Source organism: Methanoregula formicica SMSP (assembly GCF_000327485.1).
Classification (GTDB): domain Archaea; phylum Halobacteriota; class Methanomicrobia; order Methanomicrobiales; family Methanospirillaceae; genus Methanoregula; species Methanoregula formicica.
Genome location: NC_019943.1, coordinates 455,924 through 511,296, shown reverse-complemented (window position 1 = coordinate 511,296; position 55,373 = coordinate 455,924). Strand labels below are relative to the sequence as shown.

Here is a 55,373-nt window from a genome sequence, read left to right as displayed (position 1 = left end):
TCAGGGTGAACGGGGCAGCAGAGAGGGTTTTGTTGCTCCCGTTGGTGGCGTCCACGGGTTTTACAGAACAGCAGCTGAAGGTATTGGTTGCAACCAGCCAGGCGCCGGGGCACGTCTGGCCGGGGAGGACCAGGGATCCCCCCTGCCCCGTGCAGGTATCAGCCGCATAGCGTGAGACGGTGGGTGCTGTTGTTACGGGAGGGTGGGGAAGCGTGGTTGTCCTCTCAGCCGCGGGCGCTGTCACAATTGCCCTCTGCACCACGGTTGTTACCGGAACCGTGGTCTCAGGAGAACGGGTCACCGCGGCAGTTACCGTCGGGGTCTTTTTCTGGCTCTCGGGACCCGGGACGGATAGGCATCCCGCAGCCAGAGGGAAAATAACCAGCAGCAGGATTGCAGAGAGGGCGAAGACCCTCCGGGACGCCGTCATAGTGCATCCCTCATCTGGTCTGCGGTATTGTCAAGCCTGAGGGCAATGGTGTTCAGCTCAGAATTCAGTTCTGTTCCCAGGTCCATGGTGGAAGCAATGTCACGGTACACCTGGGCAAGGTCGGACAGGTCTTTCTGGACAAGCCTCAGCGGGGTCTTTGTATTTTCAAGGCTTCCCGTATTGAGCATCCGCTGGGCGTTGGTAAGATCGCTCTTGGTCTTTTTCACAAGAGCCACTGTATTGTCGATATCAAGCAGGATCGGGAGGAGTTCGGCATTTGCCTTGTCGCACAACGCTGTTGCCCGGTATGCCTGGTCAATTAAGAACTGGAACCGGATAGTGTCCGGCACCTGTTCCTGGACTTCTGCGAGTTCCTGGATGAAATCCTGCGAGAGCGGCTGGATAAGCTGGTTTGCGGACCTGATCGATGTCTCGGATTTGGCTGCGAACGCTGCACTCACGGTTGGTTTTTTCGAGGCGAAGACGTCGAGAGAGCGCTGGGTCGTTGTCGTGTCGTACCCCTGCGCCTTCAGGATATCGAGCCGCTCCTGCCCTTCGCGAACCCAGGTATCGAAGGCAGCAAGCTGGGCCTTTGTCCTGGTCGTCCAGTACTGGTCCTTTTTCTGGAGGAGGTAGGGATTGTTGTTTTTTGCGTCCAGGATCTGGCTCTCCAGCACGTCCCACTTTCCCTGCCCTTTTGTCATCACGGAGAAGGTCTCTTCCCGGAACCGGCCGGTGGTGTTCCGCATATCCTCGATGAGCGCATCGACCTCCGTGCTGGTTGCTGTGTCCTTAATGCGGGTTTCCTGCTTTCTGAACTCTGCCAAGAGCCGGCTCATCTCTGTTGTATCCGAACCATAGAGGGTATTGCAGTACATGACGGCAGTGGAAAAATCGTACTCCTTGTCAAGGGCAGTCCAGGCAAGATGGGCCTGCCGGATCGCCACGGTATCGGAGCTACTCCCGTCATCGGCGGCAGTGACAGGGAGGAAAAGAAGAGACAGGAAGATTATCGCTATAACCGGCCGGAGTGTCCTCCGCCATGTTTTGCACCCTCTCCCGATTACGTGCTGCTGTCCCGGCATTATCAACAAAGAAATTATTGTTGTTCAAATATCAAGATTTGCCGGATCCTGCCTTTTTTTCCGCATCCGGTGCTCATTGTGCGGTATCAGGATTTCCGGAATACAACAATGCGGTTGGTGTTCGTGCCACAGGCATTATTCTCAACACCCCAGATATTGGAGGTCTTCGTAAAGACCTGCTGGTTGATCAGGATGCAATCACAGGTGAACCCGGCGTGAATCCCGAGGGGGACAACCTGCTCTTCGAGCCGGACAGTCCGCTTGCGCACCTCCCCGACTTCGAAAGCAACGTACCCGCCCGGTGTTGTGATACGGTATAATTCACCGAAGACCTGCCCCATGATGGACGACCAGCCGTCAAGAGTCCGTGCCATGGTGATCCGTTTCCCGATGGCCTGCTCGTCAAGACCGTTGAACCAGCAGCGGAGCCAGTTGTCTTCCCGGTACTGGACAATATCAAGGAACGGGGGCGACGTTACTGTCAGGTCCACAGACTCATCAGGGATCTCTTTTGTGCAGCGGGCATCTTCCGAGAGCAGCCGGGCACTCTTTCCCGCCCGTGCAAGGTTCCTTCTCTCCTCTCCGGTAAGCGTCCTGAGCAGGCTTTTTGTCTTGGTGAGAATAAGCTGCCGGGTATCGCGGTATTCCGGTGCCTGGCGGCGCTTTTTGTTGATCTTCTCCTGGCTCGCCGGAGAGACTGCCTGGTTTGGCGGGAGCGTATAGACCGAGAAGAACCCTTTCGAGTGGCCCGTGAGACGGTTGGTCGCAACCATTGCAATCCAGCGGTCAAGCATGTCGTCACGGTGGGCTTCCTTTCTCGCCAGAAGGTATTCCCTGAGGGCAGCGATCTCCTGTTCTGTTGCGGGATGATAGAACATCGAGAGATCGATATCCGCGCTGCACCCCTCCTTTTGGATCAGCGTGAGCCGCTTCTCCACCTGTTCGAGTTCCGGAGGGAAGAAACGGGGCTCGGTCATTACCCGGGAGAGCGGATTGATATCGTTTGCCACCACGCTCCTTCCCATGAGCGCAGCTTCGATGACGGTCGTCCCCCTGCCGCTGAAGGGATCGTAGACAACATCTCCTTTCTTTGTCAAAAGCGAGATGAAGAACCGTGGCAGTTGCGGCTTGAAGCATGCACGGTATGATATTTCGTGGAGAGATCCTCCCTGCCGCTGCCGGGAGGTCCAGAACTCCCCGGTAAATTTTTTCACCACCGTTCCGGCAAAGGATACAGGCTCCTCCTGCATGGACGGGCCTGCGTGCAGTACTACGTCGTGCAGATAATCCGCCAGATCCATGCCGGCGGGAAGGGGTACCCCGGGCGTCATGTCGTAAGGAGGGGTTGGCGAGGAAAGGGTATATGCTGTGCGGTCCGGAGTTGCCGCCACCGATACGTTCACGTGCCGACGGATAGGGTCATTTGAAAGGCGATAGAGTGGTGACCGGAAAGGGACCGCCCCGGAATACAGTCTACGAGGTATGGGCCCCGACCGCGTCGAACGCAGCCGGGTACCGGACCATTCCCCCGATTCCATCGAGTGCTCCGGGCTTTAAGGGGAGTGCCATGAATGCATCATCCGGGCAGGGGAACGGTGCAGTGATCCCGGCGTCACTTGCAGCCGTGAACCCGAACCGGGGATAATACAAAGGATGGCCGACCACGATCACGATATGATGGCCAAGACGCCGGCACTCCGCCAATCCATCCTCGATGAGGGCTGCCCCTATCCCCCGGCACTGGTAGTCCTGGTGGACACCGAGCGGGGCAAGGGCAAGGGCCGGTGATGCGACCGTTCCGGATACAATCTGGACCGGGGTGAAGAGGATATGCCCGATGATCCGTTCTCCATGCACGGCAACGAAGGAGAGATCCGGGTTGACAACACCATCGTTGCGAAGGGCATCGACGAGTCGCGATTCCCTGTCCTGGCCGAAGGCCTGGAGGTGGACTTCTGATATACCCAGGGCATCGTCCGGGAGTTCCTGCCGGATAAAAAAGGAATTCATCTCTACATGTTGGGCGGGCGGGATGAAAAGGGAACGGCTTATGGATGAGGGATCTCAAATCCTGAGCAGCCGCTCGTTCTCCCGCAACCACTCCCGCCGCCGCTGATAATCAGGCATGAGCGCTTCGACCTTTGCCCAGAACTTTTTTGAATGGTCGTGCTGACGGAGGTGGACGAGCTCGTGGACGATGACATAGTCCACGATCGAAAGCGGGGCCTGGACAAGGCGCCAGCTGAAGTTGAGCCCGCCCTTGTACGTGCAGGAACCCCACCGCCCTTTTGCATTGGTGATGCGGAGCGAGGTGGGAGAGTAGCCGGTCATCATCGAGAAGTACATGCAGCGGGCAGCAATCTCCTTTTTGGCCTCCTCCACGTACCAGCGCTGCAGGGCATTCCGGATATCGGGACGGAGGGTTCGGGAGACCTCAAGCCTGTCGGTGCGCACGATCGCACCGACGGGATCGTCCGTATAGTGCAGCGGATACGCACGGCCGAGGAACCAGAAGACCTCCCCCTCTTCATACAGCCGCACCGGAGCCTGCGGCCGTGCCCGCATCTCGGCCATCTTCTTTTTGATCCATGTGCTCTTCTCAAGGATCATGCGATCGATGTATGCCTGCGGCACCCGGTGCGGTGCACGCACGACGAGGGTTGCCTGAGGGGTCACCTCCAGCGCAATCGTCTTCCGGCGCGAACGGACGATCTTCTCAACGGGAATTTCGGGAGTTTGCATCACTGCCGGAATAGTCGGCATCAGCAGGAAAAAAAGGTGAGGGATCCGCCAAAGGGGATCTAGTGTGCTGACGGATTGGTCCCGTCGCTCACGACCTTCCCGTCCTTGAGCCGGACGATCCGGTGGAAGTACTCCTTGTGCCAGTCCTCGTGGGAGACCATCACGATGGTCTGCTTCATCTCTTCGTTGATGTCATGGAAGAGGTCGAGCACCATCCGCGAGTTCTCGGTGTCGAGGTTCGCGCACGGTTCGTCGGCAAACAGGATGTCGGGTTTGTTCACGATAGCACGGGCAATCGAGACCCGCTGCTGCTGGCCTCCCGAGAGTTCGCGGGGGAGGTGGTCACACCGGTCGAGAAGCCCGATCCTCTCCAGAACGAAGTCGCTGTCCTTCCTGATCTGCTCCTCGCTCCGGTCCTTCCGGAGCATTGCCGGCAGGGAGACGTTCTCCATCACGGTCAGGTCAGGGACCAGGGCATAGTCCTGGAAGACGTACCCGAGCTTGTACAGCCGGAACATCGTCTTCTCGTAGTCCGAGAGCGCAAGCACGTCGGTACCCTCGATATTGATCTTCCCTTTGGTGGGATCGTCCAGGAGGCCGAGCATGTGCAGGAGGGTGGTCTTGCCGCTCCCGCTCGCTCCCATGATGCCGACAAACTCCCCCTTTGCGATGTCGAGCGTGACACCATCGAGCGCCCGTACTTCGACAGTCCCCATCCGGTAAATTTTCGTCAGGTCGGATATCTGGATCATGTCAGGCCCTCATGGCGGACTGGATGTCTTCGCGCGATACCTGGTACGCAGGCACATATCCCGCAACGAGCGATGCGGCAAAGAGGATCAGGGAGTTCTGGACCAGGTCCCAGGGTGTCAGGTACAGGGTCGCCGACCACTCGGGCGTGACAATGGGATGTGCCGCGAGGTACGCTGCCATCAGGAGCGTGAGCACGAGACCGAACAGGATCCCGAGCACCGACATGATGACCACCTGGAACCCGTAGTTGTGCATGATGACCTCCTTGTCCACCCCGATTGCTTTGAGGATCCCGATCTGCCGACGGCTGTTGATGGTCTTGATTGTGATCACGATGAAGAGCACCACCGTGGTGATAATGATGCCCACGATGAGCGAGACCATGTTGATGATGGCGAAGCTCTGGAGCGCCCGCCCCATGCTCTTTTCGAGCAGGTCGGCGGTTGTCTGGACTTTTTCAGAGACACCGTACTGCTGGAGCTCGTCTTTTACGAACTTCTCGGAATACCCGGGCTTGATCTTGACCGTGATATACTCCGCATTGTCAGCAGCCCGCGGGTCCGCAAGCGCCATATCCGTATAACTCACGTAAACAGCGGTGTCCGACTGGTACCAGCCGGTGTAGAAGATCCCCTTCACCCGGTAGTCCTTCACGTACCCGTTACCGTAATCCATCGTGATCGAGTCACCGACCCGGACCCCGCCAAGCGAGGCCTGGAACTCGTCCTCCTCCTTCACCGACGCATCACCGGCAAGCGGTTTGCCGATGATCACCTCACCGGTATCCGCATCGCCGAGGTAACTGCCGGCAACCATTTTGGTGTACAGGGGTGAGATGAGCTTCTCGTCATTGGGCCGGATCGCCCGCACCGTGGCGCCGAGCACCCGTTTGCGGTACGTCAGGGTAGCCCCCTTGCTGAAATGCGGTGTGGCCCGCTCCACGCCAGGCATGCCGTTGATGAGGTCGAGGGTTGCGTCCATGTCGGAGATGTACCGTTCGCCGGACTTGGGGCTGACGAGCACGTTTCCAATCTCGTAGTCCACGACCTGCTTCGTGATGCTCTGCCCGATCCCGTTGAAGAGGCCGGGCAGGAAGATCATGTTGGTGAAGCACATCCCGATGATCAGGATGGTAAGCAGCACGCTCGACCTGCTGCCCCGCTGGAGTGACCGCAGGGCGAGCAGGAAGGCGACCCTCAACTCTTTCTTTCCCATGGGAATGTACCGTCACCGTTCTTCCTGGGCAGGTACCAGTACCGCCAGGCCAGGAACCCGATCACTGCAAGCACAAGGAGTACGAGGATGATGCTGCCGGAGTTGTCTGTGGGTGTCACCCGCAGGTTCATCTGCCGGGTATAGGTATGGACCCCCATATCATCCGTGTACGTGATCGTCAGGTTATAGGGATAATTGCCGCCTTTCAGGCCCTCGAGCAGGAAGATGGCAGGGGCATCGTTGCCCGGCTTGATCTTGCCGATGAATGCCTCCTTTGTCCCGTCAGCAGGAAGGTCTACCTTCGCCGATACCTGCTTCGCCTCACCGGTCCCGGTGTTCTCTATCCGGATCGTGAGATCGAACGGTGTACTTTCCGTGAGCCGCGCCGGGCTTGTGTCAACCGAGACGAAACCCAGTTCAGCCTTACCCTTCAGAACAACGTCGATACCAGTGGATTCGGAGACAGGCTTTCCGTCGATGGTATTGTAGCTGATCGTCACCGGCACGCGGACGAGGCCGTAGCCGGCCTGCTTGTCAGAGAGGAGGACAAGCGACACGGTCTTCTGTTCGCCGGGACCGATTGTACCAAGGTGGTACAGGTCAGCGCTTTTTGGCGCCAGTTTCCCGCTGACATTTGTGACGGTCAGGGTAACGTCATCGGCAAGCAGCTCGCCGGAATTCGTAACGATCAGGGTCACGGGGATCTCATCACCCGGGTTGACACTGCCATCAAGCGAACTCTCCGTGATCAGGATCGCTTTCTTCTGGATCCCAAGAGCGGTGTTGACATTGACCGGGATGGGGTATTTCGTGCTGCTTCCGCCCTTGACCGCTACCCAGACCTCCGGGTAGTAGAGCCCGCTTTGTGCGGGTGCCTGGAACGAGAAGGTAAGCGGGATGGACTGGCCCGGGCCAAGGCTTCCTGCCTTGTCATAGCTCTTGGTCAGGACACGGAGACCGTTTCCCTCGAGACGGACATCTTCGATATTGACGGTTATGTCCGCAGTCGTGATTACTGAATAGTCGTCCGCTGCGAGTTTTCCGGTCTTCTCGGTCGTGGATGCGCTGGATGCCGTATTCGTGAGGGTGACCGTGATGGTCCCCAGACTGTCCGGCATCAGCACCGAGGGAGAGACCTCGTAATTTGTGATCGTTACGGTCGGGGCATCGGCAGCATGCACTGCCGGTATAACGGCGACGACCAGTGCAAACAGGACACCCAGCGCGATAATTGTCCTCAGTATTCCCATAATCCCCATCCTGGTATTGTGATATTTGATCATAGTGCTTCAAGGCTGATTGAACCAACCCCCTGGTTCAGGGTAATCTCATTGACCGCGATTGCCGGGTTGAACCCCGCTGTTACAAAGATATCGCCGTCCTGTACTAATCCGTTGTTGCTGATCTCGCCGAGGCCGGTCACTGCCCGGATCCGCGTGTTGCTCTCCCGCGGCACCCGGAGGGTAAGGTCGCCGATCCCATTCCGGATCACGGCATCGAACGGTTGGTTCTGGCTCCTGCCAAGGGTGATGGTCGTATCCCCGGCGCCGTTGTGGACGTCCAGGGATCCCAGCGTCATTCCATCGAGGTCGATCCGGCAGTCGCCGGCCCCGACATTCACTTCAAGGTTTACAGGAACCCCGTTGTTTAATGCGATTGTCCAGCTGTTTGGGGAATCCACGGAAAACCATTCCTTTGTCTTATGTCCTTTGTCAGTCAGGGCAACGGTTTTTCGCGACCCGTTGACACTCTGGACCAGTTCAGGCTCCCATTCCGGCGCTTTAGAGAAGATCGATGCATCCATCAGCATATCATCCGGTGCACCTCCCTGGACCCGGAGTTCGCCGGCCCCGAGGGTCAGGGCTACATCACCATAGCCGGCACCGTCAAGCGGAACCGTTGTTTTACCGGGCGAGAGGAAAGCGGTATGGCGGAAGGGTGAGAAATCCTGGTCTTTTGACTGCGGGAGCTCGCCCGAGAGGGCAAGGATGCCAAACCCGATAAGAAACGATACGATGGTGATCGCACCAAGCCACAGAACTATGCGGGTTACCCTGGTGCTGCCGATATTCAGGGTATCATGGCTGGAAACCTGCAGTCCCGGTTTTTCTCTGCTGTCAGTCATGCGAGACGCTCCGTTCCGGTGATCACACCGATATTCCACTTGAGATACCGTATCCCGATGTGGTAGAAGAACCGTGCAAGGAAATAATTCCCTATCACGAGCAGCAGGCCGAACGTTGTGATACCGGTCGAGAAGAAAATTCCTGCTGCGGGAGAGAGCCATATCGCAAATACCGGAATACCGGCCAGCTGGAGCAGGGCAAAGATTCCCGCAACCGGCCCGCAGACCATGAATGCAATCCCGACAACGAAGATCACAAACAGCAGCAGTACGAGGAGGATGAACGGGATGAGGACAAACACCAGGTTGAAAAGCCCGAGCCCGAGGGTTGCGAGGACTGCATGGAGGATATTCCGGCAACTCCTGACATCCTCGGCTTTCTTCACCAGGTGGGTGGCACGGATCTCCCGCGCAATATCCTCCGGCGATCCCAGCGAACGGAAGAGATCCTCTTCCGAACGGCCTTCGGTTTTCCCGATCCGGAAATGTTCGGTATAATCAGAGATAATATCGTTCAGTTCCTCGGGGGAAAGAGTGCCCTCTAGCCGGTTCTGTAAGATCCGGACAAATTCCTGTTCATTCTGCAGCATTGTTCTTCCCTTCCAGGAGCGCGTTCACCGATGCACAAAACCGCATCCATTCTTCCTTCTGTTCATGTTCTTCTTTCCTTCCGCTTTCGGTAAGGCGGTAATACTTCCGTGGCGCTCCCCCGGCAGATTCCTGCAGGTACGTGGTGACATGGCCCTCATCCTTCAGGCGATGCAGGAGCGGGTAGATGGTCCCTTCCGAGATGTCGATCCGTTTCGATATCTCGTTGACGAGTTCATACCCGTAACAGTCCTTGCGGGCCAGAACAGAGAGAACGCATATCTCAAGTACGCCTTTTTTGAACTGGATATTCATGGGATCTCCCTGGTCAGAGTGCATGCCCGCCCCCGGTGCCGGAGCCCCGGGGACAGATACAGAGGGTAGTGGTGCCGGGCCTGCACATGTTTTGTGTTTGGCACAGTATCTTGCGTTGCAAGGTACTTACCACTATTGAGAATGTCACATATATAATTAAATCGCTTTTAATCTCTTTGAACAGCGGAACAGGTCACCTCCCTTTGACGGCACAGTCATATGGATCCAGACCATACCTGTATGATCTGCCGCACCCTGATTAGGCGCAGAATCACCTGTACAAAAGTGCATTACCCACAAGTATTAACCTTACCATAGGTAAGTTATTCATACCCATAGTAATGAGAACCGGGCGGTATTGTTTTCCCTGCCCGCGCAGGAACATATTGGTACGTTATGCCACGCATTATTGGTGAATACCGTGATGACGTCAAAAAGAAGATCATCCGGACCGCGTTCACCCATTTTCTCGAAAAAGGATACCATGGCACAACCATGGGCTCGATCGCGGAGAGCCTCGGCGTTACGAAACCCGCACTGTACCAGTATTTCCCCGGAAAGGAAGACCTGTTTGCCGCAGTTGCCGAACTGGCGCGCGACGAATTCAAGGGAACGCTCGAACGGTCATATGCCGGCCGTGACCTGAAGGAAGGCAGTGCCGCACTGTTCGATGCTCTCTTGCACTATGTCCCGCAGTTCAACAGCATGTATGCCGAGATGCTCCTCCTTGCAACCCGGAACGAGCGCATCCGGGCCGTGCTCGTCCAGGACCGGAGAGAGGATATCTGGGTGATCGAGCGGTTCATCCGCCGCCAGCAGGAGACCGGCCTTGTCTCGCGCGACCTCGATCCGCGGGTCCTTGCCCTTGCCTGCGATGCACTGGCAAACGGCCTTCTCATGGATGTCCTGATGGGCATGGACAAGGTCGAGGCAAAGGCGGTCTGGATTGCTGCCATAACGCAGCTCACCCGCACTGCATAAGGGCCCGTCACCTTCACAGACATACCGTATCCGGTTCCACAGTCCCCACTACGTGCCGCAGGATTACCGCCGTTTTGGTATCACAAAGACCTCGCTCCCCGGAATCTCTGCCTCAAGAGATTGCTTTAAGGAGTCGATGAAATCCTGCACATCCCCCATTTTCTGGTCTGGATCGAATCCAAGGAAGATCTCGATGTAGATCCTGCTGCCTGAGCGGCGGGACCGTACGCCATGGAACTCATGGTACCTGTCATACGATGTCGCGAGGTGCCGGAGGATGACAATCTGGAGCTCTTCGCACAGGGTCTTGTCGAAGATATCCGGAAGGGATGAGGATATCTCCCGGTACCCGGCAAGGATCAGGAACCCGATGATGATGAACGAGGCTGCCGGGTCGATGTAGACCGAGAGGGCGTGGTGGCCAAGCAGGAACGAAAGCACCAGGGCCAGAAGGACCGAGACATCGGCAAAAGCCTTGGCCCTCCGGAGCCGCCACTGGGACTCCATGATCGGCGACGGATCGTGCAGGGAGACGCGGTAGTTCTTCTGCCAGAGGTAGGTATCGATGATTGCGGTGACCAGCATGAGAGGGATACCGATCATGGCTCCCTCAATGCCGACCGGTTCCGGATTATAGATCCTGGTCAGTGCTGAATAGGTGATGATGAGGATCGAGACCATCATGACCGCACCCGTGATGAACCGGGTGGACGTCTCGAACTTGCCCATACCGTAATCGTAGCAGAACCGGTCACCCCTCCGCATCCGGATGAGAATGAGAAGCGCAAAGAACGTAGCAAGGATCTCGTTGCCGCATTTCATCACATCGGCAAAGAGGGTAATGGACCCGGAGAGGACAAACGCGATGATCTCCGGGACCCAGAGCAGGATGTCAAACCCAAGGCTGGCCGCGACCGTCTTCTGCTTCGTCGCCGCCGCTTCCCCGCCATCGGCATCTCCCCCGCAATACGCGAGACCACTGCCATCCATATTCTTTCAATATTAATCCGGAAACCTATATAGGATCATACTCTGCGTTGCAGAAACGGGAAAGGCAGCGGACCGGACAGAGAGGGGGCCCGTTATTCGCGGCTCAGAACAACCGAGACCACACTTCCCGCAATCTCGTTCTCCAGAGAGCGCTTGAGCGTGGTGGCAAACTGCTGGACATCCCCCATCTTCTGCTCCGGATCGAATCCGAGGAAGATCTCGATGTATATCCGGCTTCCGGACCGACGAGACCGGACCCCATGGAACTCATCGTACTTATCAAACGAGCCAGAGAGTTCCCGCAGGATGACCAGCTGGAGCTCCTCGTCCAAGGTCTTGTCGAAAAGGTCGGGGAGCGAGGAGGAGAACTCCCGGTACCCGGCAAAGAGGAGGAATCCGATGATGACGAACGAAACGATCGGGTCGATGTAATGCGCCCATTCATACTGGATGCAGATGACCGAGAACGTGAGCGCGAAGAGCAGCAGGAGGTTGGAGAACGTCTTGGCCCGCCGCAGGCGCCACTGTGCCTCCATGATCGGGGACGGATCTTCCTTTGAACGGCGGTGATAGGCATGCCAGTGATGGTAGTCGGCAATACTGGCAAAGATCATGAGCGGGATGCCGATGTAAGCGGCAATCATCTCGAACTTCTCGGGATGCATGAGACGCTGGATAGTGAAGAGGACAAGGATGATGATCGAAACCACCATCACGCTGCCGGTGATGATCCGGGTCAGGGTCTCGAACTTCCCCATGCCGTAATCGTAGGTGAACTTCCCGCCTGCTTTCATTCTCCGGATGATCAGGAGGGCAAAGAGCGTGGCAAGGATCTCGTTTGCGCACTTGAACACATCGGACAGGAGAGCGGCAGACCCGGAGAGGATGAGGGCCGCAGTCTCGGGAACGAGAATGAGGAGATCCATGCAGAAGCCGGTGAAGACAAGCTTCTCGCGGGACTCTTTGGGTTCCCTGTTCCCGCTGGCATTTCCGTCAGGCTGCATGTACGTCTTGATTAATGGGACGTGAACGGGGAAAAAGGTACGGGGCCGCCGTCCGGCTGCCCTATCATTACCCGGATAAAAAGAGGGCTGGTTATTTGTGCGTGAAGTATGCCCGGACACCGGACGCATCCACGGCATCGATCTTCACGAACCCGACCCGCTCGAACTGGACGACCTTTCCGGCCTCTCCCTTCACCGCGGGCTCGCAGGCCCCCTTGACCTCGCCTTCCTGCGTAATGAGCGTGCAGGGCACGATAGCCTGCGCCGGGAGCCATTGGATGATCCGGGCCTTTGCGGCACGGGCATCGGCCAGCGAATCGCCGCCATAGGAGAACGTGGGTGTTTCGCCGTTCCACGCGATCTTCACGTTGAAGAGGTCCTTTAACCTGAGCATGGCAGTGCCGGACACCAGCTCTGCCTTCGGGATGAGCGCTGTGCCGGTGAACTCCAGTGTTCGCGTGCCCCGGGCTTCATCGGACGGGTGGAGGAGGGCGTGGGCGGTGTGGGCCGGTGCCCCCTCGATCTTCGCCTCGACCGGGTCGGGTACGAAGAAGTAACGGTTGGCTGTCGGGTCGACCAGTTTCTTGTTCTCTGCGTAGAGGTTGTCCCACGAGAACGAGATGTCAACGTCGCCGATACCGATCGCAATCATCGCGTTCTTCACGGCTTCTGGCAGGATCCCGCGCCGGGCAAGGGCCCGCAGGGTACCAAGCCGGATATCGTCCCAGCCGGAATAGAGCCCTTCCTTAATCCCGGCCCGCATCTGCGAGGTGGATAGGACAACTCCCTCGATCCCCATCCGGCCATAGTGCCGGTACACCGGCTGCTGCCAGCCAAAGTGGTCGTAGATGAACTTCTGCCGGCGGGTATTGGCGATGTGGTCCTTGCCCCGGATCACGTGCGTGACGCCGAGCAGGTGGTCGTCAGCCACCACCGAGAAGTTCATCAGCGGGTACACGTGCGCCTTCACCTTTGGGTGCGAGGGTGCATCGAGGATCCGGAACGCCGGGAAGTCCCGCATGGCCGGGTCGGGGTGGGAAAGATCGGTCTTGATCCGGACCGACGCCTCGCCCTCTCTGAAGGTATGGTCGAGCATCTTCTGCCAGAGCTCAAGGTTCTTCAGAGCAGAGTTCCCGCGGCAGGGACAGGCTGTCTTGTTCTGCTTGAGTTCTTTGAACTGCTCATTGTCGCAGGTACAGACATACGCCCCGCCTTTCTCGATCAGCTGTTTGCAGAGATCGTAGTAGATCGACAGCCGGTCGCTCTGGGTGACGACTTCGGTGATGCCAAGGCCCAGCCATCTGATATCTTCCTGCACGGTCTGGTATGCTTCCGGGTCCACGCGTTTCGGGTCGGTGTCCTCGATCCGCAGGATGTAGCGGCCGCCATACTGCTTCACGTAGGCATCGTTGAGCGCCGCAGCCCGGGCATGACCGATATGGAGCGGGCCGGAGGGGTTCGGGGCAAACCGCATCACAACGCCCTTCTCCGCACCTTCGAGTTCCGGGAGCACCTTCTTCTTCTCGTGCTTCTCGGACATGGCGGCGATCATCTCCGGTGCACGGGTCTGGAGCGTGGCAAGCCTCTCCTCCGGTGAGAGTTTTGCCACCTCGGCAATCGCCTCTTTTGCCAGTGCCGAGACTTCTTTTGCCCGTGAGCGGAGCTCCGGGTGGGCGCCCATCACCATGCCGATGACCGCACCGGCCTGTGGCACGCCGCCGTGCTTCACCGCGTTCTGCAGTGCACACAAAAAGAGGGCTTCTTTGGGATCGTCCCCTGCCATCCTAATAACTCCGGGTGATGAAGAACTCGCCAATGTCCATCAAGAGCTGGCGCTCCTTTGACTCGGGAAGAAGTCCGAGGTGCCGATTGCTGTCCTTCACGAGATCGGCGGCCATCTGTTTCACCTCGGGGATTACCCCCGATTCGGTCAGTTCCCGGATGGCCTCGTCGATATCAGATTTCAAGAGCTCGCGCCGGTACTTCTGCAGGTCAAGGCCCTTCTCGCGTGCCTTGATCATGATAAGCGTCTGCTTGCCCTCGCGGAGGTCGGACGCCTGGTCCTTCCCACTCTTCTCGGAGGGGGTTAACAGGTCAATGAGATCGTCCTGGATCTGGAAGGCGATACCGGTGTTGAGCCCGAAGTTGTACAAGGCTTTCACCTGCACGCCGTTTCCGCCGGCAAGGACGGCACCGATACCGGCCGCCGCTGCATACAGGACGCCGGTCTTCTTTTTGACCATCTCCAGGTACTCGCCTTCCATGACATCGTCCCGGTGCCCAAAGGACATATCCATGTGCTGCCCCTCGCAGATATCGGCACAGGCCCGGGCGAGCATGTTGATAGCCTTCACCTTGGCATCGTCCTTTGCGGTGACAAGCGAGATGTGCTCAAATGCCCGGGAATAGAGGACATCGCCGGCAAGGATCCCCGTCGGCATATCCCACTTCGTGTGCACGGTCTGGACACCGCGCCTCAGGCTGTCATCGTCCATGATGTCGTCATGGATAAGCGTGAAGGTATGGGTCACCTCGAGGGCCAGCGCTGCCTGCATAATGTCGTCCGAGCTGCCAGGCTTCACCGCGTCAGCCGCAAGCATGACAACAGCAGGGCGGAGACGCTTGCCCCCGGCTGCAAGGAGGTGGGCAGATGCCTTGTTCAGTTCGCCGGCCTTGTCGACATAGTAACGGTCGATCATGTGATCGATCTGCTTTGCGACCGATTTCAGATACAGTGAAAGTTCTGACATTGTTATTCACCGTTAATTGATCTTGACCCTCTGGCCGTTTCTCAGGAGATGGACGGTCGAATGGGCCGTGTACCCGAGCTCACCGGCAAACTGGGTATAGTCTGCCGTCATCGTCAGGCTCCCGTGCGCCGGGATAACATGCTGCGGCTGCAGGAGCTGGAGAAACTCGAAGTGGTCCTCCCGGTACCCGTGACCGCTGACATGGAGATCCTCGAAGATCCGCACGCCGAGCATCTTCAGCCGGGCCTCGACCATATACCGCTGGCCATGGTTCATCGGGTTCGGGATAACATTTGCCGAGAAGATAACCTTGTCCCCTTTCCCGAGCTGGTAAGGAGTGTCACCGGTAGCCATACGGGTGAGGATGGAACCCGGTTCGCCCTGGTGGCCGGTGACGATGGGCAGGAACTTGTCCTTCCCGGCCTTCATCATCCGGCGCAGGGTGCGGTCAACGGTCCGCCGGTTACCAAAGACGCTCGTGGTCTCCGGGAACGAGACGAGCTTCATCTGCTCGGCCGTGACGGCATACTTCTCCATCGAACGGCCGAGGAGGACCGGTTTCCTGCCAATCTCGTGGGCGCACTCCGCGATCGTCTTGACACGCGAGATGTGCGATGAGAAGGTAGAGACAACGAGTGCGTTCTTGTCGTCCTCGTAACTGGTGATGGTGTCCCGGACCAGGTCGCGGGCGATTCGCTCGCTCGGGCAGCGTCCTTTCCGACCAATGTTCGTACACTCAACGATCAGGGCAAGCACCCCTTCCTTCCCGATCTGGCGGAAGCGGGCGAAATCCGGCGGTTCTCCGATGACCGGGGTCCGGTCCAGCTTGAAGTCCAGCGCGTATACGATTGCGCCGTGCGGGGTGTGGAGCACCGGTGTCACCGTGTCGATGATGGAGTGCTGGTTCCGGACAAACTCGAGCACCAGGTTCTGGGAGAGCGTGTACCGCTGCCCCGACTTGAGCGCAAAGAGCTTATTGTTCACGCCGAACTTCTGCTCTCCCGATATCTGCTGCCGGATCAGTTCCGTTGTGTACGGCGTTGCGATGATCGGGGCATTATACCGGTGGGCAAGCTTCGGGATTGCCCCGATGTGGTCGAGGTGGCCGTGTGAGCAGACAATCGCCTTCACGGTTCCCTCGATCGAGTTCATCATGGTGTCATCGGGAATCGCCTTGATCTTGATGAGATCCAGCGAGTGCATGTTTTCGAGTTCCGCATCCTCGTGGATCATCACCTGGTCGAGGCGGAGCCCCATATCAAAGATGACAATTTCCTTTCCGCAGCGGACAGCGGTCATGTTCCGCCCGACCTCGTCGTATCCGCCCACTGCGATGATTTCTATATCCATTCTTGTATCTCCTGGTGTTTCGCCTGCGGGTCTTCTTTCCTTAAAAATCCCCGTTGCCGGCGTTCTGGTTTCTTCTTCTATTGGTCTTGCGTTACCGCTTGATCCGTGCCGGGTTGTCCTTGTCGATCATCTGGCGCGTGCGGCCCGTGAGATGGACCGGTGCTTTCCGGAGATCCGTGACCCGTGCCGAGCCTGTCAGGAACATCGCAACGGTCAGTTCCCGGTGGACAGCTTCAATGGCATGCGCCAGCGCTGCATCGCTCTCCATGGCCGGTTTCAGCAGGGGGAGCGCCATGCCGCAGAGGTCTGCACCGAATGCAAGACCCTTTGCAACATCGAGCCCGCTCCGCACGCCGCCGGATGCGATGACCGGCCCCCCGGTAGCCAGCACTTCGGCAAGGCTTACCACGGTCGGGATCCCCCAGCCGGCAAAGCCCTGCCCGAGGGTGAGGAGCGCCTTGTCCCGTGCGCTCCTGCCTTTGCCGGCCCGGACTGCTTCGACAGCGGCCCAGGACGTCCCGCCCCAGCCGCCGATATCGATGGCCTTTACACCGACGCCCCAGCACTTCCGTGCGGTGGCTGCCGAGATCCCGCACCCGGTCTCCTTGATGATGACCGGGGTCTTGAAGTCACGGCAGAGTTCCCCGATGGCCGCAAAACAGCCCACGGCGTTGTGGTCGCCTTCCGGCTGGATTGCTTCCTGCAGGAAGTTAAGGTGGATGGCAAGCGCATCCGCGTCGATCATCTCAACGGCCTTCTCCGCCCACGCGATCCCGTGGTCGCGAAGCTGGACTGCCCCGAGGTTCGCGACAAGGAACGCATGCGGCGCTTCGTCGCGGACAAGGGAAAACGTGTCTTTAAGATCCGGCTTTTCCAGGGCTGCACGCTGGGAGCCTACGCCCATGCCAAGCCCGAACTTCTCTGCCGCCCGGGCGAGCCGGGCATTCACGTCCTTTGTACCGGGATGACCGCCGGTCATCGCCGATATGAAGAGAGGGGAGGAAAAGGTGTGGCCGAGAAACCGGGCAGACAGGTCGATTGCTTCCATGTCGCACTCCGGCAGGGCATTGTGCACGAACCGGATATCGTTAAACCCGGCATCCCCGCATTCGACATCCTCTTCTGCGCAGATCCGCAGGTGGTCGAGTTTCCGCGAGGACGTCAGCTTCACCGCATCTTTCATTCCTTACTCTCCTCTTACGCTCGTCCCGCCATGGTCGGACCCTGCAAGGAAGTCCGCCACCCGCGAGACATGGAATATGTCCGAGCACGTCCCCGCGTCCGCGAGGCCGAGCAGCTCTTCTATTTTCCCTCTCATTCCACCGGTGACATCGGTATGCATCGAGTCGCCGATATGGAGATTTACAACGGTGCGCCGGGTGATCTCCGGCACAACGCGCCCTCCATCCAGCACTCCCGGTACATCGGTGGCGAGCCCGACGCGGCTGATCGAAAGAGCAGCCGCAAGGTACCGCACGAGCTGGTCGCCCGATACGATACAGGCACCCCGGGAGAGGTCCATCACCACATCGCCGTGGATCACGGGGACCATCCCCAGCGCCAGCATTGTTTCGAGATGACGGCATTCGAACGCAACGAGCCTTCCCTTGTCTGCCACACCCACGTGGAGCGGGTGGACGCCGATCGCCGCAACGCCCTTCTCGCGGAGGGCAGATACGACTTCAGCATTCAGCCCGCTGACCGCACGGTGCGTGACATAGATACCTTCGGTCTCCCCGGGCGCGGCCCCCTTATCGAGGTGGTACCGCTTGGCTTCCGGGTGTCCGCAGGAACCGGCACCATGGATGATGACAGTCCCTTCCGTCCTTACCGCCGCAACTGCCGCGGCAATGGTGGCAAGGCTCTCACGGTTGATTGCGCAGTCGGCGCTCTTATCAGTAAGTATGCTCCCGCCGAGTTTTAAAAGTACCCTTTCAGACATTTTTCTCCTTTCGCACGCCTTCCGTATCGATAGCAGTCACGATAGCCCGGCCATCGCAGGACTCGATTGCCTTTGCCACGCGGTGCTTGAGCTGCTTGGGGCAGAGGGCCACCATGCTCCCGCCCCCGCCGGCCCCCGTGATCTTCGCACCGAACGCCCCGGCCTGGCGGGAGGCAAGGATCATCTTTGCCAGCTGCGGGTGCCCAACGCCGAGGACCTCGAGGAGCGAGTTGTTCATATTCATGTATCTTCCGAGCTCGCGGGGATTACTCAGCTGGTGGATGGCACTCATGCTGACGCCCTGGATCGCATCGAGAACCGGATCAACGATCTCCGGGTGCCTTTTTTTGAGATCGGCCACCTGCTCGACCATCCGCGAGGTGCTGTGGGAGACAAGCGAGTCGCCGACCACGAGATGCATGTTCTGGGGGGGAAGCCGCCGCCGTGAACCGCCCGTGATGAGGACGATCCCGCCGTACGTCGAGACCGTGGTGTCCGTGGGGCTTGCCCTCCCCTTCTGCACGGTTTTCTCGATCTCGAACGCCATGGCGGCGATATCCTCACGGGTTTTGTTCAGGTTGAACTCATCGTTAATAGCCGCAAGCGTTGCAACCGTGACAGCGGCAGATGACCCAAGGCCCGAGGAGCTCGGGATCTGCGAGTTGATGTACACGCTCCCGATAACACCCATTGCTTCAAAGCAGCTGTCAATATAGGGGGACTTTGCCCGCGAAGGCCTCTTTGTGTCGCGAACGGTGACAAAGACCCGGGGCCGAATGGCCATGGCTATCCCCATCTTGCCGTATACCACCGCATGCTCGCCGAACAGGAACACCTTGCCCGGCGCACTCCATGTTGCCAACCTAGATCACCGCAATACTGGCATAGCCGACGACTTCGCGATAGTCACCTGTTGTCTCACCGCTTGTCGCGTACCGGATCAGCTCCGCAGCTTTTGCACCAAGGCCGGTGCAGGCCGTCACCATGGCGGTGATCGGGCCGTAGCCACAGGCTGTGATCCGCTTCTCCGCGATCCGCCGGTAGAATTCCCTTGTGTCAAGACTCCTGAGGGCATCGATTGCAAAGAGGTCCTCCTCCTTTGCCTTCTTCTCGGGCACGTAGTGCGAGAAGTCGCTCGAGGCAACGATCCGGACATCCCGTTTTGTCCTCCGGATCGCAGCAAAGATCTTCTCCCCGAGCCGTACCGCTCCCGGGTAGTCCTGCTGCCCCATCATCACCGGAGCGATCCGCGCCCGGGGGAAGCGGTACTTGATGAACGGCACCTGAACCTCAATCGAGTGCTCGTCCCGGTGGGAGAGTTCGTCAGTCTCCATATCGAGAGCCCGGACGAACTCCGTATCCGTGTCCACGACACCGAGCGGGGTCTCCCACGGGACCTCGGAGACGCAGGTGATGTACCCGCGGTGCGACGGCCCGATGATGACAAAGGTGCCGGAGAAGTCGGGAGGAATGGCGCCAAAGGCGGTTGCCGCCACCTGGCCCGAATAGATGTACCCGGCGTGGGGTGAGACAATGCCAAGCGGCCTTCCTGCCACGTCAGGAACTGCCGAGAAGAACTTCTCCAGCAGTTGTTCGAGATGGGAGGGCTCGCGCGGATAGAACATGCCAGCCACTGCGCATGCACGCATCTTCATCGCATCAACCCTCTGGTTCTCCTGTTATATCCAGATATCGGTTGTGAGAAAAAAGGAAAGACCGGAGATTTTAAAAGTCTGTCTCGAAGTCCTCTGAGGTGAGCGCCGTTGAGATACCGCGGAGCCGGAGCATCTCGCGGGTTAAGAGGAAGTAGATCATCGAGAGTGCCTTGCGACCCTTGTTGTTGGTGGGGATGACGAGATCCACGAACTTGGTCATGTTGTTGGTATCACAGAGCGCAACAACGGGGATACCGCACTGGACTGCCTCGTTGATGACCTGCGCGTCGCCGATCGGGTCGGTGATGACGATGACCTGCGGCTCGATGTAGCCCTCAAGGACGGGGTTTGTCAGGAGGCCCGGGATGAAACGGCCGGTTGCCGACATGGCGCCGATGGTGTCGGCGAACTTCTTGGCCGGGTACTGGCCGTACTGCCGTGAGGTGACGACAAGGATGTTCGGGGCCTCGTACTGGTTTAAGAACTTCGCGGCAGTCTTGATCCGGGTGTCGGTCTCGCGGATGTCGAGGATGTAGAGGCCATCGCCGCGGACGCGGTAGATGAACTTCTTCATATCCTCGCTCTTCTGCTGGGTGCCGATGTGGACGCCGGCTGCGAGGTACTCCTCGACGGGGATGAGCGGTTCTTTCAGTTCAATTTCCATTTCTGTTGCTTGGGTCATAGCTGTTCCTCGATGCGTATCAGTTCGTTTAATTTTGCAATGCGCTCCCCGCCGACAATCCCGCATTTTAAGAACACGCAGGAGAATGCCGTTGCAAGGTGGGCGATGGTGGTATCGGTGGTCTCGCCGGACCGGTGGCTCATCACCGTGTCCAGGCCATTCTGGTGGGCCAGCTGCACCGCATCGAACGTGTCGGTGAGGGTGCCCACCTGGTTGGGCTTGATGAGGACGCAGTTTGCGGCATCGCACTCGATGCCCTGCTGGATGCGTTCGACCTGCGTGACGAAGATATCGTCCCCGCAGACCAGGCAGCGGTTGCCGACCTGGCTGGTGAGTTCCGCGAACGCGTCGAAGTCGTCCTCGTGGAGGGGATCTTCCACGTAGACAAGGTTGTACTTGTCCACGAGTTCTGCGATATAGGCTATCTGGTCCTCGGTCGAGCGCGTGGTCTTGCGGTACTTGTATGCTTTCCCGTCCCACATCTGGCTCGCCGCAACGTCGATACCCATATCAACCGAGACTTTCATCTCGTCGGCGACTATTCCGGCCGCTTCGGCAATGAGCTCAAATGCGAGGGCATCGTCGATCTGCGGTGCCCATGCACCCTCATCACCCTTGCCAGCGGCAATTCCTTTCTTCTTTAAGAGAGCCTTCACCGTGCGGTGGACGGCAGCATTTGCAAAGACAGCCTCTTCTGCGTCAGCCGCGTCCCCGGGGACGATGAGGAACTCCTGGATCTCGGTTGCATTGGCCGCATGCGCCCCGCCGCCAATGACGTTCCCGAGCGGGAGCGGCATCTCCTTTGCAAATGCCCCGCCCAGGTACCGGAAGAGCGGCAGGCCGAGCGAGGCTGATGCCGCCTTCGCATTCGCAAGCGAGAGCGCCACAGCAATGTTCGCCCCGATCTCCGAGAAGTCGGCAGTGCCGTCAATGTCCCGGAGCTGCTCATCGAAACTCTCCTGGTCGCAGGCGTCCATACCGATGAGCGCCGGGATGACGTTCTGGAGGGCGTTGTCCACCGCTTCCGCGGGAGGCTTCACCTTTGCCTCGAGCGAGCCGGTGCTGGCGCCGCTCGGGGCAGCCGACCTGCCGTGGCCGCTCCCCGTGTACACGTCCGCCTCGACCGTCGGGTTGCCCCGGCTGTCAAGGATCGTCCGCAGCTCGATTACCTCAATGATGGTCATGGCCCGCTCTCCTATTTCCTCTTTACGGTAATGGGGATGGTGTTGTTGGTGAATTCCTCGATGGCGATCTCCAGCGGATCGATCCGTGTCGTGGTGATAAGTAACGGAGCACCCATTGATATCTGCAGAGCCCTTGCTCCAATGATCCTTGCCCGTTCATACCGGGTATAGTTCTGCGTCTGCATTCGTGTCCTCAAATCAGATGTTGTGGTCTTCCTGAATGGTTGAAATGGGGTCGCTGAGATTCGAACTCAGGTCACTGCGTCCCGAACGCAATAGGATGGTCCAGGCTACCCTACGACCCCGCGTTCATACTGTCATCTTCCTGCTTACTGGTACGGGTTGAGCTCATCGATGATCTCTTTGTGCGTCAGGAGCATCCGGCGGCAGCAGTACCGCGAAATATTGAGATCGTCGAGGATCTTCTTAGGATCCTCACCTTTCTCTTTCCTGACCCGGAACTCTTCCCATGCTGTGGAGATCGGTTTTCCACAGGTGAAACATCGTACGGGTATCAAGATATCTGACCTCTCATCATATCTTCTGGTTCAGCGATAAGACTTTTGGAACTTTGCGCGGGCACCGGAGCCGTGCGGCTTCTTGGCTTCCTTCTGCCGGGAATCGTTGACAAGGAGTGTCCTGTCATATTCCAGGTAGATGTCCTTCATCGCGGGGTCGTTGTGCCACTTGATGATGCCCCGGGCGAGTGCTGTCCTGACCGCTTCTGCCTGGCCCATGACACCGCCGCCGGCAACATCGATGGTGACATCGATGCCGTTGACTGCATTGGGAACGAGGAGGAGCGGCTCGGAGATCTTCATCCGGGTGGTGATGGACCCGTATGCTTCGAGAGGGACCGAGTTGACCCGGATGACGCCCTTGCCGGCCTTTAAGGTCGCACGGGCGATTGCCGTCTTGCGTTTTCCACTTGTGTTGATGATCTTTACCATGATGGCCACCTTAGAACTTTGCTCCGAGGAACGTGCTGACTGCACCGAGCGTGACGTGGTTCGGGTTGTTCAGACGGTTCATGTGCGCCTCTTCTGGCACTTCCATCTCTTTGCCGACAAGGTCAACGGGGACCCCGACATAGCACCTGATGGACTTCATTGCATCGACGCCACGGGGGCGCTTGTAGGGGAGCATGCCGCGGATGGTCCTCTTCATGAGGTGGTCGGGCCGGCGCGGGACAAACGGTCCCCAGTGGGAGCCGGATGCGCCGCGTTCGCGCTTGTGCTTGTAGTTCCCGAGCACCCGTGCCCTGCTGCCGGAGATCACGACGTTCTCGACATTGACGATGGCGATCTCTTCACCCGCGAGGCTACGCTGTGCGACGATACTTGCCAGGCGCCCGAGAAGCAGGCCGTCTCCATTGATTACGGTTACCATGTCTTCTTCACCTCAGGATCCGGACACCGCTGCCCTTCGGGTTGTCCCTGATGAGCTGTTCGATGGTCATACACTGCCCTTTCGCGTCCTTGATCTTGCTCGTGGCCGACGCCGAAAAGTTCAGCGCTGCGACCCTGACGGACTGCTCCAGCATGCCGCTCCCGAGCACCTTGCCCGGGACGATGATCGTCTCGCCGTTCTGGGCGTACCGGTTGATCTTGGACAGGTTGACCTCGGCATAATTCCGGTTCGGGGTCTCGAGCCTGTTTGCAATCTCGCGCCAGATCTTCGCCTCGTTCTCGCGGGACTTGTTTTTCAGGAGCGAGATGAGGGTGGTAAGACGGGGGTTCGTCTTCTCGATGATTCTTGTCATTTCTTTTCATCCCCTGATAATTCGCCAAGCTGTTGTTCCAGCTCGTCTGCCTGCTCCCTGATAAACGACAGGGCACGGTTCATGATCTCTTTTGCCGGCAGGGACCCGTCGCTCTCAACCACGAAGATAAAACGGTCGGGCTCGGCGGATATTTTTATTGCCGGTTCTTCCCCGATACCGCTTGCAAGGCATGCCCGTTCGCAAAGCCTGCACATGGAGCATTCGGGGAGCTTTCCTTCTGCAACCTGGACCTTCTTTCCCTTTGCAACGAGGATGTCGCGGGGGCACTCCTCGACGCACATGCCGCAGGCGTCGCAGACGTCGCTGACCGTGATGACGGGGTGATTCTTGTACCCGCATACGAGCGTCGACTGCCACTTTGCGTGCGCCCTCCCCGTGTTGAGGATGGCACGTGCCTCTATGACGAGTTTCTGCCCTTTCGTGAGTTTCACGATCGGGATGTTGTCATACACCGGCGCCGCGCCGGGATCCTGCGGGATGAGGTCACTGGAGGTGACCATCCGGGGGCCCTCGACGCTGAGGGTGTAGGTGGCCGTGCAGCCGGGGCAGCCTGCCCCTCCGCACGAGCATGTGTCCTGGGTCGAGTAGACCGAGAGGTCGGTCTTTAAGGGAATGAGCCCAAGACGGTGTGCCAGCATCTCGTCGAAGAGTGCGCTCGTGTTGTCGTAGATGCGCACATCCTCGATGGCGAGGGTTGGCACTTCACCGATCATTGCCCGCCGGAAGGCGTTGGCAAAGGCGGGGCTCGCTCCCGAGAGCGTGAATCGTGCGAGGGAGTCGTCCAGACTGGCGAATTCGATCTCCATCACACTCTCCTTCCACGCCGTCCGCCCTTCGGGCGGCAGGAGTCGTGGGGGATTGGGGTGACATCTTCAATACGGCCGATGCGCATGCCGGCCCGGGCAAGGGCACGGATGGCTGCCTGTGCACCGGGGCCGGGGCTGCGCTGCTTGCCCTGGCCGGGTGCGCGGACCTTGACGTGGACGCCGACAATGCCCTTCTCGCGGGCGGTCTGCGCAACGTTGCTGGCCATCTGCATGGCGGCGTAGGGCGAGCTCTCGTTCCTGTCCTGCTTTACGACCATGCCACCGCTCGACTTGGTCACGGTCTCTGCGCCGGACAGGTCGGTGATGGTGATGATCGTGTTGTTGAAGGACGCAAAGATGTGGGCGATGCCCCACTTTTCCTTCTCGTTTGCTGCCATGGATTACCTCCTCCCCCGGCCACGGAAGTGACCTTCGGGCTGGGGCATTGCCTTGGGTGCAGTCGCGGGCTTCATGATCCGGGTCTTCTCCGCATGGGAGTCGGACACGAACGGGGACTTGCCGAAGTAGGCGATCTGGGACTCCTCGGTGCGCTTGACAAGGTAACCGGGGATGTTGACCCGGCGGCCGTCAATCGCGATGTGCCCGTGGGTGATCAGCTGCCGTGCCTGTTTGACCGACCGGGCGAGGCCTTTGCGGTACACGATGGTCTGCAGTCGGCGTTCGAGCGGGGCCTGAACCTTGAGCGAGAGGATCGCGTCGATGTCTGCGTCGGGCCCGAGAATCCCATTCCTCTGGAGGGAGGAGATCAGCTCGTTCTTTTTGGTCTCGTAAAGCGCAGCATCGGCAGCGCCCGAGCTGAGCGCAAGCAGGTGCCGGGCACCGGTCCGGTACTTGCGCAGGTAGGCCTGTGCCTTCCAGACCTCGCGCTTGTTGCGGAGACCGTATTCGATGACGAGACGGGTCTCGGCCTCGATGCGGGCTTTCTCCCACGGGCGCTTGGGGGTCTGGTAAGACTTGTGGTTCTTGCCTGGGTATCCCATGATTATGAGCCTCCGACGGACTTGCGCTTGACACCAACGGTCGACCCGGTCCTGCCGGTGGACTTGGTGCGCTGGCCGCGGACCTTCTGGCCGGTCTCGTGGCGGATGCCACGGTAGCAGCGGATCTTCCTCATCAGGTTGACATCCTCGTCTTTAGTGAGGTTAACGTCAGCACCGAAGAGGTGCTTCTGCTCGCCGGTGTAGATGTCCTTGGGGCGGTTCGCCATCCAGGTCGGGATCTTGCTGTTGTACTGTTCGACAGCCGTGCGGAGGCGGTTAACGGACGCCTCGTCCATGCGGCCGAGTTGTGCGTACTCGTCGACCTTTGCCATGCGGGTGATGACCGTGGCGGTATGCCTGCCGACACCCTTGATGCCGGTGAGGGCAACCCTCACGGACTTGGTACCATCGAGATCCGTGGTGCCAACCCTTACGAAATACTTTATCTCTTCTTCCTGAGCCATCCAATCCCCTCGATCGTGAGATTATCTCTTTAAGCGCTGAGGGAGGGATTTGAACCCTCGAGTCCTTTCGGGACACAGGTTTAGCAAACCTGCGCCATACCAGGCTTGGCTACCTCAACAGAGGAATCTCGCATCTTTGCAGACACTCGCAGCGTACGTATAACGCTGCTCCATGAATGGTGCTTTATTATATGGCATGGGTGGGGTAATAAGTGTTTGTGTAAGGTAAATCCCTGGCAACGCAAGGAGTGAAGTGTGAAGCCAACCTGAAGAATTCCCCGGACAATTCATGATTTCCAGGTGAACGTGGGAAATACCACATAGATAGCAGTTATCGGTTTTCTTCCGTGTTGATCTTCAGGACCCTCTCTGCCGCTTCCACCCATGCCTGTTTCCCCTCCCGTGCATCCCTGCCCAGTACGTGGGTCATCATAACAAGGCCCATGCTCATCCCATAGATTGCCCGGACCGCTGAGGAGATGTCCACATCATCAGGGATCTGCCCGGTCTTCTGGTACCGGCTCATTGCAGCAACGATGAGGACGCTGTTTTCATCGATGAGTTGATTGACATTTTTCCGGAACGCCGTATCGCGTGTAATGCTGGAGGCGATGGCCTGGATAAACACCGGCATCATGGGTTTTGCCTGGAGGAAGAGGAAATCGGAGGCAGAGTCAAGGGCTGAATGAATATCCGGATCGCCCGAAAGGCTGTCGAGCAGCTGGTCCCGGATCGTCCGGATCACCGCGAGGAAGACCTCCTGCATCAGGTCTGTGCTGTTGGAGTAATACGAGTAAAAAGCTCCTTTCGTGACCCCGACCTTCTGGGCAATCGCATCAAGCGTGATCCGTTCCCACCCTTCAGTAGCGGCGATATCGAGCGCGGCCGCGATGATCTTTCTCTTCGCTTCGTCGCGGTATTCTGCATTGATCCGTGGCATTATCCTGTATCCTCATGGGAAAGGTGTGTATATTCACGTTGCGGTTTTTAAAATAAATAATTGTTCAATAAACTAAACAAATGTTTATTAAATTGAACGTTTGTACACTTTTTTGGAGATGACGCCTGTTCAGTGCCGGAAATTCCGGAGGAGATGGCGGCCATCATGGAAGAGACAAGAACAACAGCAGGAACCAGGCAGCACCGGGAGAGCGTCCACAGATCCGAAAGCCACAAAAGGGCAATTCTCATTGTGATTGCCGGGATCCTTCTCATGCTTGCTGCCCTGCCCGCAGCAGCGGTGGATGCAGAAGGGAGCACGACCAATCCCACGGCCATTGTGGCGGATTATACCGTGATTCCGTCAGTACTCATGCCCGGGGACCAGGGAACAGCCACCCTGGTGATCAAGAACACTGCCCAGAGCGCTTCCGTAAAAGAGAACACCGGGATCGCCTCCGGCGGCACGTTTGCCAACACGAAGAGCACGGACATCAACATCTACCTTGAGAACGTTCACCTGGAGGGCAACGGGATCGAGGTCCTGACAAAAGACTTCGACCGGATCGGCGAACTGGGACCCGGGCAGTCTGTCCCGGTCACGTTCGTTATCCGGGCGCCGTCAAAGAGCGGAATCTATTTCCCGGAGGCCTGGATCGATGTCAGAAACGGCCGGAGCACCCGGTATCCCCTGACCGTGAACGTCAACACGGATATCTCGTCCCAGAAGAAACCGGCCCTCTCCGTTTCGCAATCGCTGCCGGACCGCGTTGCCCCGGGCGATGACTGCACCGCGGGAATCACGATCACGAACACCGGCCTGCTCCGGGCAAGCGACATCACGATGGTCGTCAACTCCACCACGAAATCCCTTGTCCTCACCTCTCCCGGCAGGCATTATTTCGAGCATCTCGACCCTGGCGAGGAAGCGAACCTGACGCTCCGTTTCGCAACCGACAAGAACACGCCGATCGGGATCGATCCCGTGACGCTCTCCATCACCTACCGGACCCCGGACGGGAGCACGGAGCGGCAGGCCGAGACGCTTGGCATCCCCGTCAAGGGGAAGGCGGAGATGGCCCTCAAGTCCTTCTCAACGGACCCGGTCCGCCCGGTGCCGGGCTCTCCCTTCACGATGATCCTCCGCGTGGAGAACACCGGGACCGACCAGGCCACATCGGTCCATGCAACCCTCGACAGCCCATTTACCGGCACAAAGACCGCGTTCATCGGATCGGTGGACAAGAACAGCGATGCTCCGGCCATATTCTACCTGCAGGCAACAAAGGACGGGTCCGTACCGGTCAACCTGACCATCAGCTATTCCGACGATTTCGGCACCCACACGATAACGGATGATGCGGTCGTCACGACAACACCTTCCTCCGGCCTGGTGCCCTTTGCGAGCGCAGTCCTCGCGCTCTGCATCCTTGCCGGAGGCGCTTACTGGTATCTCCGCATCCGGCCGGGGAAGAAGAATGACAGGTAACGGGAGCGGGTGGGGGGTCTCGCTCTACCTCGCCACCCGGGCGATCCGGCGCGGCAACCGGAGCACGCTCCTCCTCACCATCCTCATCATCGCGCTGGTGGTCGTGCTGATGAATTTTTTAGGGATGATCATCAGCGGGGTCGTGACCCTGTACAACGACCAGATGATCGATTACCAGTACGGCCAGGTGACCATCGAGCCCCGCGACAAGCAGACAGTTATCGCAGGTGCCGCGGGTCTTGTGAAACAACTGAAGCAGATTCCGGGGGTGACCGGTGTCAGCGCCCACAGCGCTACGGCCGTGACGATCACGAATGAAAAGAACGGAAAGTTCCAGTCAAAACAACTGACCGCGTTCAATCCCGCGGACGAACAGGAGGTCACGAAGTTCCACCTCGTCATCACGGACGGGGATTATCTCTCGAAAGGAGATACCGACGAGATCCTTATCGGGACACTCCTGGCCGGGAACGAGGACGAGTCGCAGGACAAACTGCCGTCGCTCGGGGGTGTGAAGGTCGGCGACCGCGTGAAGGTTGCCTACAGCAACGGGATTACGAAGACCTACCGGGTCAAGGGGATCTACGAGTCGCTCGGCGCCCTGATCGATTCCTCGGCCTTCATCACGCGGGAGGAGATGGACTCGGTGATGCATACCGGAGACACGGCAACGGAGATCCTGGTGCGGGGGACTTCCGCGGGCGATGCCGCCTCGCTCAAGTACACCATCATGAGCTACGGCGTTTCAGAGAGGGTCAAGACCTGGAGCGAGATGGGAAAGGGCATTCTCGGCGACGCGATCACGAGCCTCAACCTGGTGAAGAACATCATGACGGTCGTTGCCCTCATCGTGGCGAGCGTTGTCGTCTTCATCGTCACCTACATCAACATCATCAACCGGAAGAAGCAGATCGCGATCCTCAAGGCCATCGGCATCCGGAAGCAGATCATCGTCCTGAGTTACCTCATCCAGGTCCTCTTCCAGTGCGCCTGCGGGATCGTTCTCGGGATCCTGATGTTCAACGGGATCAGCTACCTGCTGACCGTTTACAGGATCCGGTTCCCCATGGGCTATCTCACGCCGGAGATCGAGTACGGTTCCGTTGCAATAAGCATCCTTTTGCTCTGCATTGTCGCCGTCTTCTCCGGGCTCATCCCGGCACGGCAAGTGACGAACGAAGAGATCCTCGATGCCATGAGGGGATGACCATGATCGAAGTGACTGACCTGAAAAAGATCTACCGGATGGGGTCCGTGGAGGTGGCAGCGCTCAAAGGAGTCTCTGCCACGATCGCACGGGGCGAGTTCGTGGGCATCATGGGCCCCTCGGGGAGCGGGAAGTCCACATTCCTGCACCAGCTGGGCCTGCTCGACACGCCCACTTCAGGCAGGATCGTTCTTGACGGGACGGATGTTTCTCGCCTCACGGACGAAGAGCGGACGCACTTCCGGCTGATGCACCTGGGCTATGTCTTTCAGGATTATGCGCTCGTCTCGGAGCTGACCGTGAAAGAGAACGTGGCGATCCCCGCGATCATGAAGGGACGGCCTCTGAGCGCATGCTATGCCGCGGCAACGGAAGTGCTGGAAAAGGTGGGGCTTTCCCGGCGGCTCGATCACCTGGTGCACGAGCTCTCCGGGGGCGAGCAGCAGCGGGTCTCGATTGCGCGGGCTCTCGTGAACAGGCCGGCCATCCTCTTTGCGGACGAACCCTGCGCAAACCTTGACACGGAAAATTCCCGGACCGTGCTCGAGCTCTTCCGCGCGGTAAACAAGGATCTCGGCCAGACTGTGGTCATGGTCTCGCACGAGCCCTGGCACCGGGAATATTTCGACCGGATCATTTTCATCCGGGACGGGCTGCCGGATACGGAGCGGACGGAGCGGGGAGGTCAGGAGAGAGGATCCACGTAACGCGTGCTGGACGTACCGGGATGGATTTCCCCCTCCGTTTTCTGCAGAACTGCACGTTGCCCGGACCCGAATTTGGATCGATGGATATCCTGATTGGATTGCCCTTCTCCGGCCTGATGCATCCGTGTCTGTTGCCTGAATCGGGCAGGAGAGAGGCGTGAAGTAAAACCGGTGGGATTATTACCCCGCACCCGGATAGAGTTTCCCGGAGACCAACCTGCATGAGCCATAAGAAGATCCTGATCATTGCGGCAGTCCTGATCCTCGGGGCGATCGTGAACTATGCCTGGGCTGTTGTTGCAAAGATGTACGCGATCCCGGTCGGCGCCGAGTTCGTGATCGCGGCATACTGCCTCCTTATCGTACTGCTCCCGTTCTCATGGAGGGAGGCACTGTGCATCGGGATCGCTGCCGGCGTCCTGACCATCCTTGCCAACCCGAATCACGCCATTGCAATCGAAAGCGGGCAGCTTGTCATGAAGAGCGGGTACGTGCTCGGGCTTGCCAACGTAGTGAGCGAGCTGGTGGGGGTCCTGGCCTGCTTCTTCGTGTTTGCATATCTCGCGGTGCGGTTCCGCACAACCGCACCGTTCGTCGCCACCTTCATCGCAACGCTTGCCAGCTCCCTGGCTTACGTGGTGCTTGTCAGCACCTTCAACCCGTCCCTGCACGTGACCGACCCCGCCTGGCTCGGGGACTTCCTGGTGAAGGTCGGACAGGTTGCGCTGACGGACGCTGTTGTCGTCCAGGTCCTTTTCCTGCTCCTTCACGACCGCGTGCAGGCCTGCCGGGCAACAGCTGCGGTACCGTAAATCGCTGGCCAAGGGGGTCGGGCTGGGGACATTTTTCTTTTTCCCGACCAGCCTTTACAAAATTTTTCCCGGAATCTCACGTTACCTGGTGCGGAAAAACCTGCCCTCATTATGACATCAAGACACGGAACTTCCTTCAGAAAAACTGTCATCCGTTCAGCAGGACCGGGGTTTACTACTTACAGAGAATCCTGCATGAGAAAATATTTTTTCACGCAATATTTTCCGGTACAGAATGATCTGCCCCTGCCCGACCCCCCTTTTCGCAGTTGCCAAAAATACCACAATTTCCCGTAGAGAACACGACGTAATTTTCACGGTTTTTCTTCCATGGGAACCGAAGGGGAGTCGGGCAAGGGACATGATCGAACCGGCCGGACGATCGCGCTGAAAAAATGGTTCCGGGAAAAAACAGAGCCGGCCTTATCCCAGCTCGAACGTTGTCACGCCAAAGATCTCATTCAGAGGGAGCGGGACGGAGTCCTTTGTGGAATAGAGCCGGGCCGTGAAGAAGACCGCATTCATGCCCCGGTCCTTCACCAGTCCGACAGCAGCTTCGTTTGGTACCGGAATATCAAGGAAGAACGGTTCATCGGGAATACCGGCCCGGAGCCCGTCCAGAATCATCTCCGCAGTTGCCCGGTCGCGTGCAAAGAGCGGCCCGATCTTGTATCCGGTCTGGCAGGGCCTCCGCACACCATACCCGATAACTTCCCCGTCCCCGTTCAGCCGCGCAAGCCCGGAATGGCCGGGCTGGCTGATCCAGTGCTCGAGAAACCGCTCGCGGCGTGCCGGGAAATGGGCTGCATCGTACTCTGCAAGCTCCGGGAAATCAACGTCACGGACCGGCACAAGCCCGGGCGGCATTGATCCCCCGCCGATCCCTTCGTACCGGGCATTGTTATAGTGCAGGAAGAGGCCCCCGTCCTTCTGGTACTTGTCAACCATGGCGACTACCCCGTCGCCCCCGACAACCCGTGAGCCGGCATGGCGCATCGCGTGCCGGTAGAGCTGCATCCCGATCCCGTGCGCCCGCCAGGCCGGATCGACAATGAAGAGGCCGGCAAAGGAGAACCGGTCATCGTAATTCAGGACCGAGACCGTGCCCACGATCTTCCCATCGGTTTCAGCACAGAAGAACCCATCCGGATCCACGGGCCAGAAACACTCCGCATCATGAAGGCCCGGGTTCCAGCCCTCGCGTGCGGCCCATTCGACCGCCGTGCCAACCTCTTCTTTTGTCATCGTGCGGAACGTTACGTCGCCCATCAGCAGATCATCCTTCTTCCTCGCTATTGGCGGGAATAGTAAATACAGGTGACGGATCCTGGCAGGGGCGCCGCATACCGGGTACCAGCGCGGTTCCCTCGTTTTAGTTGATCACGGCCGTCCCTTGTCTATAACGAGTCTCAGCAGGACCGGCAGGGCTGCGGCCTGTAGCAGGACCATGAATCCCGCTGCATATACGGGACCCAGCGTGTACAGGGCGCCGATCGCCATGCTCCCGGCGAACCATGCACCGCCGTAGATGGTGTTGAAGATACCGTAGGCAAAACCGCGCTCACCCATGGCAGTGAGGTCTGCAACGGCAGCGCGGAGGACGGTCTCCTGCATCCCCATCGAAATGCCCCACAGGACCGCCCCTGCAAGAGCCACAGGGTATGAGGGGGAGAAAGCAACGAGGGCTATCAGGATACCGGTGACCGGGACAAGAGTGAGGACACCGATACCGTACCGGTCATATGCCTTACCGATCGCCAGGGCGGCTACCGCATCGACACCCATGGCAATGGCATAGAAGAGCGGGATCTCCGCATCAGGGATGATGCCGAGAGCCTTGTAGTGGAATGCGAGGAGCGGGAAGACAACGAACCCGGCCATGGTCAGGGCCGTGAAAACGGCATAGAGCCGGAGCCGTCGGGTTTCTCCCGCTTTTGTATCCTGCATCCGTGGCGCCCGGACTCCTGCCTCGAACGCCAGCGGGTCGGGCATACTCTTCCAGGCAGCGGCGAGCGCGATGATGAGGAGAACAAACGGAATCGCAAGCAGGGCAAAGCCGCCGCGGTAATTCCCATTGGCAGCCAGCGCCGCAACAAAGAGGAGCGGCCCGGCAACGGCGCCGATCTGGTCGAGGGCCTCGTGGAGGCCGAATCCCCAGCCTCTCCCGACGGATATTGTTGCATGGGAGAGGATGGCGTCCTTTGCCGGGGAGCGGACTGCCTTCCCGATCCGTTCAGCGATCAGGAGGCAGGCCGCGATCTCCCAGCTGCCGGCAAGGACAAGGAGCGGGATTGCGCCGATCAGCAGGTAACCGGTAAGGACAAAGATCCAGTACTGCCGTGTCTTGTCTGCGAGATAGCCGGTCGCAATCCGGATCGCATACCCGACAAACTCGCCGAACCCGGCAATGAACGAGACCATGAAGGCCGATGCACCCAGAACGAGCAGGAACGGCCCGGCAACGCTCCGGCCCCCTTCGTACACCACGTCCCCGAGGGCAGCAACGATGCCGAAGAGGAGGACAAGACGGTATGCCCGGACCCGCTGTTCCGATCTTTCCGTCTCGTCATGTGTCATAGGGGAATTATACGTACATGTTCCTCATAATGCCTTTTAAAAAAGAGGAGGGAGATTCGGTTTTTAGAGGGCGTTCACGAGCGAGCGTCGCGTGACAACGCCAGCCAGCTTGCCTTTCTCCATCACCGGTATGGAACTGATGTTCTTCTTCAGCATCGTTGCCACCACGTCGGCAACCTTCGCCGTCTTCTCGACCGAGATGAGGGGGGTGCTCATGATATCCTTGACGAGCAGGTTCCGGATCCGGTGGTCCTGGTGGTTCCCGTCCACCTGCTTGCGGAACTCCCGCATCGCGATGGCAACGTCCGTTTCGGTCACGATACCGGTATATTTCTCGTGCTCCGTTACCACGAACCGGGTGATGTTGTCATCCATCATCCGGCGCCGGAGGTGGACAACGCGCTCGTCCGCCTCAATGGTCACTGCTTTCTCGATGGCACCGTCAAGATCGTCTGCGGGCTGGTACTTCTTCAGGAGGTCTCCTGCCGAGACCTGCCCGATCAGCTTGTGGTCGGTATCGTAAACAACCACCAGTTTGTACTGCTGCAGAAGGGGGATCAGGACGTTGATACTCTCATCGGGATAGACGCTCGTGAACTCCTCCTCGACAACGCTCGCCACGTGGATAGCGGTCGGGGCAATACCGGAGTTCTGTTTGCTCCCGAGCTTCTCTGCTATCGCCTGGCGCGAGACTGTGCCGACAACCGTATTGTTGTTGACCGCAATCAGGGGGTCGAGGCCGGCATTCAGCATCTTGTCGAGCGCTTCGGTTATCTTGGCTGATTTTGCTATGGTCGTGGGCTTTGCCATTACGTCTTTGATAAAAACTTCTTTTGTCATTTCGCCACTTCCTTTATGATATCGTCGCGTTTCAGTATCCCAGCAATGGTACTCTTGTCCATGACAACAAGGCTGTTGACATGGTGTTTTTCCATCAGTGCAATCGCGTCCGGAAGAGCGGTGTCCGCGTCAACCGTGATGACAGGGCTCGTCATCAGGTCCTCCGCTGCCACCGGGGGGATGACCATCAGGGTCTGCCCGGCTTTCCCGGCCGCTGTCTCGCGTCTCCGTATTGTTACGTCTTTTCCAACCACACCCGAGATCTTCGGTTCATCGTCATAGAAGGCAAGGTTGGTCTCGGTGATGATGCCCGCAAGGGTGCCGTCATCGTCAAGCACCAGGACCTTGTCGTGTCGTTCGCTCATCACGCCGACCACGTGGTCGAGCGAGTGGTAGCGGCTGACCGTTGCCACATCCTCCATCACGTCCTTAGCCGGGCAGTCGAGTGCCCGGACAAGGGCGGATTTCATCAGATCGGTCTTGGTTACGATCCCCGCGACCGCACCTTCATCCACAACGGGGACGCTGCTGATGTTCTCCTGTGAGAACATCCGCGCGATCTCCCGCACGCCGGTGTCAGGTGCGACAACGCGCGGCTGTTCGGTCATGAGCGCCCCCACCGGTATCCGGTCGAGAGGACGGCGGCGCCAGGCAGGTTCGCCCTGCCGGAGGCGGTACGCGATGTCCTTCTTGGTGATGATGCCGGCAAGGGCCGTATCCTCCATGACCGGGAGGCGGGAGATCCGGTGCCGGACCATCAGGTTCCGGGCATGGGCGATCGTTGCGTTGGGCTCAACAACGAACACGGTCGTTGTCATTACGTCGCGTGCCAGCACCCTCTTCACCCCCCGGAAAACGCCCGTACCAGGTCGAACTCGGTGACGAGCCCGACAAGACGGGAGTCCTCGATGACCGGAAGCGCTCCGATGTTCTTCTTGAGCATCTCCTGGGCCACCTCATTGATGGTCTTCTCCGGGCTTGTCGTGAAGAGTTCCCCGGCAATCAGGTTCCTGACGGGGAGCCCTGTCACTTCGGTGACATTGCCGGTCACCATCTTCGAGAACACATCCCTGCTCCCGAGGTAGCGCATGATGTCGGTTGCCGTGACGATCCCGTACAGGACATCGTCGCTCACCACCGGCAGGCGCCGGAAGCGGTGCTTTATCATGTCGCGGGTGACCGTTGCGATCGGGCAGTCAGGGGCGGTAACACGGAGGGCCGAACTCATCACGTCCTCGACATGCAGCGGGCTCCTCCCAGAGGCAAGCACCGACAGGACATCGCGCTCTGTGGCGATTCCAAGGAGGATCCCATCTTTGTCCACGATCGGCAGTCCCCCGATCTTCCTTGTGGTTATCACATCGACCGCATCGCGTATCCGGGCATCGCTTTTCAGTGTCTCGGGCTGCGGGGTCATGATCGTCCGGATGGCCTCGTTCACCGCGGCAATCAGGTTGCCGTTGTGCCGTACCTGGACCAGCTGATACTTGTCTCCCCCGCCCAGGAAGTTGATGATGTCTCCTGATGTGACGATCCCAAGCAGCCGCTTCGTGCCGGCATCGGTCACGGGAAGCCGACGGAACCCGCATGTCGTCATCTGCTCCACCGCCGCCATGATGCTCTGCGTCTGCGGCAGCGAGATGACATCGCGGGTCGCAATCGCCATGATCTCTCCTTCCTGTTCCACGATACGGGACTTGAACTCCACCGGCCCGCGGTCGAGCTTTCCCTGCATCTTCAGGAGCCGGTCGCCCTGTTTTGTGGCCCGGCCGTTCTGGTGCATCCTTCTCCTCCGATATTGCGATTATTCTTCCGTTCCGGGAAAAACCATCCCGTTTTCCTGGCGTGTTCCGGCCACGTCCCCTCCCCGTTATGCAAGGGCAGCGAGGACATCGTGGCGGTTGACGACCCCGGCAAGCTGGTCCCTGTCGACAACAGGCAGGAGACTGACATCGTGCATGACGAGCAGTTCCGCCGCGGTGCTGATCGGCTCCTCCGGAGAGATCGAGACCACGTCCCGCGTCATCAGGTCGCCAACCGTCGCGCTGCTGTGCTGTGCCAGCGCCGGGCGTGCACGGGTATGGCTGATCAGGTCGCGCCGGGAGATTACCCCGACAGGATTCTTCTTCTCCACTACGGGAAAGGCCGCAAACCCGCTCTCCATGATCAGTGTGTAGACCTTCTGGATACTGTCAGACGGTTGTGCTGAGATCACCTTCTTCGTCATGTACTTCGAAACCGTGCCACGGAGTTCGTTTTTCGAAATGATGACCGGGAAGATGTCCGCGAGGAGGACGCCTCCGGTCACCTGCCTTGTGCCGGTGACAACTGCGGCGCTGTCCGTATGGAACTGTCTCATCATCCCTGCCACCTTTTCAACCGTGTCGGCAGGGTTTGCAGCGGGGGCATCCCTCACAAACCCCTCGACGGTAATGTCCGATTTGGTTGCGGTCACCCGCAGGCCATCCGTGATGTCGATATAGCCGAGGAGGCCTTTCTTTGCATCCACAACATAGACTTCACGGAACCGGTCATCGCGCAGGATCTGCCGTGCCTTTGTTATCCGGTCGGTTGGTTTCAGCACAGGGATCTCGACGATGAAATCCTGTGCTGTTTTCATCTGATATTTTCCTCCTCCCGGCAGGCGGGGCAGAGCATCACGTTGTCCACCCGCTTCAGATCATCAGACATCTGGCTGCAGTGGGCACAGATCCCCTGCTCTACGATCTCCTCACGGTTGATCTCGATAATGTCGTTGAGGAGCTCGTTGAGCTCGTTGGATACGGTAAGGAGGTCCCGGACAGTCACGATCCCGATGACCTTCTTGTCCTTGTCGACAACGGGAAGCCTCCTCACCTTTCGCTTCACCATCATCGTGGCAGCGTCTACTACCGTCTTCTCCGCACTCACCGTAATGAGTGGCGTGCTCATGATATCAGATACATGTACAGAGCTGGGTTTCAGATCCTTTGCCACCACCTTGCAGGCAAGGTCTTCCTCGGTCACGATGCCAATGGGCATTGTGTTTTTGAGGATGATGACGCTCCCGACCTCCTCGGTGCACATGGCCCTCGCGGCCTTTGCCGCGGTTGCCTCGATACCGATCATGATCGGGTTCTTCCGCATCACTTCCCTGACGGGGACATGGGTCTCCACCCGGATTGTGTTGTTTGTCTTTTTCATGAGTCACCTCCTTGAAGTGCTTGCTAGCTGATGATTACAATTAGCATACTCCCTTCCCCTTGTATAAATACAATTTGGCCGTTGCAGATCCCGATGCGGGGCAGTAATACCGGGCGGGCCCTGCCGTCGGAAAACCTGCCTCCGGGACGAGAAACCTAATAACCCTCCCATCCAAACAGTAGTAGAGACACTATGGTGAACCCTGTGTACCGGTCGTTCCCGGTCACATCGCTCTCCCTTCGAGGTGGATAGTGAAGATATTTTCTCAGACCTTTGGGACAGTCAGGAAAAAATTCTCCGGTATGTTGAACCGGTTTTTCAAGAAGAAGCGGACCCGCATCGGCATCTACGGACCCCCGAATGCCGGGAAGACTACGCTTGCAAACCGCATTGCCCGCGACTGGACCGGAGATGCAATAGGCCCGGTCAGCGAGATCCCGCACGAGACGCGGCGGGCGCGGAGAAAGGAAGACATCATCATCTCCGGCGCAAACGGCAACACGGTGACGATGGACATCGTCGATACCCCGGGTGTCACGACCAAGATCGATTACCACGAGTTCCTCGAGTTCGGGATGGAGAAAGACGAGGCGATCATCCGCGCCCGCGAGGCGACGGAAGGTGTTGCCGAGGCAATGCACTGGCTCCGCGAGGATATCGACGGGGTCATCTATATGCTCGATTCCACCACCGACCCGTTCATGCAGGTCAACATCATGATGATCGGGATCATCGAGGCCCGCAACCTGCCGGTCATCATCGTGGCGAACAAGATCGACCTCACGGACGCGGCACCGGCCCGGATCCGGAGCGCCTTCCCCCAGCACCCGGTGGTCGCCATCTCGGGCCTCGAAGGGAAGAATGTCGAAGATCTGTACGAGACCATGATCGAGTATTTCGGGTGATTACGCAATGCCGCATAAGTGCACGAAATGCGGGCGGGAGTACAAGGACGGGTCTACCGAGATCCTGAAAGGGTGCGAGAGCTGCGGCGGCAAGAAGTTCCTCTATGTGAAGGAGGAGGAGCTTCACAAGGACGTGCTCGAAGAGAAGACGATCGAGGAGATCGCCGAGGAGAGCCACGAAGAGGTGCTGGAGGTCATCGAGCCTCAGCAGAAGAAGCCGGTGGAGATGTACGACCGGGTCGAGACCATCCGGATCGTTGCCCCCGGATCCTATGAGCTCAACCTCGAGAAGATGGCAAAAACCGACGAGCGGGTTGTCAGCGTGGGCAAAGAGGGGTCCTACATCATCGACCTGATGTCAATGGCTGACGAGAAGCCGGACAGGAAGAAGAGACGGCGCTGATCCCGCCGGAATATCCTTTTTTATCGCGTTGAAAGTTCGTCGCGGATCCCCTCGTAGGAAGCCGGAAGGCCCAGTTTCCGGAAGAACGCATCGGTGAAGATGACGCTGTTGACAATGGCCCATTCCGCACACCCGTGGCCCAGGCACTTGTCGGGGAAGAACGGCCGGTTTCTGGCAACGAACGGGTTTATGGCGAATTTTTTAGCCAGGATCCTCCCGAACCGTTCGCTTGTGGTCTCCGCTTTTCCCGGGTGCTTTTCCTCGCCGATAACGATCCACTCCCGCTTGTAGTGCATGAGGTGGTTGCGAATCTCGATCAACTGCCGGACATTCGAAAATGCCGCATCATCTTCATCGAACGGAGCAGTCCCGGCAATCGCGAGGATCTTCTGGTAGCGGGTGATGAGGGGGGCACGGTCGAAGTTCTTCTCGTTCTTCCACCCGTCCGCGATTGTTTTGAGGACCGCCTCGTGCTGCTCGTCAGAATAGAAGTAGGCACCGTCCACGGCATCCGCGTGCAGCTCGTTGATGGTGGACTCTAGGAATGCTACGGCAGAGAGGATAGCGTTCAGCACGAACGCCTCGTGACGGAGCACCTGTTCCTCCGTGAGGGCATCCTGCCCTTTCTTTTCCTGCTCGATCCCGTACCCGAGCCGGCAGAGCACTGCTGCCGACTGGATGTACCGCACCGAGAAGCAGTCGCGAAAGCGTATCGCGGATTCCTCGTCAGGGGACTCAATCGGGATCTTGTCCATCGTTAATAATCCGTTTTGCCTGCAGAAGGTAAAAAGGTGGAGGAAGATGGGCGGGCAATCGCCTGTTGCGGAGTCCGTACCGGAGTACGTCATTGCCCTGAATGTCGGGGGAAGGCCGACAACCGTCAGGGATTTATTCCGCCACGATTATCTATAGTTGTCAATAGTCAGCCCGGATTGCTCCGGGAAACGATAGCAGGGGAGAGCATACCCGGATGGACCTCAGGACGAAACTGCTGCTCGGGATCGGGATCGCTCTCATTTTTGCATTTTCCCTGGTTGCCCTCTTTTCCGCCGTTTCCATGGAGGCAAGCTACAAAAAACTGGAGACTATCGAGATGGAGGATGCCGTTGCAACGGCACGGAGCGCCATCGAGACCGATCTGAAGTCGGGTTTCTCAACAACCCGTGACTACTCTGTCTGGTCGTCGACGTACCAGTTCGTTGAGGGGGAAAACCCGGACTGGCTCCGCGAGAACATGGGTGCGGACTTCTTCTCCCGCTTTCCCCAGGACAGGGTGCTGATCTTCAACCGGACCGGCGGCCTCATCTTCTCGATGCAGTACAATGACACCGCCCTCATGATCGAGCCCGCTTCCGGCACCTACGTCAACGACATGGAACGGTTCAACATGGCGATGAGTACCCTCCGCTCGCAGAACGGGAGTTACGGGATTTTGGAGGCTTCCACGGGGCCGGTCATCTTTGCATCCCACCCCATCCTCATGGACGATGCCCACGGGCCGGCCGCAGGAAGCCTTCATCTTGCACGCCGCATCAATGGGGATTATCTCTCAGAACTCTCGGACCGCACGGGGGACACCATCTCGATCGTTTCCGCAACGGAGATCGCGGACAACGCCACCTTTTCCGGCGTAAAGGCACAATTCGAAGCTGGAAAACGGGTCGCTGTCGAGACATCCGGCAATGACTTCGTGACCGCGTACCTCCCGCTCGCCGACCAGGAGCCCCCGGCTGACTATTACCTTGCCGTAACAAGCCCGCGCAGTATCTACCAGACGGGAATGTCCGGGATTACGACATTCCTTGTCAGCATCGCGGTTGCCGGTATCTTCCTCACCCTCTTCATCCTTGTCTTTGTCGACCGGATCATCCTCTCGCGGATCAATACCATCATCCGGTCGGTGAAAGAACGGGGAGTTGACGCAGACGGAGAGGATACGACCGTATCCCGGGAGGACGACGAGCTCACCCGGCTTGCCGTGTCGATCGACCCTGTCTTTACCGAACTCGCCGCGTCCCGGGAGAAGTTGGCAGAGAGCGAGGAGCGGTACCGGATGCTGGCCGAATCCGCACAGGACATCATCTTCATCATCGACAGGGACGACACCGTCACGTATGTCAACGCCTTTGCAGCGAAGGCATTCGGCAGGGAAAAGAGCGAGATCACTGGCAGGCCGCGGTCCGGGCTCTTCCCCGGGCCGGTCGGGGAGAGCCAGCGCCAGTCACTGGACCGGGTCATCTCTACCGGGGAAGCCATCAAGATCGAGGGCAGCCTTCCGCTCCCGACCGGCGAGATCTGGCATGATACGCTCCTTGTCCCGATCCGGGACACGCACGGGACGATCACCGGCGTCATGGGCATCTCCCGGGATCTCACCAAGCGGAAGCAGGCCGAGGATGCCCTGGCAAACGCCCACCATAAACTCACCCTGATCTCGACCATCACCCGCCATGACATCTTAAACCAGCTCACTGCGCTTGCAACCTACCTCGAGCTCTCGCGCGATTACACCGGAAACGATACGGCACGCGACTTCATTGAAAAGGAGCAGCGGATCGCTGCCCTGATCGACCGGGAGATCAATTTCACGCGGGACTTCGAGGACGTGGGCGCAGGTGTCCCGGTCTGGCACAATGTAAACGCAACAATCTCCGGGGCAAACCGCACCCTCCTGACCGGAGGGATCGCCGTGGAGATCGGATTTTCCGACATCGAGATCTATGCCGACTCGCTCCTTGAGAAGGTCTTCTTCAACCTCATCGACAACGCGATCCGGTATGGCAGGCCGGGCCTGTCCCGGGTCCGGTTCTCTGCAGAGGAACGGGAAGGCAGCCTCGTGATCCGGTACGAGGACGATGGCGTCGGCATCCGCCCGGAGGAGAAGGAGCGGATCTTTGACCAGGGCTATGGCAACCACACCGGCCTCGGGCTCTTCCTCTGCCGGGAGATCCTCCGGATCACGGGCATCACCATCACCGAGACCGGAACTTTTGGTAAGGGGGCACGGTTCGATATTGTCGTGCCACCGGGCAAGTGGCGACGCACCGGGCAGGACGCTCCTTTGTGATGGGGGCTGACACTACGGTGCCTTTTATTACCCCTCCCCGCCAATAGTAAGCCAGCACTGTTTAATGTGCTGACAGATGTAAGTCCGACGTGCGACCACCGCACTGCCTGAACATGGCTTTGGGATTACAGAGAGTCAGTAGCAGTACCTGCACTGCACTTTTCTGGACTTACGTTCGTCTATTCAAGGAGGCTACACCATGGCACGAATGCACGCCCGCAGAAGGGGCAAGTCATGCTCTGTCCGCCCCTACCGGAAACAGGCGCCCGCCTGGTCGAACACTGACCCCGCGGCGATCACCAAGATCATCCTGGACCTCCGGAAGGAAGGCGCATCGAGCGCAAAGATCGGTCTGGTCCTGAGGGACCGGTACGGCGTACCCGACGTCAAGCTGGCAACCGGCAAGCGGATCGGGACCATTCTCCGCGAGAACAAGGTCGCAACCGAGATCCCCGAGGACCTCCGCGACCTGATGGGCAAGGCCCTTGGCATGAGGAAACACCTTGGCGAGAACAAGCGTGACCTGCACAACAAGCGCCAGCTCCAGCTGGTCGAGTCCAAGATCCGCCGTCTCGTGAAGTACTACACGTCGAGCAAGAAGCTGCCCGCCGGCTGGGTCTACAAGCCGGAGAACGCCGAGATCCTCCTCTCCAGGTAATCCATCAGGAGTTCGTCCACATGTCCGTGTCGCTTGAGTCCCAGGCTGCCACCGTTGCAGCACAGATCCGCAGGCAGGAGTTCGTCGAGGTGCTCGCGCACCACGATGCGGACGGCATTGCAGCCGCTTCCATCCTCTGCCACGCGATGCTCCGTGCAGGCATACGGTTCCGGCTCCGGGTGCGACAGGACGTAACAGCAGCGGACATCCCCGCTGAAAGTGCATACCTCCTCTGCGATATCGGCGCAGGCATAGCAGACCTCCCGAAAGCGACGATGGTGGTGGACCACCACCTCCCGCTCTTTACCGGAGAGTTCCAGGCCAACCCACGCCTTGCCGGCATTGACGGCGACCGGGAGCTCTCTGCAGCAGGGACCGCATACATTGTTGCCCAGCAGATGGGCGACAACCGCGACCTTGCTGGCCTCGTTATCCCCGGGATCATCGGGGACGGGCAGGAGATCCGGGGCAGGAACCTTGCGATCTTCAACGAAGCGATCTCGAACGGGATCATTGTGCCGGACCGGGGCTTACTGCTCCCGGGCCGGGACATGGTCGAGCGCTGGTATACTGCAACGCACCCGTACCTTGACGGGATCAGCGGCTCCGAGCAGCTGATCGCCGACATGATCGATGAGTCACGCGACCAGACCAAGGCGGACGAGCCGCTCCGGCTCGACACTCTGGTCTCCCGCGTGGTGCTCGAAGCGGCGCCGAAGGCAACCCTTGCCGGTCTCGAGAGTATCTGGGGCGACACGTACCACCTCCAGCGCGAGGTGATCGAGGATGCCCATGCCCTCACCGCGGTCATCGATGCCTGCGGCAAGACCGGCAATGGTGACATCGGCGCATCGCTCTGCCTGCGCTCCTCGCACGACATCGACCGTGCATGGGAGATTGCCCGGCAGCACCGCGTCCGCATCATCGATGCCGTGAAATCGGCGAGCCCGTACGAGGGGATCATGGGGGTATACGAGGTGAAGGACACGAGCGTTGCAAGCGACGTTGCCGACATCCTCTGCCGCGACATCCCGGCTACCTGCCCGGTGCTTGTCTTTGCAAAGACCCCGGGCGGCAGCCTGTGCCGGATCTCCGCACGCAACCCGAAGGGATGCACCGTTGAACTCGGGCCGAAGGTCCGGGCCATTGCGGAAGCCTGTGGCGGGAACGGCGGCGGGCACACGCTCCGGGCAGGGGCAACCATCCCCTGCGAGAAGATCGCGGAGTTCGCACACGGCTGGCAGGAGGCGGTTGCAGCATGATGCACGCCGAAGGGACAATAACGACCCTGCACGACAATGCAGCCTGCGTTGCTGCGGCGCTCACGCCCGACAACTTACGCAGCATGGAGACACGGGCGGAGGGGGGCCGGGTCGTGACCACGATCACGGGCAGACAACTCCGTTCGGTCATTGCATCGGTGGACGATTATCTGATGAACCTGGCAGTGGCGGAGGACGCATGTTCTCTCACCGCGAAAACCGACAGGTGATATTATGGCAAAGAAGAAACAGGTAGGAAGAAGAGTTGAAGGCTGGAAGGCCAAGAGCTGGTTCAAGGTGCACACCCCCGACAACCTCGGCAAGGCGTACATCGGCGACACCATTGCTAACGATGCTGACAGCGTTGTCGGCCGCATCATGCACGCAACGCTCGGCGAGATCACAAACGACTACGCCAAGCAGCACATGAAGATGAGCTTCAAGATCAACACCGTGACCGGCGACTCGGCATACACCGAGTTCGTGGGCCACGAAGTGACCCGGGACTACCTCCGCTCGCTCGTCAAGCGCCGGAGCTCCCGCATCGACACCATCGTGCCGATCACCACAAAGGAAGGCAAGAAGGTCCGCCTCACGGTCTGCACGTACACGTTCGCCCGTGCCAACCTCTCGCAGGAGCACGCGATCCGCGGTGAGATCATGAAGGGTATTGCCGCACAGGCAGGCGCATGGGACCTGACCACCCTCTTGAACGGCATCGTCTCGGGTGAGATCTCCCGCGACCTCTTCAAGGCCGTCAAGACCATCTACCCAACCCGCCGGGTTGAGGTAATCAAGTCCAAGGTCGAACCGGTCGCAGCGCCGGTCGACACCTCATAATATTATTCTCTTTTTCTGGAATACAAGGTCGGATACGTTAAGGGCTCGCTGGGTCGAAGAACGGTGTCTCATTCCTGACAAATGCCGGCCCGGGCGGGTGTAAATACTAGATATTTATCATCTTTCAAACGAACTTCCTGCTTCATGTCTTCCGTCATCACCGATCCGTTCCGCCAGAAACTGCTGCTCGGAGCGATGGCTCTGGGCGTAGTCATGGACGGGGTCGATGGTGCAATCGTCAACGTGGCTCTGCCATCCATGGCCTCATACTTCAGTACAGACACCGGGACGATTGCATGGGTTATCATCACCTACCTGCTGATGATGGCAGGGCTCCTCCTGGTCTTCGGGAAGATCGCAGACCAGGGACGTGCGAAATTTCTCTTCCTTGCCGGGTTTGCGGTCTTCACGATCGGTTCGGCAGTCTGCGGGGTTGCCCCGTCGCTTGAGGTCCTGCTTGGCGCACGGGCCCTGCAGGGTACAGGAGCTGCGATGATCGCTGCTGTGGCCCCGCTGCTCTGCATCCGCTACCTCCCAAAGGATATGCTCGGGACTGCATTCGGGGTTATCGCCGCAGCCGCTTCGATCGGGTTTGCTGTCGGACCGGCAATCGGCGGGGTGATCACCCAGTACCTCTCGTGGCACTGGATCTTCTTAATCAACATCCCTATCGGGATCGTGGGCGTCCTCTTTGCGTCACGGGTGATTCCGGCCGATGAAGAGGACCGGGGACGTGGCGCGGCATCGTTCGATTACTTGGGCGCCATCCTGCTCTTTGCCAGCATGGTCTTCTGGGTCTTCACCCTTGAGGAACTGCCTGCCCGGAGTGCAGCGGATTCGGGGATCCTCACCTACGTGATCCTCTCCCTGGTCTGCACGGCCCTGTTCGTTGCCCGGCAGCTGACAACAAAGGACCCGTTCCTGAACATCCGGATCTTTACATCCTGGCAGTTCTCGGCGGTCCTTGTGGCGTTCCTGCTGATCAACATCGTCTTCACGGGCATCCTGTACCTGCTGCCGTTCTATCTCACAAGCGGCATGCAGTTCGACCTCATGACCTGCGGTCTCCTCCTGCTGGTCCCCCCGGCCGTCATCGCCATCACCAGTGTCCCGTTCGGGAGATGGTCGGACAAGACCGGCCGCCGCCGGCCGTTCGCCATCATCGCCTGTGCCATTGTTGCCGTGTACAGCGCGTATTTCACGGTCGTCTCCCCCGAATACGGCATCGTGCCGCTCCTTTTCGGCTTCATCCTGATGGGGCTTGCATTCGGGATCGGTTCCGCGCCTGCGTCAACCAGGATCATCGAGAAGGCACCCAGGGGCGAGGAGAGTACCGCGTCCTCCATCGTGATGACCATCGTCTATTTCGCCGGCATGCTCGGGACGGCATCCTATGCTGCGATCTTCACGCTCGCCACAAGGGAAGCCGGAGCCGTTGTGGACTTTGCCAGTATCAGTTGCGCAACACTCGTGTACGGGTTCCAGGTTGCCGTAGGAGCCGGGCTCGTCCTTGCGGTCATCGCGGTCATCCTCTCGGCCATCGTGCCGGACGCGGAATGATCGGCCTGATCCGTTCCAGACATGCTGTACCGTATACCGGTGTGACCGGGGATACGGGCCACACCCTGCCTGAACATGTTCAATCGCAATAACATGGTGTCAGGTAACGAGGCGATCGCAGGGTATTGAACTTACAAAACTATTGAACAACATACAATTTTTCTGCGTGTCTGTAGTGAGGGAGCCGGCCGATCAACCGGGAGCCGCTGAAAAAACAAGCAGGGTCCCGGGGACGATTGAAAATTTTTGGCGGATGGCGTCAGGATATTCTTCCAGAGGGAAGAAACCATATTACCCCTCCCGCCCAACCATTGCACAAGAATGACCGCAAAGAAAATTCTCTTCATCGTCCTTGACGGCATCTCTGACCGTCCCTGCCCGGCGCTCCGGGGCGGAACACCACTCTCCGCGGCAAGGAAACCCGTTCTCGACAAGCTCGCTGCCGAAGGGATCTGCGGGGTCATGGACACGATCGCTCCCGGCATCCGCCCGGGCTCCGACACCGCCCACCTTGCCCTCCTCGGCTATGATCCGTACAAGTATTACACTGGCCGGGGACCACTCGAATGCGTTGGCACCGGCATCGACATGAAGGCCGGCATGATCGGGTTCCGGTGCAATTACGCGACCCTTTCTCCCGAAGGGAAGGTCATTGACCGCCGTGCGGGGCGTATCCACGACACGGAAGCGCTGAGTAAAGCCATCCAGGAAGGCGTCGATCTCTCGAAGTTCGGCGTTGAGTTCATTTTCCGGTCCGGGGCGGGGCACCGGGCAGCCCTGGCTCTTGAGGGCGAGGGATTAAGCCACTGCGTCTCCTCCAACGACCCGAAGAAAGAGGGGGTTGCCCCGCTCACCGTAAAGGTACTCCGTACGGGAGAGAAAGAGGACAAGACGGCAGCGGTCTGCAACGAGTTCGTGAAACAGTCCACGAAGATCCTTTTTGACCACCCCATCAACCAGGCGCGGGTAGAACAGGACCTCGCCCCCGCTAACATCGTCCTGATGCGGGGAGCCGGGGAGATGGGGGACTTCGAGCCCTTCCAGAAAAAATACGAACTGTCGGGATCGGTCATCTCGGCGGCAAGCCTCATCACCGGGATCGGGAAAGCGGTCGGCCTCCCTCACGTTGAGGTTCCCGGGATAACCGGCTCGCAGAACAGCAACATCAGCGGGAAGGTTGCAGCGGCGATCAGGGAGCTTGAGACAAAGGACTTCGTCTTAATGAACATCAAGGGCGCCGATGAGTCCGGCCATGACGGCCTTGCCGACCAGAAGAAGGCCTTCATTGAAAAGATCGACCCGCTGCTCGAACCCCTGCTGGGCCTGCAGGACACCATCATCATTATCACGGGAGACCACTCGACACCGGTCTGCATCAAGGACCACTCCGCCGACCCGGTCCCTGTTTTGATCCGGGGCGAGGGCGTACGGATGGACGATATTGTCCGGTACGATGAATTCTCCTGCGCAAAGGGCGGCCTTGGCCGGATCCGGGGAGTCGACCTTTTGCCGATAGCCCTTGACCTCGTCAACAAATCGCACAAGTTCGGGGCATAATCCCCCTCCCGGAGACCCATGAAAGAACGATCCGCACAAGACTGGCACCGTCACTGCCTCCTTCCCGACGGGACGGAGCTGCAGGAGCACAGCCTCAAGACCGCGCGCGACATCGTGGTCGGGGAGTCCTGCCAGATCGACTACGGGCTCCGGGGCAACGATGTCTTCGTGGGCGAATCCTCGAAAATCCGCGAGTACGTCTGGGCGGCCCGGGACACGCGGATCGGGAACTGGTGCGAGATCGGAAACGATGTTATCGCAAAACGGGACGCCTATATCGGCGAGGGCGTGAAGATCTTCGGGAAGCTGGAGGTGAACGGGGCGCTCGACATCGGCGAGAAGGTCGAGATCGTGGACGGATTCTCAGCAAAAGGCGACATCGCAATACGGAACCCGATGCCGGTCTACATGTTCATCATCATTTACTTGATGACCCTCCTCCATATCGAGAACGAGAAGGAACTCGACCGGATCCTCGATGACCTCTTCTCGGATGACGAGGAAGAGACACGGGAGGTTCCGCTCATGATCCCCGCCCGGTCAAAGCTGAACATGAAGGTCTTCTCTGTTCCCTCGACCATGAAGATCGGGAAAGGGTGCCGGCTCCACGGCAACATCCGGGCGGGCTCCATCGATGTCCAGCAGGATACGGTCATCTTCGGCAGCCTCCGGGCAAAGAACCGGATCACGGTGGTCAGCGGCGTCACCGTCCACGGAAACGTGGAGAGCGGCTCGACCGTGTTCGTGAAGCGGGGGGCCCACATCCTTGGCGATGTCAGGGCGAAGTCGCTGGTGCTTCACGAGGACGCGAAGATTGACGGGACCATCGAAGCACCGCACGGGATGCGGATCGAGCGGGGTGACTAAAGAATGATGGCAGCGGAGATCCTGGGAGTTGACGAGGTCGTGTTTGTCGAGCCGCAGTTCTCGGTCCTTCCCGATCCACGGTATAATGATACCCTGACCCTTGCGGGGGGTGACGAGGGCCGGCTCCTGCTTGATGAACAGGAGGAGCCCCTCGCCCTTGCGTTTAAGAACGGCAACTGCTGGGTCACCGGGTCGTTCCTCTTCCGGAACCCGACAGCCCTCCTGATCGAGAAGTTCGAGAACGTAAACGGGGGAATCTACCAGGAGGACCGGGCCGCCTGGGCGGCGGCTGTCAGGGAATACTACAGCCTTGCCCTCCGGGCAGAAGTATCCCCGACAATCGAGGACCTCAACCCCAACCGGCGGGGCATCCTCAAAGATCTGGTCGAAAAGACCTGGGGGCGGGGGAACGGCACAACCTGCATCGATGCCTGTTGCGGATCCGGTGTCGGCTCACTCGTGCTCCGTGACCTTGGCTACATGCCCCTCTCGTTCGACAACGACCCGGCGCTCCTCTCGCTCGGCCTCTCGACCGGGCGGCTCCTGCCGGATGAGACGATGTGGATCGATGCCATGAAGGTATCGCAGTACACCGCGCCCGTACCCAGGGGAATCGGGATCATGATGGGCGAGATCAACTCATTCTCGCAGGAGATGTGGCAGCAGATCGTCTCCGAACTCTTCGCGGTAACGGAAGAGACGCTCATCACGGTGGGAACAGAGCCCGAGGCACGGTTAATCCGGGACTGGGGCGAAGGCATGGGAAGGACGGTTGAGATCAGCGAGAACCCGGCCGACCCGATCTACGATATCTGGGTGTGCCGTTCGAAAAAAGCATAAGACTTGTTTTAGTCTTCCTGTGGCGGCTGGACCCTTTTCAGCCGCTCGCGGACACCAGGACCGCTCTTCTGCGCATCGAACGGCGGGGTGCAGGACCGGATGCCCCGTTCCTTTGCAAACATGACGTTCGCATCAAGGTTGTCCGGAGTCAGGGTGCGGGTGAGGTATTTAATGTCCTCCTGGATCGCAGGCTCTTCCTCCTTGGGGGTTGTCATGGAAAACCATTGGGCAGGCCAACCATATAATGCTGATTGATCGCCGGAACGGGCGCTTCCGTTCCGGAATTCCGGTCTTCGTTACCGATGCCTTCGCCCGTGCTGCCTCTTCTGCTGCTTCCCGGGTTTTGGCTCCTTCACCTTGCCGGGATTAGGCTTTACTTCCTTCTCCAGCCCGCCGCTCTCCAGTTCCGCGATGATCTCCACCGGGTCCTCCATGGTCTTTGTCAGCCGGACGATCTCAAGCAGCCGCTCCATGCCGATGAAATGCTCGGCCATGACCCGGGCAAGCGGCATTATCACGAGCTTTGTACCATGCTTCTCGACAAGCCGGTTGGCGACAAGGTCCGGCAGGACAGGTTCCATGCTTCCGACCATCATGCTGTTGATCCGGTTGAGGCCGGCCTCCTCGCCCCCGCAGGCAACCGCGTTCGCCACGTACTCCTCGGAGCTCTGCTCGAAGTCATGCTCGGGAGCAACCTCTTCCATCTCTCCTTTGAGAAGCCGGATCGCGACCTCCTCTTCCGTGAACGGGTTCTCGCGGGAGTAACTGCCGCCGGGCTCAGCCAGGATCACGACCCGGCCAAGATCATGGAAATCCGGCCGCCCCGCCCGCCCGGCCATCTGGTTGAATTCCTGCACGGAGAGCCAGTCGCGGCCCATGGCAAGGGCGTCGAAGATCACCTGCGATGCCGGGAAATCGACACCGGCACCGAGCGCCGCCGTCGTTACAACGGCCATCAGTTTGCCCTGCAGGAACCGGGTCTCCACGTCGCGGCGCTCCTGCGTGCTCAGGCCGGCATGGTACGCGGCTGCCCGCATCCCGAGGGCATCAGCGATGGTGTGGCACCGGGCCCGCGCATTCGTGAAGATGATGGTCTGGCCCCGGTAGCCCTTCGAGGACGTCCGCTTGTACTCCTCGGTTGTCATCTGCTTGATGGTCGGGATCTTCTGCTTGCGCTCAACAAAGAGGAGGTAGCGTTCGAGCCCCACCGGCCGTTCCGCGTACTGGACCAGCTTGCAGTTCAGCTTCTTTGCCAGGATCTTGGGGGACCCGATGGTTGCCGAGAGGTAGAGGTACTGGGCCTGCGGGCAGAGGTACTTCAGCCGGGCGATCATGCCGTCGAGACGATGGCCCCGGTCGGGGTCCTCAAGCATCTGCACCTCATCGATCACGACGGTTGCGATGTTCTTCATCTTCTCCCCGCGCCGAATCATGTTGTCCACGCCCTCGTAGGTCCCGACGATGATCGGGGCCTGCGGGTTCCGGTCCCCGACTTTCCGCGTCTCAGGCAGGTTCAGCCGGCTCACACCGGTAAGAAGCCCGCTCTTCGCAAACTTCGCGTACCGCTCCGTGAACCGCTCGTACTTCTGGTTCGCGAGGGCCACGAGCGGGACTAAAAAGAGTGTTCTGCCCCGGCCTTCGAGATAGTTCTTCAGCCCGGCCATTTCGCCGATGAACGTCTTCCCGCTCGCAGTCGCTGCCACAACCAGCAGGTCCTTTCCATAGAGCAGCCCGGCCTCGACGGCAAGCTGCTGGGCCGGCATCAGCTGTTTCACTCCGCATGCGTCCACGAACTGCCGGGGAAGGGGGAGCTCGTTGAGCGGCGCCGTGGTCATCACCGGGTGGGCTTCGAGCTTGTCGAAGAGCGCCGCTCCCATTGTCATCTTCTCGGGGTTAAGCGTTGCAAGCACCCGGTCCAGGTTCCGGAACTGGATGAGCAGGCTCTCGAGGTGCTTGATCCCGTCGCGGCCAAGCCGGCCCAGGTGGGCAACCTCGCGCCGGAGTTCGCGCCTGCCGCAGTCCATGCAGATCTTCTCGTTCTTCCCGAACAGGATGGTGTTGTTGGCATCGAGCTGCGTGAACTTCTCTTCGAGAAGGCACATCCGGCAGGCATCGACCATGCCGGACTTCATCTGGAAGTCAGAAAGGAAGAGTTCGAACCGGTGGTCCCGCTTCACGAGCAGGATTTCCGCCTCGCGCATATTCGCGACAAGGTCCTTTGAGGGTGTATGCCGGTACTCCTTTTTCGTTCCCCACTTCACGCGGTACTTTGTGGGCCGGGGGCCGCGGGGGGTGTCCTGCAGGTCGACGTACCCGGCGCCCCTCACGTTTCTGCCGTCGTAAAAGAGCAGCTTGTAACTGTCGCCTTTCTGGGGCTGGACAATGATCTTCATGGCGGGTTCACGGGACGATCAGGTCGTGGATCACGTACGAGAGCCCCACGCCTTCCAGCCGCTTTAAGAAATCCGTGAACTCCTCGTCCACGACCACAATGGTGCAGTCGATCCCGTGGAACGCGGCCTCGATCACGCCCTCCCGTGCGCCAAAGAACATGTCCGGCTTCCTGCCTGCCGCTTTCAGGGCGATGAAGGCTTCGAGGCCTACCGCCCCGACAAACCCGGCTTTTCCGATCACGTCAAGGAGCTTGTCCCGCTTCACCTTTCGCGAGCCCCCATGCTGGATCCGGGGAACCTTGCAGACATGGACAACGCCTTCGTGGTGGTCGATGATCCCGTTCAGCCGTGCGATCCCGACATCCTCATCCTTCTTTGCATCCGCGATCGCCGAGCCGGTTGCTGCCGAGGGCTTCTTTGCGGCATAGAGAAAGCCGTCCTTCATGTACACGCCGACTTCGTCGCCGGCCTTTACGTTCTCGGCCGCAATCGCGGTCCAGACCGAGACCTGCTGGATGATGTCGCGCCGGATGTGCCGGGCATAGGACTCAAGCGACTCGGCATTGGCAAGCACCCACTCGATGCCCGACTTCGTGACCTCGTAGTTGCCCCTGCCGCTTGCCGATACCATGCCCTCGTCCACGAGCTCGCGGATGTACTCGGAGATCGCCTGCGGGGTCACACCCAGCTTCCCGGCAATCTCCTGCTGCCGGACTGCCGGCTGGTGCTCGGCGATCTCGACAAGGATCTGGAGGCGCGAGACCTCGCGCTTGCTCCGGAGGATAGAATAGAGGGGGTCCTTAACGCCCGGTGTCAAGCAGCACCAGCCCCTGTCCCTTCACGTCCATGTGCGTGATCCGTTTGGCAAGGCCCTTGATGAAGACCGGGCTGATACTGTATTTCCGTGAAAGGTCGTTGATGGAACTGTTGCCCTTGTTCAGTTCTCCCTCGATGTTCTCCACGACATTCCTCAGGTTCTCGTCGTTTGAGAGTGCAATGTAGAGGATATCGGAGAGATCGGAGAGGTTGCACTGGAAGTTGGCCCGGAACTTATTGTAGGTTGCACGGAACTCTTTTTCCGGCTTTTTGCCGGGCTTCGGCATCCGCCACTGTTCCTCAACAAGGTTGCCTTTTTTTAAGATCTGGAGGCAGAGCGGGACACATTCCTCGTCGATTTGCGCCCGGATCTCATTCTCGGTCATCCACGACTTGTTCAGGAGTTCATACACCTTCTTGAAGTTGGGGTCATTGAAGGTCATCAGCAGAGGGACCAGCTCCACTGGATCGTTGACGATGCGAATATGTCCCGGCACGGTGAAAACCCTATACATATATCCCCCCGAGCATCAATAAATTTTTGCGGCATGACCATGCAGAAATCGGGCAGGATCACGGTCAGGGGAATTGTGCAGGGTGTCGGATTCCGCCCGTTCGTGTATGCACAGGCGCTTAGGCTGGGGATTGCCGGCACGGTCAAGAACCTCGGAAGCGAGGTGGAGATTGTTGCCCGCGGCGAGCCGGAGAGGTTCGACGAATTCCTTTCTGCTGTTTCAAGGGGCCCCCCGCTCTCCCGGATCGACTCCGTTGAATGTACAGGGACCAATGCGCCGATCGCCGACGGGTTCGTGATCCTGAAGAGCGGTTCGGGTTCCTTCTCCGGCATGATCCCTCCCGATATCGCGATCTGCGATGAATGCATTTCGGATATTTTCCAGAGCGGGGGACGGTACCATAACTACTGGGCCACCTCCTGCGTGAACTGCGGGCCCCGGTACAGCATCATTAAGGAGATCCCCTATGACCGCGAGCGGACCTCGATGGCGGAGTTCCCTATGTGCCCTGCCTGCGGAGTGGAATATCATGACCCACACTCCCGGCGCCACCATGCGCAGACGATCGCATGCGCCTCCTGCGGGCCGGAACTCACACTTTCCGACACGCTCGGCCACAAGGTCGCATGTTCAGACCCGGTAAAGGAGGCAGCCGGCCTCCTTGACGCGGGATTCATCCTCGCGATCCGGGGGATCGGCGGCTTCCATCTTGCCTGCGTGGAGGAATCAGCAGGAACGCTCAAGCACCGGCTCGGGCGGATCGAGCAGCCGTTCGCCGTCATGGTCCGGCCGGATTATCTCGACCGGCTCGCCATCGTATCACCGGAAAACCGGGCCCTCATGGAAAATCCGGTCCACCCCATAGCGGTGCTGGAGAAGCGCGATCCGGACGCCCATGCCGGGATCAGCAACCTGCATACCATCGGCTGCATGCTCCCCTACACCGGTCTCCACCACCTCCTCTTCTCCCAGCTGAAACACCCGCTCCTGATCATGACGAGCGCAAATATGCCTGGCTACCCGATGATCACGGAGATCGACACTGCGATGGCAAAACTCTGCCGGGATGCTGATTTCTTCTTAACCCATAACCGGCAGATCGTGAACCGGTGTGACGATTCGGTGGTGCGGGACGGGTACATCATCCGGCTCTCCCGCGGGATTGCACCGAAACGGACTGCCATCGATCTTGGGAAGTACTGCATCCTTGGCGTCGGCCCCGAGCTGAACGCGAATGCAACGATCTACAAGGGAGGATTTGCCGTCACATCTCCACACGTGGGAAATGTTCGGAACCCGGCAACGCTCGAATACCTTGAGGAGACGGTCAAAAACCTCCAGCGAATCCTCGGGGCGAAGTTCGACGTGATCGCCCATGACCTCCACCCGCAGTTTCTTTCCACCCGGTTCGCACGCGAGATCGCCTCCGAGCACGGCCTGGAACTGGTCCCCGTCCAGCACCACCGGGCCCATATCGCGGCAACCACCACGGAGCCCTGCATCGGTATCGCCATCGATGGCGTTGGATACGGGGATGACGGGACGGTCTGGGGCAGCGAGATCTTTGCCGGGCAGGTGCCGGACCTTGTGCGGGTCGCCCACCTCGAACCGGTTCCCATGCCGGGTGGCGACCTTGCAACAAAGTTCCCGGAGCGGATGCTCTACGGGATCCTGCCGGACAAACGGATCGAGGCCCTCCTTGCATCCCGGGGATGGTCGGGCATCGAACTGGGCGTTCTCGAAAAACAGGTTGCATCAGGTTTCAATGTGACGCAGACCACGAGTACCGGACGCGTGCTCGACGCTGCAGCGGCCCTGCTTGGGATCTGCCGGGAGAAGACCTATGACGGTGAGCCGGCCATGAAACTCGAATCGGCGGCTGCCGGTGGCAGGGCTGAAGCATGGGATCTCTTGTTTGCCACACAGGACGGTTGCGAGATGCTCTCCAGCCGGGCACTGGTTGAGACCGCGCTTGCACGGATGGACGCATCACGCGGAGACCAGAGGGCAATCCGGGACATCGCCGCCTCGTTCCAGTACAACCTTGCCCGGGGGATCGCTGGGATGGCCGTCCGTGCCGCGGAACGCGAG

The 55,373-nt window shown here is 59.2% G+C and carries 61 protein-coding genes and 2 tRNA genes (2 of these 63 running past the window's edge); 17 read left to right on the top strand and 46 right to left on the bottom strand.

Annotation, left to right across the window (positions count from 1 at the left end):
• The 11 genes from METFOR_RS02575 to METFOR_RS02525 form a co-directional block, all read right to left on the bottom strand.
• A protein-coding gene (locus METFOR_RS02575; RefSeq protein ID WP_015284548.1) for a hypothetical protein crosses the window boundary here: on the bottom strand, positions 1–430 show its 5' portion. 41 nt of this gene lie to the left of the window's left edge; 430 of the gene's 471 nt are visible here — the first part of the coding sequence; its start codon is at positions 428–430; the stop codon falls past the left edge of the window.
• Positions 427–1,515, bottom strand: a complete 1,089-nt coding sequence (locus METFOR_RS02570; protein ID WP_015284547.1) for a hypothetical protein — start codon at positions 1,513–1,515, stop codon at positions 427–429. Before METFOR_RS02570 ends, METFOR_RS02575 begins: the two co-directional genes overlap by 4 nt.
• An 86-nt stretch (positions 1,516–1,601) precedes the next feature.
• Positions 1,602–2,846 carry a DNA methyltransferase gene (locus METFOR_RS02565; protein WP_015284546.1) on the bottom strand — a complete coding sequence of 415 codons (1,245 nt, stop codon included), beginning with the start codon at positions 2,844–2,846 and terminating at the stop codon, positions 1,602–1,604.
• A 142-nt stretch (positions 2,847–2,988) separates the two neighbouring features.
• Positions 2,989–3,525 carry a GNAT family N-acetyltransferase gene (locus METFOR_RS02560; protein ID WP_015284545.1) on the bottom strand — a complete coding sequence of 179 codons (537 nt, stop codon included), beginning with the start codon at positions 3,523–3,525 and terminating at the stop codon, positions 2,989–2,991.
• A 54-nt stretch (positions 3,526–3,579) separates the two neighbouring features.
• A complete protein-coding gene (locus METFOR_RS02555) occupies positions 3,580–4,257 on the bottom strand; it encodes a M48 family metallopeptidase (protein ID WP_048110764.1) in 678 nt (225 codons plus the stop codon).
• A 59-nt stretch (positions 4,258–4,316) separates the two neighbouring features.
• Positions 4,317–5,009 (bottom strand): ABC transporter ATP-binding protein, encoded by a 693-nt coding sequence (locus METFOR_RS02550; RefSeq protein WP_015284543.1) that lies wholly within the window; start codon positions 5,007–5,009, stop codon positions 4,317–4,319.
• 1 nt (position 5,010) lies between these two features.
• Positions 5,011–6,225, bottom strand: a complete 1,215-nt coding sequence (locus tag METFOR_RS02545) for an ABC transporter permease (RefSeq protein ID WP_015284542.1) — start codon at positions 6,223–6,225, stop codon at positions 5,011–5,013.
• Positions 6,207–7,475 carry a COG1361 S-layer family protein gene (locus METFOR_RS02540; protein WP_015284541.1) on the bottom strand — a complete coding sequence of 423 codons (1,269 nt, stop codon included), beginning with the start codon at positions 7,473–7,475 and terminating at the stop codon, positions 6,207–6,209. Before METFOR_RS02540 ends, METFOR_RS02545 begins: the two co-directional genes overlap by 19 nt.
• A 29-nt stretch (positions 7,476–7,504) precedes the next feature.
• Positions 7,505–8,350: a toast rack family protein gene (locus METFOR_RS02535; RefSeq protein WP_015284540.1), complete on the bottom strand. Its 846-nt coding sequence runs from the start codon at positions 8,348–8,350 to the stop codon at positions 7,505–7,507.
• The gene (locus METFOR_RS02530) at positions 8,347–8,940 is read right to left on the bottom strand and encodes an HAAS signaling domain-containing protein (protein WP_015284539.1); all 594 of its coding nucleotides are present in this window, start codon (positions 8,938–8,940) and stop codon (positions 8,347–8,349) included. The genes METFOR_RS02535 and METFOR_RS02530 overlap by 4 nt, the downstream gene beginning before the upstream one ends.
• Positions 8,927–9,277: a PadR family transcriptional regulator gene (locus METFOR_RS02525; protein WP_233504441.1), complete on the bottom strand. Its 351-nt coding sequence runs from the start codon at positions 9,275–9,277 to the stop codon at positions 8,927–8,929. The genes METFOR_RS02530 and METFOR_RS02525 overlap by 14 nt, the downstream gene beginning before the upstream one ends.
• A 372-nt stretch (positions 9,278–9,649) precedes the next feature.
• Here METFOR_RS02525 and METFOR_RS02520 point away from each other — a divergent pair, with 372 nt between their 5' ends.
• Positions 9,650–10,234 carry a TetR/AcrR family transcriptional regulator gene (locus tag METFOR_RS02520; RefSeq protein WP_015284537.1) on the top strand — a complete coding sequence of 195 codons (585 nt, stop codon included), beginning with the start codon at positions 9,650–9,652 and terminating at the stop codon, positions 10,232–10,234.
• Between the two features lie 63 nt (positions 10,235–10,297).
• Here METFOR_RS02520 and METFOR_RS02515 read toward each other — a convergent pair whose 3' ends face one another.
• The 23 genes from METFOR_RS02515 to METFOR_RS14400 all read right to left on the bottom strand — a co-directional run bounded on the left by METFOR_RS02515 (position 10,298) and on the right by METFOR_RS14400 (position 26,785).
• Positions 10,298–11,224, bottom strand: a complete 927-nt coding sequence (locus tag METFOR_RS02515; protein WP_015284536.1) for a cation diffusion facilitator family transporter — start codon at positions 11,222–11,224, stop codon at positions 10,298–10,300.
• 92 nt (positions 11,225–11,316) lie between these two features.
• A complete protein-coding gene (locus METFOR_RS02510) occupies positions 11,317–12,228 on the bottom strand; it encodes a cation diffusion facilitator family transporter (RefSeq protein ID WP_015284535.1) in 912 nt (303 codons plus the stop codon).
• A 91-nt stretch (positions 12,229–12,319) separates the two neighbouring features.
• A complete protein-coding gene (locus METFOR_RS02505; protein ID WP_015284534.1) occupies positions 12,320–14,011 on the bottom strand; it encodes a glutamate--tRNA ligase in 1,692 nt (563 codons plus the stop codon).
• A 1-nt stretch (position 14,012) separates the two neighbouring features.
• Complete coding sequence (locus tag METFOR_RS02500) at positions 14,013–14,978, bottom strand: polyprenyl synthetase family protein (protein ID WP_015284533.1); 966 nt, start codon at positions 14,976–14,978, stop codon at positions 14,013–14,015.
• 12 nt (positions 14,979–14,990) lie between these two features.
• Complete coding sequence (locus METFOR_RS02495) at positions 14,991–16,328, bottom strand: RNase J family beta-CASP ribonuclease (protein ID WP_015284532.1); 1,338 nt, start codon at positions 16,326–16,328, stop codon at positions 14,991–14,993.
• A gap of 91 nt (positions 16,329–16,419) precedes the next feature.
• The gene (gene fni / locus METFOR_RS02490) at positions 16,420–17,511 is read right to left on the bottom strand and encodes a type 2 isopentenyl-diphosphate Delta-isomerase (RefSeq protein ID WP_015284531.1); all 1,092 of its coding nucleotides are present in this window, start codon (positions 17,509–17,511) and stop codon (positions 16,420–16,422) included.
• Positions 17,512–17,514: 3 nt separating this feature from the next.
• Complete coding sequence (locus METFOR_RS02485; protein ID WP_015284530.1) at positions 17,515–18,270, bottom strand: isopentenyl phosphate kinase; 756 nt, start codon at positions 18,268–18,270, stop codon at positions 17,515–17,517.
• Positions 18,263–19,132, bottom strand: coding sequence for a mevalonate kinase (gene mvk, locus METFOR_RS02480; protein ID WP_015284529.1), 870 nt, complete (start codon positions 19,130–19,132; stop codon positions 18,263–18,265). The genes METFOR_RS02485 and mvk overlap by 8 nt, the downstream gene beginning before the upstream one ends.
• A gap of 1 nt (position 19,133) precedes the next feature.
• Positions 19,134–19,925, bottom strand: a complete 792-nt coding sequence (gene amrB / locus METFOR_RS02475; RefSeq protein ID WP_015284528.1) for an AmmeMemoRadiSam system protein B — start codon at positions 19,923–19,925, stop codon at positions 19,134–19,136.
• A gap of 70 nt (positions 19,926–19,995) precedes the next feature.
• A complete protein-coding gene (rpsB, locus tag METFOR_RS02470; protein WP_015284527.1) occupies positions 19,996–20,607 on the bottom strand; it encodes a 30S ribosomal protein S2 in 612 nt (203 codons plus the stop codon).
• Positions 20,604–21,791, bottom strand: a complete 1,188-nt coding sequence (eno, locus tag METFOR_RS02465; RefSeq protein ID WP_015284526.1) for a phosphopyruvate hydratase — start codon at positions 21,789–21,791, stop codon at positions 20,604–20,606. Before eno ends, rpsB begins: the two co-directional genes overlap by 4 nt.
• Before the next feature lie 11 nt (positions 21,792–21,802).
• Positions 21,803–21,976, bottom strand: a complete 174-nt coding sequence (locus METFOR_RS02460) for a DNA-directed RNA polymerase subunit K (protein WP_015284525.1) — start codon at positions 21,974–21,976, stop codon at positions 21,803–21,805.
• A gap of 45 nt (positions 21,977–22,021) precedes the next feature.
• Positions 22,022–22,096: transfer RNA gene (locus tag METFOR_RS02455), tRNA-Pro, on the bottom strand.
• Positions 22,097–22,120: 24 nt separating this feature from the next.
• Entirely contained in the window at positions 22,121–22,309 is a 189-nt protein-coding gene (locus tag METFOR_RS02450) for a DNA-directed RNA polymerase subunit N (protein ID WP_015284524.1), read from the bottom strand.
• Positions 22,310–22,339: 30 nt separating this feature from the next.
• Positions 22,340–22,741 (bottom strand): 30S ribosomal protein S9, encoded by a 402-nt coding sequence (locus tag METFOR_RS02445; RefSeq protein WP_015284523.1) that lies wholly within the window; start codon positions 22,739–22,741, stop codon positions 22,340–22,342.
• Between the two features lie 10 nt (positions 22,742–22,751).
• A complete protein-coding gene (locus METFOR_RS02440; protein WP_015284522.1) occupies positions 22,752–23,180 on the bottom strand; it encodes a 50S ribosomal protein L13 in 429 nt (142 codons plus the stop codon).
• Between the two features lie 7 nt (positions 23,181–23,187).
• Entirely contained in the window at positions 23,188–23,553 is a 366-nt protein-coding gene (locus METFOR_RS02435) for a 50S ribosomal protein L18e (RefSeq protein ID WP_015284521.1), read from the bottom strand.
• Entirely contained in the window at positions 23,550–24,380 is an 831-nt protein-coding gene (locus tag METFOR_RS02430) for a DNA-directed RNA polymerase subunit D (protein WP_015284520.1), read from the bottom strand. Before METFOR_RS02430 ends, METFOR_RS02435 begins: the two co-directional genes overlap by 4 nt.
• Complete coding sequence (locus METFOR_RS02425; RefSeq protein ID WP_015284519.1) at positions 24,380–24,778, bottom strand: 30S ribosomal protein S11; 399 nt, start codon at positions 24,776–24,778, stop codon at positions 24,380–24,382. Before METFOR_RS02425 ends, METFOR_RS02430 begins: the two co-directional genes overlap by 1 nt.
• 3 nt (positions 24,779–24,781) lie before the next feature.
• Complete coding sequence (locus METFOR_RS02420) at positions 24,782–25,381, bottom strand: 30S ribosomal protein S4 (RefSeq protein ID WP_015284518.1); 600 nt, start codon at positions 25,379–25,381, stop codon at positions 24,782–24,784.
• A gap of 2 nt (positions 25,382–25,383) precedes the next feature.
• Positions 25,384–25,845 carry a 30S ribosomal protein S13 gene (locus tag METFOR_RS02415; protein ID WP_015284517.1) on the bottom strand — a complete coding sequence of 154 codons (462 nt, stop codon included), beginning with the start codon at positions 25,843–25,845 and terminating at the stop codon, positions 25,384–25,386.
• Positions 25,846–25,879: 34 nt separating this feature from the next.
• Positions 25,880–25,964, bottom strand: a tRNA-Ser gene (locus METFOR_RS02410).
• 212 nt (positions 25,965–26,176) lie between these two features.
• Positions 26,177–26,785 carry a TetR/AcrR family transcriptional regulator gene (locus METFOR_RS14400; protein WP_015284516.1) on the bottom strand — a complete coding sequence of 203 codons (609 nt, stop codon included), beginning with the start codon at positions 26,783–26,785 and terminating at the stop codon, positions 26,177–26,179.
• 165 nt (positions 26,786–26,950) lie between these two features.
• Between METFOR_RS14400 and METFOR_RS15480 the strand changes: the two genes are divergently transcribed.
• From METFOR_RS15480 to METFOR_RS02385, 4 genes are all read left to right on the top strand, one after another.
• Positions 26,951–28,273, top strand: a complete 1,323-nt coding sequence (locus METFOR_RS15480) for a COG1361 S-layer family protein (RefSeq protein ID WP_015284515.1) — start codon at positions 26,951–26,953, stop codon at positions 28,271–28,273.
• Positions 28,263–29,480, top strand: coding sequence for an ABC transporter permease (locus METFOR_RS02395; protein WP_015284514.1), 1,218 nt, complete (start codon positions 28,263–28,265; stop codon positions 29,478–29,480). The genes METFOR_RS15480 and METFOR_RS02395 overlap by 11 nt, the downstream gene beginning before the upstream one ends.
• A 2-nt stretch (positions 29,481–29,482) precedes the next feature.
• Complete coding sequence (locus METFOR_RS02390) at positions 29,483–30,187, top strand: ABC transporter ATP-binding protein (protein ID WP_015284513.1); 705 nt, start codon at positions 29,483–29,485, stop codon at positions 30,185–30,187.
• 221 nt (positions 30,188–30,408) lie between these two features.
• On the top strand, positions 30,409–30,999 hold the full coding sequence (locus METFOR_RS02385) for a hypothetical protein (RefSeq protein WP_015284512.1): 591 nt from the start codon (positions 30,409–30,411) through the stop codon (positions 30,997–30,999).
• 423 nt (positions 31,000–31,422) lie between these two features.
• Here the strand turns inward: METFOR_RS02385 and METFOR_RS02380 are convergent, their stop codons facing one another.
• The 7 genes from METFOR_RS02380 to METFOR_RS02350 all read right to left on the bottom strand — a co-directional run bounded on the left by METFOR_RS02380 (position 31,423) and on the right by METFOR_RS02350 (position 37,599).
• A complete protein-coding gene (locus tag METFOR_RS02380; protein ID WP_015284511.1) occupies positions 31,423–32,268 on the bottom strand; it encodes a GNAT family N-acetyltransferase in 846 nt (281 codons plus the stop codon).
• Positions 32,269–32,379: 111 nt separating this feature from the next.
• The gene (locus METFOR_RS02375; protein ID WP_015284510.1) at positions 32,380–33,576 is read right to left on the bottom strand and encodes an MFS transporter; all 1,197 of its coding nucleotides are present in this window, start codon (positions 33,574–33,576) and stop codon (positions 32,380–32,382) included.
• A gap of 63 nt (positions 33,577–33,639) precedes the next feature.
• On the bottom strand, positions 33,640–34,416 hold the full coding sequence (locus tag METFOR_RS02370; RefSeq protein ID WP_015284509.1) for a CBS domain-containing protein: 777 nt from the start codon (positions 34,414–34,416) through the stop codon (positions 33,640–33,642).
• A complete protein-coding gene (locus METFOR_RS02365; RefSeq protein WP_048111082.1) occupies positions 34,413–35,252 on the bottom strand; it encodes a CBS domain-containing protein in 840 nt (279 codons plus the stop codon). Before METFOR_RS02365 ends, METFOR_RS02370 begins: the two co-directional genes overlap by 4 nt.
• Positions 35,253–35,257: 5 nt before the next feature.
• The gene (locus tag METFOR_RS02360) at positions 35,258–36,199 is read right to left on the bottom strand and encodes a CBS domain-containing protein (protein WP_015284507.1); all 942 of its coding nucleotides are present in this window, start codon (positions 36,197–36,199) and stop codon (positions 35,258–35,260) included.
• 87 nt (positions 36,200–36,286) lie between these two features.
• The gene (locus METFOR_RS02355) at positions 36,287–37,036 is read right to left on the bottom strand and encodes a CBS domain-containing protein (RefSeq protein ID WP_015284506.1); all 750 of its coding nucleotides are present in this window, start codon (positions 37,034–37,036) and stop codon (positions 36,287–36,289) included.
• On the bottom strand, positions 37,033–37,599 hold the full coding sequence (locus tag METFOR_RS02350; protein ID WP_015284505.1) for a CBS domain-containing protein: 567 nt from the start codon (positions 37,597–37,599) through the stop codon (positions 37,033–37,035). Before METFOR_RS02350 ends, METFOR_RS02355 begins: the two co-directional genes overlap by 4 nt.
• 302 nt (positions 37,600–37,901) lie before the next feature.
• On the opposite strand from METFOR_RS02350, the gene METFOR_RS02345 reads away from it, so the two are divergent.
• A complete protein-coding gene (locus METFOR_RS02345) occupies positions 37,902–38,504 on the top strand; it encodes an Era-like GTP-binding protein (protein WP_048110762.1) in 603 nt (200 codons plus the stop codon).
• 7 nt (positions 38,505–38,511) lie between these two features.
• On the top strand, positions 38,512–38,907 hold the full coding sequence (locus tag METFOR_RS02340; RefSeq protein ID WP_015284503.1) for a Zn-ribbon domain-containing protein: 396 nt from the start codon (positions 38,512–38,514) through the stop codon (positions 38,905–38,907).
• A gap of 20 nt (positions 38,908–38,927) precedes the next feature.
• On the opposite strand, the gene METFOR_RS02335 is transcribed toward METFOR_RS02340, so the two are convergent.
• Complete coding sequence (locus METFOR_RS02335; RefSeq protein WP_148277571.1) at positions 38,928–39,662, bottom strand: hypothetical protein; 735 nt, start codon at positions 39,660–39,662, stop codon at positions 38,928–38,930.
• A 215-nt stretch (positions 39,663–39,877) separates the two neighbouring features.
• Here METFOR_RS02335 and METFOR_RS14395 point away from each other — a divergent pair, with 215 nt between their 5' ends.
• The 9 genes from METFOR_RS14395 to METFOR_RS02290 all read left to right on the top strand — a co-directional run bounded on the left by METFOR_RS14395 (position 39,878) and on the right by METFOR_RS02290 (position 49,558).
• Positions 39,878–41,974 (top strand): CHASE4 domain-containing protein, encoded by a 2,097-nt coding sequence (locus METFOR_RS14395; protein ID WP_015284501.1) that lies wholly within the window; start codon positions 39,878–39,880, stop codon positions 41,972–41,974.
• A gap of 199 nt (positions 41,975–42,173) precedes the next feature.
• Positions 42,174–42,632 (top strand): 30S ribosomal protein S15, encoded by a 459-nt coding sequence (locus METFOR_RS02325; RefSeq protein WP_015284500.1) that lies wholly within the window; start codon positions 42,174–42,176, stop codon positions 42,630–42,632.
• Between the two features lie 20 nt (positions 42,633–42,652).
• Positions 42,653–43,894 (top strand): DHH family phosphoesterase, encoded by a 1,242-nt coding sequence (locus METFOR_RS02320; protein WP_015284499.1) that lies wholly within the window; start codon positions 42,653–42,655, stop codon positions 43,892–43,894.
• Complete coding sequence (locus METFOR_RS02315; RefSeq protein ID WP_015284498.1) at positions 43,891–44,124, top strand: KEOPS complex subunit Pcc1; 234 nt, start codon at positions 43,891–43,893, stop codon at positions 44,122–44,124. The genes METFOR_RS02320 and METFOR_RS02315 overlap by 4 nt, the downstream gene beginning before the upstream one ends.
• 4 nt (positions 44,125–44,128) lie before the next feature.
• Positions 44,129–44,734, top strand: a complete 606-nt coding sequence (locus tag METFOR_RS02310; RefSeq protein WP_015284497.1) for a 30S ribosomal protein S3ae — start codon at positions 44,129–44,131, stop codon at positions 44,732–44,734.
• 144 nt (positions 44,735–44,878) lie between these two features.
• Positions 44,879–46,294, top strand: a complete 1,416-nt coding sequence (locus tag METFOR_RS02305; protein WP_015284496.1) for a DHA2 family efflux MFS transporter permease subunit — start codon at positions 44,879–44,881, stop codon at positions 46,292–46,294.
• Positions 46,295–46,615: 321 nt separating this feature from the next.
• Positions 46,616–47,851, top strand: a complete 1,236-nt coding sequence (locus tag METFOR_RS02300) for a 2,3-bisphosphoglycerate-independent phosphoglycerate mutase (RefSeq protein WP_015284495.1) — start codon at positions 46,616–46,618, stop codon at positions 47,849–47,851.
• Between the two features lie 18 nt (positions 47,852–47,869).
• Positions 47,870–48,718, top strand: a complete 849-nt coding sequence (locus METFOR_RS02295; protein WP_015284494.1) for a polymer-forming cytoskeletal protein — start codon at positions 47,870–47,872, stop codon at positions 48,716–48,718.
• A gap of 3 nt (positions 48,719–48,721) precedes the next feature.
• Positions 48,722–49,558, top strand: coding sequence for a hypothetical protein (locus METFOR_RS02290; protein WP_015284493.1), 837 nt, complete (start codon positions 48,722–48,724; stop codon positions 49,556–49,558).
• An 8-nt stretch (positions 49,559–49,566) separates the two neighbouring features.
• Here METFOR_RS02290 and METFOR_RS02285 read toward each other — a convergent pair whose 3' ends face one another.
• The 4 genes from METFOR_RS02285 to METFOR_RS02270 all read right to left on the bottom strand — a co-directional run bounded on the left by METFOR_RS02285 (position 49,567) and on the right by METFOR_RS02270 (position 53,282).
• On the bottom strand, positions 49,567–49,773 hold the full coding sequence (locus METFOR_RS02285; RefSeq protein WP_015284492.1) for a hypothetical protein: 207 nt from the start codon (positions 49,771–49,773) through the stop codon (positions 49,567–49,569).
• An 81-nt stretch (positions 49,774–49,854) separates the two neighbouring features.
• The gene (locus METFOR_RS02280) at positions 49,855–51,951 is read right to left on the bottom strand and encodes a DEAD/DEAH box helicase (RefSeq protein WP_015284491.1); all 2,097 of its coding nucleotides are present in this window, start codon (positions 51,949–51,951) and stop codon (positions 49,855–49,857) included.
• 7 nt (positions 51,952–51,958) lie between these two features.
• Positions 51,959–52,768, bottom strand: a complete 810-nt coding sequence (locus tag METFOR_RS02275; protein ID WP_015284490.1) for a DUF7839 domain-containing protein — start codon at positions 52,766–52,768, stop codon at positions 51,959–51,961.
• Entirely contained in the window at positions 52,752–53,282 is a 531-nt protein-coding gene (locus tag METFOR_RS02270; RefSeq protein WP_015284489.1) for an ArsR family transcriptional regulator, read from the bottom strand. The genes METFOR_RS02275 and METFOR_RS02270 overlap by 17 nt, the downstream gene beginning before the upstream one ends.
• A gap of 39 nt (positions 53,283–53,321) precedes the next feature.
• Here METFOR_RS02270 and hypF point away from each other — a divergent pair, with 39 nt between their 5' ends.
• On the top strand, positions 53,322–55,373 hold the 5' portion of the coding sequence (gene hypF, locus METFOR_RS02265; protein WP_048111079.1) for a carbamoyltransferase HypF. 183 nt of this gene lie beyond the right edge of the window; 2,052 of the gene's 2,235 nt are visible here — the first part of the coding sequence; it begins with the start codon at positions 53,322–53,324; its stop codon lies beyond the right edge, outside the window.

Excerpts from the sequence above, each read along its gene's own strand:
- METFOR_RS02375 (WP_015284510.1), bottom strand. The coding sequence starts at position 33,576 with ATGACACATGACGAGACGGAAAGATCGGAACAGCGGGTCCGGGCATAC.
- METFOR_RS02570 (WP_015284547.1), bottom strand. The coding sequence starts at position 1,515 with ATGCCGGGACAGCAGCACGTAATCGGGAGAGGGTGCAAAACATGGCGG.
- METFOR_RS02285 (WP_015284492.1), bottom strand. The coding sequence starts at position 49,773 with ATGACAACCCCCAAGGAGGAAGAGCCTGCGATCCAGGAGGACATTAAA.
- METFOR_RS02315 (WP_015284498.1), top strand. The coding sequence starts at position 43,891 with ATGATGCACGCCGAAGGGACAATAACGACCCTGCACGACAATGCAGCC.
- METFOR_RS02310 (WP_015284497.1), top strand. The coding sequence starts at position 44,129 with ATGGCAAAGAAGAAACAGGTAGGAAGAAGAGTTGAAGGCTGGAAGGCC.
- METFOR_RS02460 (WP_015284525.1), bottom strand. The coding sequence starts at position 21,976 with ATGCAGACGCAGAACTATACCCGGTATGAACGGGCAAGGATCATTGGA.
- fni (WP_015284531.1), bottom strand. The coding sequence starts at position 17,511 with ATGAAAGATGCGGTGAAGCTGACGTCCTCGCGGAAACTCGACCACCTG.
- METFOR_RS02530 (WP_015284539.1), bottom strand. The coding sequence starts at position 8,940 with ATGCTGCAGAATGAACAGGAATTTGTCCGGATCTTACAGAACCGGCTA.
- METFOR_RS02380 (WP_015284511.1), bottom strand. The coding sequence starts at position 32,268 with ATGGGCGACGTAACGTTCCGCACGATGACAAAAGAAGAGGTTGGCACG.
- METFOR_RS02355 (WP_015284506.1), bottom strand. The coding sequence starts at position 37,036 with ATGAAAACAGCACAGGATTTCATCGTCGAGATCCCTGTGCTGAAACCA.
- METFOR_RS02290 (WP_015284493.1), top strand. The coding sequence starts at position 48,722 with ATGATGGCAGCGGAGATCCTGGGAGTTGACGAGGTCGTGTTTGTCGAG.
- METFOR_RS02520 (WP_015284537.1), top strand. The coding sequence starts at position 9,650 with ATGCCACGCATTATTGGTGAATACCGTGATGACGTCAAAAAGAAGATC.
- METFOR_RS02325 (WP_015284500.1), top strand. The coding sequence starts at position 42,174 with ATGGCACGAATGCACGCCCGCAGAAGGGGCAAGTCATGCTCTGTCCGC.
- METFOR_RS02535 (WP_015284540.1), bottom strand. The coding sequence starts at position 8,350 with ATGACTGACAGCAGAGAAAAACCGGGACTGCAGGTTTCCAGCCATGAT.
- METFOR_RS02495 (WP_015284532.1), bottom strand. The coding sequence starts at position 16,328 with ATGGATATAGAAATCATCGCAGTGGGCGGATACGACGAGGTCGGGCGG.
- METFOR_RS14395 (WP_015284501.1), top strand. The coding sequence starts at position 39,878 with ATGGACCTCAGGACGAAACTGCTGCTCGGGATCGGGATCGCTCTCATT.
- METFOR_RS02335 (WP_148277571.1), bottom strand. The coding sequence starts at position 39,662 with ATGGACAAGATCCCGATTGAGTCCCCTGACGAGGAATCCGCGATACGC.
- METFOR_RS02425 (WP_015284519.1), bottom strand. The coding sequence starts at position 24,778 with ATGGCAGCAAACGAGAAGGAAAAGTGGGGCATCGCCCACATCTTTGCG.
- METFOR_RS02300 (WP_015284495.1), top strand. The coding sequence starts at position 46,616 with ATGACCGCAAAGAAAATTCTCTTCATCGTCCTTGACGGCATCTCTGAC.
- METFOR_RS02360 (WP_015284507.1), bottom strand. The coding sequence starts at position 36,199 with ATGCACCAGAACGGCCGGGCCACAAAACAGGGCGACCGGCTCCTGAAG.
- eno (WP_015284526.1), bottom strand. The coding sequence starts at position 21,791 with ATGACCATCATTGAGGTAATCGAGCTGCGGACGATCCTTGACAGCCGG.
- METFOR_RS02565 (WP_015284546.1), bottom strand. The coding sequence starts at position 2,846 with ATGACGCCCGGGGTACCCCTTCCCGCCGGCATGGATCTGGCGGATTAT.
- METFOR_RS02395 (WP_015284514.1), top strand. The coding sequence starts at position 28,263 with ATGACAGGTAACGGGAGCGGGTGGGGGGTCTCGCTCTACCTCGCCACC.
- METFOR_RS14400 (WP_015284516.1), bottom strand. The coding sequence starts at position 26,785 with ATGCCACGGATCAATGCAGAATACCGCGACGAAGCGAAGAGAAAGATC.
- METFOR_RS02270 (WP_015284489.1), bottom strand. The coding sequence starts at position 53,282 with ATGTATAGGGTTTTCACCGTGCCGGGACATATTCGCATCGTCAACGAT.
- METFOR_RS02305 (WP_015284496.1), top strand. The coding sequence starts at position 44,879 with ATGTCTTCCGTCATCACCGATCCGTTCCGCCAGAAACTGCTGCTCGGA.
- METFOR_RS02540 (WP_015284541.1), bottom strand. The coding sequence starts at position 7,475 with ATGGGAATACTGAGGACAATTATCGCGCTGGGTGTCCTGTTTGCACTG.
- METFOR_RS02415 (WP_015284517.1), bottom strand. The coding sequence starts at position 25,845 with ATGGCTCAGGAAGAAGAGATAAAGTATTTCGTAAGGGTTGGCACCACG.
- METFOR_RS02390 (WP_015284513.1), top strand. The coding sequence starts at position 29,483 with ATGATCGAAGTGACTGACCTGAAAAAGATCTACCGGATGGGGTCCGTG.
- METFOR_RS02280 (WP_015284491.1), bottom strand. The coding sequence starts at position 51,951 with ATGAAGATCATTGTCCAGCCCCAGAAAGGCGACAGTTACAAGCTGCTC.
- METFOR_RS02370 (WP_015284509.1), bottom strand. The coding sequence starts at position 34,416 with ATGACAAAAGAAGTTTTTATCAAAGACGTAATGGCAAAGCCCACGACC.
- METFOR_RS02420 (WP_015284518.1), bottom strand. The coding sequence starts at position 25,381 with ATGGGATACCCAGGCAAGAACCACAAGTCTTACCAGACCCCCAAGCGC.
- METFOR_RS02350 (WP_015284505.1), bottom strand. The coding sequence starts at position 37,599 with ATGAAAAAGACAAACAACACAATCCGGGTGGAGACCCATGTCCCCGTC.
- METFOR_RS02500 (WP_015284533.1), bottom strand. The coding sequence starts at position 14,978 with ATGTCAGAACTTTCACTGTATCTGAAATCGGTCGCAAAGCAGATCGAT.
- METFOR_RS02555 (WP_048110764.1), bottom strand. The coding sequence starts at position 4,257 with ATGCAAACTCCCGAAATTCCCGTTGAGAAGATCGTCCGTTCGCGCCGG.
- METFOR_RS02515 (WP_015284536.1), bottom strand. The coding sequence starts at position 11,224 with ATGGATGGCAGTGGTCTCGCGTATTGCGGGGGAGATGCCGATGGCGGG.
- amrB (WP_015284528.1), bottom strand. The coding sequence starts at position 19,925 with ATGAAGATGCGTGCATGCGCAGTGGCTGGCATGTTCTATCCGCGCGAG.
- METFOR_RS02340 (WP_015284503.1), top strand. The coding sequence starts at position 38,512 with ATGCCGCATAAGTGCACGAAATGCGGGCGGGAGTACAAGGACGGGTCT.
- METFOR_RS02525 (WP_233504441.1), bottom strand. The coding sequence starts at position 9,277 with ATGCACTCTGACCAGGGAGATCCCATGAATATCCAGTTCAAAAAAGGC.
- METFOR_RS02435 (WP_015284521.1), bottom strand. The coding sequence starts at position 23,553 with ATGACAAGAATCATCGAGAAGACGAACCCCCGTCTTACCACCCTCATC.
- METFOR_RS02560 (WP_015284545.1), bottom strand. The coding sequence starts at position 3,525 with ATGAATTCCTTTTTTATCCGGCAGGAACTCCCGGACGATGCCCTGGGT.
- METFOR_RS02385 (WP_015284512.1), top strand. The coding sequence starts at position 30,409 with ATGAGCCATAAGAAGATCCTGATCATTGCGGCAGTCCTGATCCTCGGG.
- METFOR_RS02440 (WP_015284522.1), bottom strand. The coding sequence starts at position 23,180 with ATGGTAACCGTAATCAATGGAGACGGCCTGCTTCTCGGGCGCCTGGCA.
- METFOR_RS02445 (WP_015284523.1), bottom strand. The coding sequence starts at position 22,741 with ATGGTAAAGATCATCAACACAAGTGGAAAACGCAAGACGGCAATCGCC.
- METFOR_RS15480 (WP_015284515.1), top strand. The coding sequence starts at position 26,951 with ATGGAAGAGACAAGAACAACAGCAGGAACCAGGCAGCACCGGGAGAGC.
- METFOR_RS02345 (WP_048110762.1), top strand. The coding sequence starts at position 37,902 with ATGTTGAACCGGTTTTTCAAGAAGAAGCGGACCCGCATCGGCATCTAC.
- METFOR_RS02550 (WP_015284543.1), bottom strand. The coding sequence starts at position 5,009 with ATGATCCAGATATCCGACCTGACGAAAATTTACCGGATGGGGACTGTC.
- METFOR_RS02505 (WP_015284534.1), bottom strand. The coding sequence starts at position 14,011 with ATGGCAGGGGACGATCCCAAAGAAGCCCTCTTTTTGTGTGCACTGCAG.
- METFOR_RS02295 (WP_015284494.1), top strand. The coding sequence starts at position 47,870 with ATGAAAGAACGATCCGCACAAGACTGGCACCGTCACTGCCTCCTTCCC.
- METFOR_RS02430 (WP_015284520.1), bottom strand. The coding sequence starts at position 24,380 with ATGGAGATCGAATTCGCCAGTCTGGACGACTCCCTCGCACGATTCACG.
- METFOR_RS02485 (WP_015284530.1), bottom strand. The coding sequence starts at position 18,270 with ATGTCTGAAAGGGTACTTTTAAAACTCGGCGGGAGCATACTTACTGAT.
- rpsB (WP_015284527.1), bottom strand. The coding sequence starts at position 20,607 with ATGACCCAAGCAACAGAAATGGAAATTGAACTGAAAGAACCGCTCATC.
- METFOR_RS02510 (WP_015284535.1), bottom strand. The coding sequence starts at position 12,228 with ATGCAGCCTGACGGAAATGCCAGCGGGAACAGGGAACCCAAAGAGTCC.
- METFOR_RS02320 (WP_015284499.1), top strand. The coding sequence starts at position 42,653 with ATGTCCGTGTCGCTTGAGTCCCAGGCTGCCACCGTTGCAGCACAGATC.
- METFOR_RS02545 (WP_015284542.1), bottom strand. The coding sequence starts at position 6,225 with ATGGGAAAGAAAGAGTTGAGGGTCGCCTTCCTGCTCGCCCTGCGGTCA.